56 protein-coding genes and 1 other RNA gene (1 of these 57 only partly in view) are annotated in these 57195 nt (G+C 73.4%); 15 read left to right on the forward strand and 42 right to left on the reverse strand.

The features are described from left to right. The 5 genes from VG869_00005 to VG869_00025 form a co-directional block, all read right to left on the reverse strand. Window positions 1–224 (reverse strand): pyridoxal-phosphate dependent enzyme (locus tag VG869_00005; GenBank protein ID HEV3449560.1); only part of this gene is annotated, 224 nt, incomplete at its 3' end. Between the two features lie 77 nt (window positions 225–301). Then, complete coding sequence (locus VG869_00010) at window positions 302–577, reverse strand: ubiquitin-like small modifier protein 1 (GenBank protein HEV3449561.1); 276 nt, start codon at window positions 575–577, stop codon at window positions 302–304. Window positions 578–587: 10 nt separating this feature from the next. Further along, window positions 588–1043 carry a M67 family metallopeptidase gene (locus VG869_00015; protein HEV3449562.1) on the reverse strand — a complete coding sequence of 152 codons (456 nt, stop codon included), beginning with the start codon at window positions 1041–1043 and terminating at the stop codon, window positions 588–590. Beyond that, on the reverse strand, window positions 1030–3330 hold the full coding sequence (locus VG869_00020; GenBank protein HEV3449563.1) for a xanthine dehydrogenase family protein molybdopterin-binding subunit: 2301 nt from the start codon (window positions 3328–3330) through the stop codon (window positions 1030–1032). Before VG869_00020 ends, VG869_00015 begins: the two co-directional genes overlap by 14 nt. A gap of 9 nt (window positions 3331–3339) precedes the next feature. Then, window positions 3340–4278: a nitronate monooxygenase gene (locus VG869_00025; protein HEV3449564.1), complete on the reverse strand. Its 939-nt coding sequence runs from the start codon at window positions 4276–4278 to the stop codon at window positions 3340–3342. A gap of 22 nt (window positions 4279–4300) precedes the next feature. On the opposite strand from VG869_00025, the gene smpB reads away from it, so the two are divergent. The 3 genes from smpB to ssrA all read left to right on the forward strand — a co-directional run bounded on the left by smpB (window position 4301) and on the right by ssrA (window position 5747). Next, window positions 4301–4777 carry an SsrA-binding protein SmpB gene (smpB, locus tag VG869_00030; protein ID HEV3449565.1) on the forward strand — a complete coding sequence of 159 codons (477 nt, stop codon included), beginning with the start codon at window positions 4301–4303 and terminating at the stop codon, window positions 4775–4777. Between the two features lie 4 nt (window positions 4778–4781). Beyond that, entirely contained in the window at window positions 4782–5315 is a 534-nt protein-coding gene (locus VG869_00035; GenBank protein ID HEV3449566.1) for a DUF488 domain-containing protein, read from the forward strand. Between the two features lie 83 nt (window positions 5316–5398). Beyond that, window positions 5399–5747, forward strand: a transfer-messenger RNA (tmRNA) gene (ssrA, locus tag VG869_00040). 158 nt (window positions 5748–5905) lie between these two features. Here the strand turns inward: ssrA and VG869_00045 are convergent. Beyond that, window positions 5906–6538, reverse strand: a complete 633-nt coding sequence (locus tag VG869_00045) for a maleylpyruvate isomerase family mycothiol-dependent enzyme (protein HEV3449567.1) — start codon at window positions 6536–6538, stop codon at window positions 5906–5908. 31 nt (window positions 6539–6569) lie between these two features. On the opposite strand from VG869_00045, the gene VG869_00050 reads away from it, so the two are divergent. Together VG869_00050 and VG869_00055 are read left to right on the forward strand one after the other, a co-directional pair. Then, window positions 6570–8534: a helix-turn-helix transcriptional regulator gene (locus VG869_00050; protein HEV3449568.1), complete on the forward strand. Its 1965-nt coding sequence runs from the start codon at window positions 6570–6572 to the stop codon at window positions 8532–8534. A 4-nt stretch (window positions 8535–8538) separates the two neighbouring features. Then, on the forward strand, window positions 8539–8850 hold the full coding sequence (locus VG869_00055) for a hypothetical protein (GenBank protein ID HEV3449569.1): 312 nt from the start codon (window positions 8539–8541) through the stop codon (window positions 8848–8850). A gap of 239 nt (window positions 8851–9089) precedes the next feature. Here the strand turns inward: VG869_00055 and VG869_00060 are convergent, their stop codons facing one another. The 7 genes from VG869_00060 to VG869_00090 form a co-directional block, all read right to left on the reverse strand. Further along, complete coding sequence (locus VG869_00060) at window positions 9090–9629, reverse strand: hypothetical protein (protein HEV3449570.1); 540 nt, start codon at window positions 9627–9629, stop codon at window positions 9090–9092. Window positions 9630–9762: 133 nt separating this feature from the next. Beyond that, complete coding sequence (locus tag VG869_00065) at window positions 9763–10305, reverse strand: hypothetical protein (GenBank protein ID HEV3449571.1); 543 nt, start codon at window positions 10303–10305, stop codon at window positions 9763–9765. After that, window positions 10302–11360, reverse strand: a complete 1059-nt coding sequence (locus tag VG869_00070; GenBank protein ID HEV3449572.1) for an MOSC domain-containing protein — start codon at window positions 11358–11360, stop codon at window positions 10302–10304. The genes VG869_00065 and VG869_00070 overlap by 4 nt, the downstream gene beginning before the upstream one ends. A 66-nt stretch (window positions 11361–11426) precedes the next feature. Then, window positions 11427–12641, reverse strand: a complete 1215-nt coding sequence (locus VG869_00075) for a cytochrome P450 (protein HEV3449573.1) — start codon at window positions 12639–12641, stop codon at window positions 11427–11429. 88 nt (window positions 12642–12729) lie between these two features. Next, on the reverse strand, window positions 12730–13485 hold the full coding sequence (locus tag VG869_00080; protein HEV3449574.1) for a DUF427 domain-containing protein: 756 nt from the start codon (window positions 13483–13485) through the stop codon (window positions 12730–12732). A 97-nt stretch (window positions 13486–13582) separates the two neighbouring features. Then, complete coding sequence (locus VG869_00085) at window positions 13583–14317, reverse strand: hypothetical protein (GenBank protein ID HEV3449575.1); 735 nt, start codon at window positions 14315–14317, stop codon at window positions 13583–13585. Further along, window positions 14310–15041 carry a class I SAM-dependent methyltransferase gene (locus VG869_00090; protein ID HEV3449576.1) on the reverse strand — a complete coding sequence of 244 codons (732 nt, stop codon included), beginning with the start codon at window positions 15039–15041 and terminating at the stop codon, window positions 14310–14312. The genes VG869_00085 and VG869_00090 overlap by 8 nt, the downstream gene beginning before the upstream one ends. A gap of 59 nt (window positions 15042–15100) precedes the next feature. On the opposite strand from VG869_00090, the gene VG869_00095 reads away from it, so the two are divergent. Further along, a complete protein-coding gene (locus VG869_00095; GenBank protein HEV3449577.1) occupies window positions 15101–16450 on the forward strand; it encodes an NAD(P)/FAD-dependent oxidoreductase in 1350 nt (449 codons plus the stop codon). Here the strand turns inward: VG869_00095 and VG869_00100 are convergent. From VG869_00100 to VG869_00120, 5 genes are all read right to left on the reverse strand, one after another. After that, complete coding sequence (locus tag VG869_00100; GenBank protein HEV3449578.1) at window positions 16393–16950, reverse strand: YqgE/AlgH family protein; 558 nt, start codon at window positions 16948–16950, stop codon at window positions 16393–16395. The genes VG869_00095 and VG869_00100 overlap by 58 nt on opposite strands. A 19-nt stretch (window positions 16951–16969) precedes the next feature. Further along, a complete protein-coding gene (locus VG869_00105; protein HEV3449579.1) occupies window positions 16970–18148 on the reverse strand; it encodes an amidohydrolase family protein in 1179 nt (392 codons plus the stop codon). Window positions 18149–18245: 97 nt separating this feature from the next. Next, window positions 18246–19265: an NADP-dependent oxidoreductase gene (locus VG869_00110; protein ID HEV3449580.1), complete on the reverse strand. Its 1020-nt coding sequence runs from the start codon at window positions 19263–19265 to the stop codon at window positions 18246–18248. Window positions 19266–19275: 10 nt separating this feature from the next. Next, window positions 19276–20121, reverse strand: coding sequence for an ABC transporter permease (locus tag VG869_00115; protein ID HEV3449581.1), 846 nt, complete (start codon window positions 20119–20121; stop codon window positions 19276–19278). Continuing rightward, entirely contained in the window at window positions 20122–21108 is a 987-nt protein-coding gene (locus VG869_00120) for an ATP-binding cassette domain-containing protein (GenBank protein ID HEV3449582.1), read from the reverse strand. 176 nt (window positions 21109–21284) lie between these two features. Here VG869_00120 and VG869_00125 point away from each other — a divergent pair, with 176 nt between their 5' ends. Together VG869_00125 and VG869_00130 are read left to right on the forward strand one after the other, a co-directional pair. Then, window positions 21285–22124, forward strand: a complete 840-nt coding sequence (locus tag VG869_00125) for a thioesterase family protein (protein HEV3449583.1) — start codon at window positions 21285–21287, stop codon at window positions 22122–22124. A gap of 17 nt (window positions 22125–22141) precedes the next feature. Next, the gene (locus VG869_00130) at window positions 22142–23119 is read left to right on the forward strand and encodes an LLM class F420-dependent oxidoreductase (GenBank protein HEV3449584.1); all 978 of its coding nucleotides are present in this window, start codon (window positions 22142–22144) and stop codon (window positions 23117–23119) included. Window positions 23120–23135: 16 nt separating this feature from the next. Here VG869_00130 and VG869_00135 read toward each other — a convergent pair whose 3' ends face one another. The 5 genes from VG869_00135 to VG869_00155 all read right to left on the reverse strand — a co-directional run bounded on the left by VG869_00135 (window position 23136) and on the right by VG869_00155 (window position 27149). Beyond that, a complete protein-coding gene (locus VG869_00135; GenBank protein ID HEV3449585.1) occupies window positions 23136–23864 on the reverse strand; it encodes a fatty acid desaturase in 729 nt (242 codons plus the stop codon). Between the two features lie 63 nt (window positions 23865–23927). After that, window positions 23928–24656 (reverse strand): maleylpyruvate isomerase family mycothiol-dependent enzyme, encoded by a 729-nt coding sequence (locus VG869_00140; protein HEV3449586.1) that lies wholly within the window; start codon window positions 24654–24656, stop codon window positions 23928–23930. Between the two features lie 11 nt (window positions 24657–24667). Continuing rightward, a complete protein-coding gene (locus VG869_00145; protein ID HEV3449587.1) occupies window positions 24668–25417 on the reverse strand; it encodes an SOS response-associated peptidase in 750 nt (249 codons plus the stop codon). After that, a complete protein-coding gene (locus VG869_00150) occupies window positions 25417–25845 on the reverse strand; it encodes a DUF3052 domain-containing protein (GenBank protein HEV3449588.1) in 429 nt (142 codons plus the stop codon). The genes VG869_00145 and VG869_00150 overlap by 1 nt, the downstream gene beginning before the upstream one ends. Before the next feature lie 23 nt (window positions 25846–25868). Then, entirely contained in the window at window positions 25869–27149 is a 1281-nt protein-coding gene (locus tag VG869_00155; GenBank protein ID HEV3449589.1) for an MFS transporter, read from the reverse strand. Between the two features lie 67 nt (window positions 27150–27216). Here VG869_00155 and VG869_00160 point away from each other — a divergent pair, with 67 nt between their 5' ends. After that, window positions 27217–27852, forward strand: a complete 636-nt coding sequence (locus VG869_00160) for a peroxiredoxin (protein HEV3449590.1) — start codon at window positions 27217–27219, stop codon at window positions 27850–27852. A 4-nt stretch (window positions 27853–27856) separates the two neighbouring features. Here VG869_00160 and VG869_00165 read toward each other — a convergent pair whose 3' ends face one another. The 5 genes from VG869_00165 to secA form a co-directional block, all read right to left on the reverse strand. Then, entirely contained in the window at window positions 27857–29026 is a 1170-nt protein-coding gene (locus VG869_00165) for a peptidoglycan DD-metalloendopeptidase family protein (GenBank protein ID HEV3449591.1), read from the reverse strand. Between the two features lie 116 nt (window positions 29027–29142). Continuing rightward, window positions 29143–30027 carry a permease-like cell division protein FtsX gene (locus VG869_00170; protein HEV3449592.1) on the reverse strand — a complete coding sequence of 295 codons (885 nt, stop codon included), beginning with the start codon at window positions 30025–30027 and terminating at the stop codon, window positions 29143–29145. Between the two features lie 3 nt (window positions 30028–30030). Further along, a complete protein-coding gene (ftsE, locus tag VG869_00175; GenBank protein ID HEV3449593.1) occupies window positions 30031–30717 on the reverse strand; it encodes a cell division ATP-binding protein FtsE in 687 nt (228 codons plus the stop codon). Between the two features lie 100 nt (window positions 30718–30817). Beyond that, window positions 30818–31921, reverse strand: coding sequence for a peptide chain release factor 2 (gene prfB, locus VG869_00180; GenBank protein HEV3449594.1), 1104 nt, complete (start codon window positions 31919–31921; stop codon window positions 30818–30820). Between the two features lie 30 nt (window positions 31922–31951). Beyond that, window positions 31952–34717, reverse strand: a complete 2766-nt coding sequence (gene secA, locus VG869_00185) for a preprotein translocase subunit SecA (protein HEV3449595.1) — start codon at window positions 34715–34717, stop codon at window positions 31952–31954. Window positions 34718–34802: 85 nt separating this feature from the next. Between secA and VG869_00190 the strand changes: the two genes are divergently transcribed. After that, window positions 34803–36785 (forward strand): arabinofuranosyltransferase, encoded by a 1983-nt coding sequence (locus VG869_00190; protein ID HEV3449596.1) that lies wholly within the window; start codon window positions 34803–34805, stop codon window positions 36783–36785. Here the strand turns inward: VG869_00190 and raiA are convergent. The 8 genes from raiA to VG869_00230 form a co-directional block, all read right to left on the reverse strand. After that, a complete protein-coding gene (raiA, locus tag VG869_00195; GenBank protein HEV3449597.1) occupies window positions 36782–37066 on the reverse strand; it encodes a ribosome-associated translation inhibitor RaiA in 285 nt (94 codons plus the stop codon). The two genes, VG869_00190 and raiA, sit on opposite strands and share 4 nt — an antisense overlap. Before the next feature lie 57 nt (window positions 37067–37123). Next, window positions 37124–38572 (reverse strand): adenosylhomocysteinase, encoded by a 1449-nt coding sequence (gene ahcY, locus VG869_00200; protein HEV3449598.1) that lies wholly within the window; start codon window positions 38570–38572, stop codon window positions 37124–37126. A gap of 105 nt (window positions 38573–38677) precedes the next feature. Next, window positions 38678–39730, reverse strand: coding sequence for a bifunctional phosphoglucose/phosphomannose isomerase (locus VG869_00205; GenBank protein HEV3449599.1), 1053 nt, complete (start codon window positions 39728–39730; stop codon window positions 38678–38680). Between the two features lie 5 nt (window positions 39731–39735). Beyond that, complete coding sequence (locus VG869_00210; GenBank protein HEV3449600.1) at window positions 39736–39972, reverse strand: Trm112 family protein; 237 nt, start codon at window positions 39970–39972, stop codon at window positions 39736–39738. Window positions 39973–39976: 4 nt separating this feature from the next. After that, window positions 39977–41353 carry a phosphomannomutase/phosphoglucomutase gene (gene manB / locus VG869_00215; protein HEV3449601.1) on the reverse strand — a complete coding sequence of 459 codons (1377 nt, stop codon included), beginning with the start codon at window positions 41351–41353 and terminating at the stop codon, window positions 39977–39979. A 7-nt stretch (window positions 41354–41360) separates the two neighbouring features. Then, window positions 41361–43991: a hypothetical protein gene (locus tag VG869_00220; GenBank protein ID HEV3449602.1), complete on the reverse strand. Its 2631-nt coding sequence runs from the start codon at window positions 43989–43991 to the stop codon at window positions 41361–41363. Between the two features lie 62 nt (window positions 43992–44053). Beyond that, the gene (locus tag VG869_00225; GenBank protein ID HEV3449603.1) at window positions 44054–44221 is read right to left on the reverse strand and encodes a hypothetical protein; all 168 of its coding nucleotides are present in this window, start codon (window positions 44219–44221) and stop codon (window positions 44054–44056) included. A gap of 87 nt (window positions 44222–44308) precedes the next feature. After that, a complete protein-coding gene (locus VG869_00230; protein ID HEV3449604.1) occupies window positions 44309–45031 on the reverse strand; it encodes a CPBP family intramembrane glutamic endopeptidase in 723 nt (240 codons plus the stop codon). 142 nt (window positions 45032–45173) lie between these two features. On the opposite strand from VG869_00230, the gene ftsH reads away from it, so the two are divergent. Further along, window positions 45174–47204 (forward strand): ATP-dependent zinc metalloprotease FtsH, encoded by a 2031-nt coding sequence (gene ftsH, locus VG869_00235; GenBank protein ID HEV3449605.1) that lies wholly within the window; start codon window positions 45174–45176, stop codon window positions 47202–47204. A gap of 14 nt (window positions 47205–47218) precedes the next feature. On the opposite strand, the gene VG869_00240 is transcribed toward ftsH, so the two are convergent. From VG869_00240 to VG869_00250, 3 genes are read right to left on the reverse strand one after another with little or no spacing between them, the layout of a single operon-like run. Then, a complete protein-coding gene (locus VG869_00240) occupies window positions 47219–47671 on the reverse strand; it encodes a thioredoxin family protein (GenBank protein ID HEV3449606.1) in 453 nt (150 codons plus the stop codon). Then, complete coding sequence (locus VG869_00245; protein ID HEV3449607.1) at window positions 47668–49089, reverse strand: DUF5719 family protein; 1422 nt, start codon at window positions 49087–49089, stop codon at window positions 47668–47670. Before VG869_00245 ends, VG869_00240 begins: the two co-directional genes overlap by 4 nt. Then, entirely contained in the window at window positions 49086–52262 is a 3177-nt protein-coding gene (locus VG869_00250) for a glycosyltransferase (protein HEV3449608.1), read from the reverse strand. The genes VG869_00245 and VG869_00250 overlap by 4 nt, the downstream gene beginning before the upstream one ends. Window positions 52263–52383: 121 nt before the next feature. Between VG869_00250 and VG869_00255 the strand changes: the two genes are divergently transcribed. From VG869_00255 to VG869_00270, 4 genes are all read left to right on the forward strand, one after another. Continuing rightward, the gene (locus VG869_00255) at window positions 52384–52809 is read left to right on the forward strand and encodes a hypothetical protein (protein HEV3449609.1); all 426 of its coding nucleotides are present in this window, start codon (window positions 52384–52386) and stop codon (window positions 52807–52809) included. A gap of 65 nt (window positions 52810–52874) precedes the next feature. Continuing rightward, window positions 52875–53813 (forward strand): 2-phospho-L-lactate transferase, encoded by a 939-nt coding sequence (gene cofD, locus VG869_00260; GenBank protein HEV3449610.1) that lies wholly within the window; start codon window positions 52875–52877, stop codon window positions 53811–53813. Then, a complete protein-coding gene (gene cofE / locus VG869_00265; GenBank protein HEV3449611.1) occupies window positions 53810–54517 on the forward strand; it encodes a coenzyme F420-0:L-glutamate ligase in 708 nt (235 codons plus the stop codon). The genes cofD and cofE overlap by 4 nt, the downstream gene beginning before the upstream one ends. Then, entirely contained in the window at window positions 54514–55125 is a 612-nt protein-coding gene (locus VG869_00270; GenBank protein ID HEV3449612.1) for a nitroreductase family protein, read from the forward strand. The genes cofE and VG869_00270 overlap by 4 nt, the downstream gene beginning before the upstream one ends. 1 nt (window position 55126) lies before the next feature. Here VG869_00270 and VG869_00275 read toward each other — a convergent pair whose 3' ends face one another. The 3 genes in view from VG869_00275 to VG869_00285 are tightly spaced (each overlapping or abutting the next) and all read right to left on the reverse strand, a layout consistent with a single transcriptional unit that may run on beyond the window. Beyond that, on the reverse strand, window positions 55127–56077 hold the full coding sequence (locus tag VG869_00275) for an NAD-dependent epimerase/dehydratase family protein (protein ID HEV3449613.1): 951 nt from the start codon (window positions 56075–56077) through the stop codon (window positions 55127–55129). Further along, window positions 56074–57192: an NDP-sugar synthase gene (locus tag VG869_00280; GenBank protein HEV3449614.1), complete on the reverse strand. Its 1119-nt coding sequence runs from the start codon at window positions 57190–57192 to the stop codon at window positions 56074–56076. Before VG869_00280 ends, VG869_00275 begins: the two co-directional genes overlap by 4 nt. Further along, a protein-coding gene (locus VG869_00285; protein HEV3449615.1) for a hypothetical protein crosses the window boundary here: on the reverse strand, window positions 57189–57195 show its 3' portion. 776 nt of this gene lie beyond the right edge of the window; only the last 7 of its 783 coding nucleotides appear in the window; the start codon falls outside the window, past its right edge — the gene reads right to left on this strand; its stop codon occupies window positions 57189–57191. The genes VG869_00280 and VG869_00285 overlap by 4 nt, the downstream gene beginning before the upstream one ends.

Raw genomic sequence — 57195 nt, forward strand, 5'->3', positions numbered from 1 at the left:
CCGGTGTTGCCGGAGGACGGCTCGAGGATCGTGTCGCCGGGGCGCAGCACCCCGTCGCGCTCGGCCTGGTCGACCATCGCGAGGGCGATGCGGTCCTTCGACGACCCGCCCGGGTTCTGGCCCTCCAGCTTGGCGTAGATCCGCACCGCCGGCCTCGGGGACAGCGCCTGGATGCCGACCAGCGGCGTGTCGCCGATGAGACCGAGGACGGTCTCGGCCCTCACGCCGGGGCCCGGGGGTTCGACGCCGTCGCCGCGCCCGGGCCTCGGCGGCGCTGCCGGCCCGTCACCGCGCGGCCCGGCTACCCGCCGGCGACGGCGGGCAGGATCGAGATGACGTCGCCGTCGGCGACCGTGGTGTCGAGCTGGTCGAGGTAGCGGATGTCGTCGTCGTTGCGGTACACGTTCACGAACCGGTGGAGCTGGCCGTCGTCGTCGACGAGGCTGCCGGCGAGACCCGGATAGCGGTCGACCAGCCCGCTGAAGACCTTCCCGACCGTGGAGCCCTCCACGGTCAGGACCGCGGCGCCGCCCGCCTGCGGGCGCAGCAGCGTTGGGAGGCGGACCTCGACCGACATCGTGCCCAGTCTACGAGTCCGCCACGACGACCTCGCACTCCGCGACAACGCCCTCCCGGATGCGGTAGACGCGCAGCACCGGCTCGGCGTGCTTGAGGCTCACGAGCACGTACAGCCACTGCGGCTCCATCGCCTGGCGCACGTCGGTGTCGGACGGGTACGCGTCGGAGTGGGTGTGAGAGTGCCACACGCCGACGAGCGCCTCGCGGCGAGACTCGGCGTCGCGCATCGCCTTGATGAGGTCGCGCGAGTCGACGGTGTACGTGCGAGCGGACTGGTCCGCGTTCCTGCAGGGATAGACCGCGGTCACGACCCCGGTGGGGTCGCCGTCAGCGGTGACGGGACCGGCGAGGAGCCCGCACGCCTCGTCCGGCAGCCCGTCGTAGCAGTGCGCGACGACGGTCCGGTACTGGGCCGGCGTCAGGCGCAGGACCGGATCCGCGAACGCAGGATCAGCTCCCGCCACGCGCGTCCTGGATGGCGCGCCAGACCCGCTCCGCGGTGAGCGGCATGTCGAGGTGCCGGACGCCCAGATGGCTGAGCGCGTCCACGACCGCGTTCTGGACCGCGGGGGTCGACCCGATCGTCCCCGACTCGCCGATTCCCTTGGCGCCGAGCGGGTTCAGCGGCGTGGGCGTCTCGGTGTTCGAGACCTCGAAGCTCGGGAGCTCCGCCGCGCTCGGCATGGCGTAGTCCATGAGGTTCCCAGTGAGCGGGTTGCCGTCGTCGTCGTAGACCACCTGCTCGTAGAGCGCCTGGGCCGCGCCCTGCGCGATCCCGCCGTGCTGCTGGCCGGCCACGAGGAGCGGGTTCAGCACGCGACCGCAGTCGTCGACGGCGACGTGCCGGACGAGCTCCACCCGTCCCGTCTCGGTGTCCACGTCGACGACGGCGACGTGGGCGCCGAACGGGTAGCTGGCCTCGCCCTGGTTGAAGTCGAGCTCGCTCGCCAGCCCGCCCTCCCAGTCCGGGGGACGGCGCGTCGGGTCGTCGGTGGCGTCGGCCAGCTCGGCCCAGCTCAGCGCGGTGGCGGGGACGCCGGCCACGCCGAGCTTGCCGCCGTCGTGGAGCACGACGTCGTCCGGGCTGGCCTCGAGCAGGTGCGCCGCCAGTCGCTTCGCCTTCTCGATGACCTGCTCGCTCGCCCGGTACAGGGCGCTCCCCGCCGTCTGCAGCGACCGCGAGCCCATGGTCCCGCTCCCGCGCGGGACGAGCGCGGTGTCGGACTGCAGCACTCGCACCCGCTCCATCGGCACGCCGAGGAGCTCGGCGACGATCATCGCGAACGCGGTCTCGTGCCCCTGGCCGTGCGCCGACGTGCCGACCCGGGCGACGACGGTCCCGTCGGGCAGCACCTCCACGCCGCCGAACTCTTGGAACATCCCGCCCGCGGTGATCTCGACGTAGGCCGAGACCCCGATGCCGAGCTGGTGGACGTCGTCCCGATCGCGTCGCTCCCGCTGCTCCGCCCGGAGCGACGCGTAGCCGGCGAGCCGGCACGCCTCGTCGAGCGCCTTCGCGTACTCCCCGACGTCGTAGTTGGCACCCGTCGCCGTCGTGAGCGGGAACGCGTCCGGCGGGATGAAGTTCTGCTTGCGGAGCTCGACCGGATCGATCCCGAGCTCGTCGGCGGCCATGTCGACGATCCGCTCGAGGAACGCGGTGGCCTCCGGCCGCCCCGCACCCCGGTAGGCGGCGGTGGGCGTCGTGTTCGTGGCCGCGCTGACCGCGTTGAGCTCGACCTTCGGGATCGCGTAGACACCCTGGGCCATGGTCCGGGTCAGGAACGGGAGGAACGCTCCGATCGACGGGTAGCCGCCGGCGTCGCAGATGACCTTCACGCGGACGCCGACGAACGTGCCGTCGCGTCGCAGCCCGAGCTCGACGAGCTGGAGCTGGCCGCGGCCGTGCGTCATCGCGAGCAGGTTCTCCGAGCGCGTCTCGGTCCACTTCACGGGTCGGTCGAGGAGTCGGGCCAGCGCCGCGGTGACGATGTGCTCGCAGTAGGCGCCGGTCTTGGCGCCGAACCCGCCCCCGACCGCCGGCGCGACGACGTGGACGCGGTCCGGGTCGATCTCGAGCGCCGCCGCCAGCGGGTCCCTCACCCCGAACGGGGCCTGGGTCGGGACGGTCACCTCGAGCCCACCGTCGGCCCGGGGGGCCACGAGGATGCCGTTCGGCTCCATCGGCACCGGCGCGACCCGCTGGTTCACGAACCGTCCTCGCACGACGACCTCGGCCTCGTCGAGCACGGTCGGGTCCTCGCCGAAGTTGAACTCGATGGCGAGGTTCGAGCCGTGCTCGGGGAAGAGGAGCGGCGCGTCGGCAGCGAGCGCGGCCTCCGGGTCGAGCACGACCGGCAGCGGCTCGTAGTCGACGACGACGAGCTCCGCTGCGTCCACGGCCTCGGCGCGGGTCTCGGCGACGACGACGGCGACGGCGTCCCCGACGAACCGGACGACGCCGTCGGCGAGCGGCGGCCGGCTGAAGACGGGCGGGAGCATCACGAAGCCCTGGACCGGGGCAAGCGCGAGGGTGTCGACGGTGTGGACCGCGAGCACGCCGGGCATCGCTGCCGCCTCGGTGGTGTCCACGTCGGTGACTCGGGCGTGGGCCACGGTCGAGCGGACGAACGCCACGTGCGCGGTGCCGGGCAGGGCGAGGTCGTCGAAGTACGTCGCCTCGCCGCGCAGGATGCGGGGGTCCTCGACGCGCTGGACCGGGTTGCCGAGGATCGAGCCCGACGTCGCCACGGTCGGACTCTATCGAGGCGCGGGATATCGGCGGGCGAGCTCCGCGAGCACGGAGTGGAACTCCTCGATCGTCGAGCCGATGACGTCCGCGACCGACTCGACCCGATCGATCCGGCCCGCCACCTGGCCGCCGAACGCGAACGCGCCGCCGAGGTCGCCCTCGAAGTACAGGCCGAGGATGCCGTCGAGCGTGCCGAGCGTGACCCGCTCGTCCGACCGCTCGTAGGCCTCGCTGCGCTCCGTGGCCAGCACGCGGAACGACGGCTTGTGCCAGCGGTTCAGGAAGACCGTGCCGGTCTCGGACGTCTCGACGACGAGCTGCTTGTACCGGTCGTGGACCGGCGACTCGGCGGCCGAGACCATGCGAGTCCCCATCTGGACGCCCTCGGCACCGAGGGCGAACGCGGCGGCCATCGAACGGCCGTCGCAGATGCCGCCGGCCGCTACCACCGGCACGTCGACGCGCGAGCAGATCAGCGGCGTGAGCACCATCGTGGCCACGTCGCGGCTGGCCTTGAAGCCCGCGCCCTCGCCGCCCTCGGCCACGATGCCGTCGACCCCGGCGGCCACCGCCTTCAGCGCGCCGCGGAGTGACGGGACGACGTGGAACACCGTGATGCCGGCCTCGTGGAGGGCGTCGGTGTACGTGGCGGGATCACCCGCCGACGTGGTGACGAACCGGACCCCCTGGTCGTGCACGAAGTCGACGATCCCGGGGTCGCGGACGAACAGCTGGGCGATGTTGACGCCGAAGGGCTTCTCGGTGAGGTCTCGCATCCGGGCGATCTCCTCCCGCACCTCGGCGAGCTGACCCGACGACGTCTCGATGATGCCGAGCGCCCCGGCGTTCGAGACCGCCGACGCCAGCTGCGCCCGGGCGATGTAGCCCATCGGAGCCTGCAGGATCGGGTGCTCGACGCCCAGCAACTCGGTGAGGCGGTTGCGCATCGGCGCACGGTACCGTCGTCCCATGGTCGCGCGAAGCGCCGCCAAGCCCGGCCGGACCCCCACCATCAACAACCGACGGGCTCGCTACGACTACTTGGTCCTCGACACGGTGGAGTGCGGGATCGTGCTCGCCGGGTCCGAGGTCAAGTCGCTGCGAGAGGGCCGAGCCACGCTGCAGGACTCGTACGCGAGAGTGATCGACGGCGAGATGTGGCTCCACGGGATGCACATCGCCCCGTACGCGTTCGCGCGAGCCGAGCTGGACCCCGTGCGACCCCGCAAGCTGCTGCTCCACCGCCGACAGATCGACGAGCTGACGCGGGCGACCGCCGAGCGGGGCGTGACCCTGGTGCCGCTGCGGGCGTTCTTCAGGGACGGCCGGGTCAAGGTCGACCTGGCCGTCGCCCGCGGGAAGCGCTCCTACGACAAACGTCGGACGATCGCCGAGCGGGACGCCCGACGCGACATCGAGCGGGCGCTGAAAGGGCAGCGCGACTGAGCCGATGGAGCTGCTGACCGTTGGCCACGGCGCGCAGGCCGCGGAGACCTTCTCGGCGCGCCTCACCGGCGCGGGGATCGGCCTGGTGGTCGACATCCGCCGCTTTCCGGCCAGCCGACGTCACCCGCAGTTCGGCCGGGTCGAGCTGGCCCGATGGTTGCCGGAGCTCGACGTCGCGTATCGCTGGGAGGAGCGGCTCGGGGGGCGCCGGACGGGCCTCCCGGAGTCGCCGAACGCCGGCCTTCGCAACGCCGCCTTCCGTGCCTACGCCGACTACATGGCCTCGACCGTGTTCCGGGCGGCCTTGGACGAGCTCCTTCGCGCCGCCGAGCAGGTCGAGTGCGCGGTGATGTGCGCAGAGTCGCTGTGGTGGAGGTGCCACCGTCGGCTTGTGGCCGACGCCGCCACGTTGCTGCACGGGGTCGAGGTGCGTCACCTCATGCCGGACGGCCGCCAGCAGCGGCACGAGCCGACGCCCGGTGCGGTGGTCGAACGAGGCTCGGTCCTCTATCCCCCGCCCCAGGTCTCCTTGCTGTGACCGGCCCCCGCCCGTTCGGAGCGGCCGATGCCGGTCGGTACACTGAGCGGGCGTCGTCACGCGCACGAGGGCGCAGTTGACAAGGGGGTGCGTGGCTTCGATTTCGTGGATCGAAGCGGGTGAAGCGAGCCGACGTCGCCGGATCGTCGTGAAAGAGCCGGCAACAACAAGAAACGCCGAGGACAACCTCGCGCTCGCGGCCTAAGGGCCGCGCGTTCGCTCCGGCCCGGCCACTCGGCCGGATGCGGGCGTCATGAAGAGTGGCTCACCGCCGGGACGGGCCCCGTGGCCCGGCGGGACACCGCAGCGGGGCTGGGGACGCCGCAAACGCCGGTGAGCGGCGGCGTCTCGAGACTCTGCTCACCGGCTGCGCTCGGAGAAGCCCCGCGGACGGCACGGAAGACCCGGGTTCGACTCCCGGCACCTCCAAAAGTGCTCGAGCCGCTCGAGCATTTTTGGAGGTGCGCCGCGCCCCTCTGAGTCGTATCTCTCGAGCGGTCTCGCGTCGCACTCATTCCTATCGCTGACCGCCGCCTCGTTGCGCTGTGGTCCAGACCTCCGGCTTCCCGCGCCGAGGGCTATCGCGGCAATCAGGCTTGTGCGGTGAGGATTGCGATGCCGGGCCCGTCGAGATCGGCCAGCGCGTCGCGGCGTCCGGCCATCGCCATGAGGACGGCTTCCCCAGGGCCGGTGATCTCGGGTCCTTTGCCAGCTGCCCAGTCGATGTCGGTAGCAACAAAGCGCACCTGGTGGAGGCGTGGCACCGATCCGAGATTTGCGCTCCCTACCCGGGTCTTGAGGTGATTCAGCACGATGACGAGTCGGTCGTGCGGGATGTCGCGGGGTCGCCCGAGGGGCCGGCGTATGTCCTGCTGGTGGATCATGGTGCCACGGAGCGCCGTCCCAGGGGGGGTTCCGCTCAATCGCTGGAGCCCTGTCGGGCGGCGCCAGGACACCAAATCCGCGGTGATCGTCGAGTGAGGGGTGTCCCTTGCCATTCGGATGTCTTCGTCGTTCGACCGGTGTATCGAGAAGCCGAGACGCGCGAGACGGACGAGCGCGCGGACGTTGACGTTGAGCGCGGCGCTGACATGCACGGCCACGTCGTGAACCGACCAACCCTCGCAAAGGGACGCGTGGTTCCACTCGCTTTCGGTCAGGCCTTCGCACAGCGTGCTGAAGTCGCGCACTTCGCTATCAACGTGATCCCAGGAGACCCCCATCTCCCGTGTTCTAGTCTGTCCATTGCCTTTCATGCCTACCGATCGTGAAGACCCGCTCTCGGCCGGCCGAGGGGCGTTCGATCGATGCGACTGGCGCGCCGCGTGGCACATGCTCCGTCAAGCGGATGCTGATTCGCCACTCGACGCTGACGACCTCGAGCGGGTGGCCGAGTCGGCGATGTGGCTCGGCGAGTTCGAGTCCTGCATCGAGACCCGCCAGCGAGCCTTCGCGGCGAGGCTCGCCCGAGGCGACGCGCGACAAGCAGCGAGCTTGGCGATGGATCTGTGCCGTGACTACGCGCACCGTCGCCGTGATGCGGTCGCCCTCGGGTGGGTTGCACGAGCGGCACGCCTGCTCGAAGGCCTCGAGCCGTGCGCTGAGGTCGGGCGCATGGCGGAACTTCGGGCGATTCTGGCGTTGCACGTGGAAGGCGATCTCGCCGCGGCCCAGCGGCACCTCGATGACGCCCTCGACATCGCGCGGCTCTGTGGCGATGTCGATCTCGCAGCGGCTGTGTTGGTGGGACTCGGAACGTTGCGGGTACGCGTCGGCGACGTCGGCGAGGGGTTGCGACTGGTCGATGAAGCGATGACCGACGCGGTAACGGGCAGGCTCGGGCGCGTCGCAACGGCTCGCGTCTATTGCAACACGATCAGCCTATGTCAGGCTCTGGGCGATGTCCGACGAGCGAGGGAGTGGACCGATGAGGCGCTCGCGTGTGCGAGCCAGCCAGGACTGGGTGACTTCCCGGGGGACTGTCGGCTTCATCATGCGGAGATCACGCGTCTACGTGGCGACTGGACGGGCGCTGAATCGGAGCTCCGTCGTGCGATGGGCGAGCTCGAGCGCTGGGACCTGAGCCACGTTGGGCAGGCATGGTATGAACTCGGCGCGATTGCGTTGCGCCGTGGTGATCTCGTGGCGGCGGCCGACGCGTTTGACCAGTCGGCTTCGTTCGGCAAGGACCCGGAGCCGGGCCTCGCGGCGCTCCGCCTCGCTCAAGGCAAGGAGGCCCTCGCCGCAGCGCTGCTGCGCGCCGCAGCCGCAAGTGTCGGGCAGGTCGATCCACTTGCGCGTGGCGAACTCCTTCCCGTAATCGTCGAGGCTGAGCTCGCGTGCGGTGACGGGTCCGCAGCCCTTACCGCGTCCGAGGAACTTGCCGGCCTGGCCGCCACCTATCAGACGGTCGTATTGGAGGCGCAGGCAGCGATGGCGCGAGCGAGGGTCGCACTGGCGGTCGGGGATTACGAACAAGCGGTCGTGGCCGCTCACGCGGCGATCTCGCTGTGGCGCGACGCGGGGGCACCGTACGAGGCAGCTCAGGCCCAGCATCTCCTCGCCGACGCCGCGAACCAAGCGGGCGACCGAGCCGTCGCGATCGTCGAACTCGAGGCCGCCCTCGCAGTGCTCACCGGCCTGGGTGCCGAGGGGGACGTCGAGAGAGCGCAGCGGCTGCGGGACCGCCTGGGCAATCTCGGAGCCCAGCGCCGCGTCTGCCGCACCTTCATGTTCACTGACATCGTCGACTCGACCCGGCTCGTTGCCACGATGGGTGACGAACCCTGGTCGACAGTGCTGCGTTGGCATGACGAGACGATCCGTGGCCTTCTCGCTGAGCACCATGGAACTGAGGTGAAGCAGCGCGGTGGAGGCGATGGATTCTTCGCGGCCTTTCCACGTGCCGCCGACGCGATCGCGTGTGCAGTTGCGGTGCAACGGCGGTTCGCCGGGCGTCGCGAAGCCCACCAGTTCGCTCCCGACATCCGCATCGGCGTCCACCAAGCCGACGCACTTCTCAGCGGAAACGACTTCGCTGGTCTTGGCGTGCATGAGGCAGCCCGCATCGCCGAGCTCGCCGAGGCGGGCGACATCGTGGCCAGCGCCACGACCGTCGCGGCCGCCGGCCCCGTGACCGCGACATCACCCACGGACACGATCCTCAGAGGACTCGCCCAAACCGTTCCGGTCCAGCGCATCAAATGGAACATCGGATGACTCGATGAGACGCCGCACGGCGCCACGCGTCACGAGGGCAGCCTCGCCCTCCACGGACCGCCTGCTCTCGTGCTACGAGCAGGCGGCAACCCTCGCCGCAGTGGTCGATGTGGGCCCGTATCCGTACGTCAACCGGTGGGATAGCGAGGAGTTTCAGCGCACCCAACGCGAGGCGCGCGCCGCACTCGGTGATGCCTCATACGAGGCCATTCTCACCCGAGGGTCATCGCTTGCACTGGACGCGGCGCTTGCATACGCCCGCAAGGAACTCGGTCGTGTGCTCGAGGAGCATCGCCCCGGCACCGCCGGCCCGTGACATGAGAACGAGTCGTCCCTGACGGCGGGTACCGCAGGTCGCGCCACATCGAGACCGTCCGCCGACCAAGAGCCCCGCGACGTGGCCGCCAGACCGGGATGTGAGGGTTCGGGGACGCGTTGACCGGGCGATCGGGGCCGGAGGCCGGGCGGAGCCGGCCGCGGGTCGCTGACGCCCACGCGGCCGAGTCCAATGACAGCGCGCCCGGACCCGACGATGGTGAACCGCCGCCGGGCCTTCTACAGCCAGCCGACGCGCGCGCCTTCCCGCCGCTGACCTTCGGGTGGTCTCGCCAGCCGTCCGGCGCGGACTCCCGTCAGCATGCGCTCGATCGTGTCGACGATCTCCGGGACGGTGTCGCGCAGGCCCTCGGCGTCGTGCGGGTCGACCTCCGAGGGTCCCATCCCGGCGTCGGTGAGCATGGCGTCGAGGTCGGCGAGCCGCTGCCCGACGAACCCGAGGGGGTCCGCGCTCATCGCGGCGTCGAACTGGCGTGAGTTCGGTTCCCAGTCCCGCATGTGGGGATGGTGGTGGGTGCGGTCGTAGCTGCCGGGTGGGCCGGCGACGGACTCCAGGAGATCGGCGCGCCAGATCGGCGGCCCGACGAGGATCGGGCGTGACGCGTAGATCGAGCCGTCCCGAGCCGGGCTCTCCATCAGGCGGACCTCGACGCGCACGCCTCGCTCCGCTCCCTCCTGACCCGGGCCAGGGTGAGGGTCGACGAAGTAGAGATCGCCGATGGCGACACCGATCCTCCCGAAGGCGAACACGTGGAGCATGCGCGCTCCCTCCTGGTCCGAGCTTCACGACCCAGCCACCGAGGGTGCCACGCGTGCCGCGGGCCGGCAACCGTTGCGCCGACCGTGCCGGCGTCCTCGCCGCGTCCAAGCGGGCCCGGACGGGTCGCGGGGATCACGTGGCCCCGCCCGATCGCGCGTGCACCTCGGCGAGGCGACGCAGCGTCCGCAGCTGCTTTCGCATCATGACCAGATCTCCCAGCGGCAGCACTCGGCGCAGGACGCGGCCGGTGGGCGTGCGCCGGAACCGGACTCGGAGCTTCACGACCAGCCGCGCCGCGCCTTCCCGAGGCGTGACGAGGTACGTGATCCCGACCTCGCCGAACAGGCGGTGGTCCGTGAACACGGTGATCTGCCGGTCGGCTTCGAAGTCGGTGAGCGTGAAGATGGTCATGAACCGCTGTCCGGTGACAAGGTCCTCGACGCCCGAAACCAGTCGGCGCGGGCTGCGACGACCCCGGTTGTCGATCCAGTCGTAGCTGTAGGGCGCGAGCCGGAGCTGGCAGAGCCAGCGAAAGACCACCGCCGCCGGCGCCCGCACCGTGATGGCGCGAAACAGGGTCTGGTCGGCGTCGGCGACGAGCTCGTCGCACGGGTAGCGGGCCGCGCGCTCGTCGGCGTCCGCGCCCCAGGACGCGAAGGGAGAAGTCCGCGTCACGGCCCGGAGGCGCGACCCGCTCGGCCGGTCGCAGTCCCCCGCCCCTCTGCGGACGGATCGGGGTCGCCCGGCTGCACCACGACGGCGTCGCCGGGCTGCACGACACCGGGCTCGCGGACCCAGCCGTACCAGCGGGTCCACTGGGGGTTGCGGTCGTGGCCGATGCGCCGGAAGTCGCCGTCGGCGAACCACCGGGTCTGCTTCGCGCACGGCGTGGCCGGGAACGACAGCTCGGTGAGGGCGCTGCCGACCCGGAGGCGGGTACCGGGGCGCAGCGTGGCCCAGTCGACCCCCGACAGGGTGAGGTTCTCGCCGGCCGACCCGGGGGCGATCGGGTGGCCGGCTCGGGCCAAGGCGTCGATGACGTCGGCCGACCACACGCAGACAGCCTGGAACGGCCGTCCGTGGTGCCGGCGCTCGGCTTGGTGGTCGCCGTCGAGGCCGCGGCGGCCGAGCGAGCCGCGGTCGATCGGGCGCTTCGGCACGCCGCCGTTCGACACGTTCACGTGGGTGACCCGCCCGGCGGCGGCCGGGGCGCCGGCGCCGAGGGCGGCGAGGCCGCGGCCCACGTCCATCCAGTGGTGCGTGGCGTCGTGGACGGCGTGGAACAGTGCGGCCTCGGCCTGGACGGTGTGGTCCCCGACGTGTCCCGCGTGTGCCCAGGCCTCGGGGGCGGCGCCGCGCGCGAGGGCGGCGAGCGCGTGGCCCTCCCGCTCGAGGTCACCGGCCACGGTCCGGGCGTCCAGCTCCGGTGGCGCTCCGCTCGGCGTCGGTTCGGCCGCCGGCGGCGCCGGCAGGGTGCTGCCGTCACGGGCGAGGATCGTCTCGATGCCGGCCCGCAGCACCGCGGTGACCAAGGCGCTGTGGACGCCGTACTCGAGCGCCGACCACACCGTCGGGCCGGGACGACGGTTCACCGCCGTCGCAGGGAGATCGCTCGTCGCCAGCTGCCACCAGAGACCGAGGGCGTCGAGGAGGGAGACGGCGTCCTGAACGGTCCAGTCCCGGGCGTCGAAGCCGCACTCGGCACAGGTCTCCGACGTCCGGCCGTCCACCGGCCCAGCATGCCGCACGGGCGCGACGCGGGCGGACGAAATGTCGGGGGCGCGGTCCGAGTGGGCTCAGGCGCCGAGTCGCATGGGCAGGTCTTTCAGCGCGTTGTTCAGGTTCGAGCGCTGCCGGCGAGGCTCGCCGGTGAGCTCCAAGCGTGGAAACGCGCTCAGGAGCTCGTCCAGGAAGACGCGGCCCTCGAGGCGAGCCAGGTGGACGCCGAGGCAGAAGTGCTCGGCGATCCCGAACGACAGGTGCGGGTTCGGGTCCCGGTGGATGTCGAAGCGGTGCGGGTCGGCGAACACGTCGCCGTCGCGGTTCGCCGACGTGTAGATCATGGCCAGCTTCTCGCCCGCGGCGATCGGCTGGCCGTGCACGACCGCGTCGGCGCTGGCGGTGCGCCGGAAGTAGTGGAGCGGGTTCGCCCAGCGCAGGATCTCCTCGACCGCGCCGGGCAGGAGCGACCGGTCCCGGCGGAGCTCGGCCAGCTGGTCGGGGTGCTCCAAGAGCGCGAGCACCCCCGACGAGAGCATCGTCCGGGTGGTGTCGTTGCCGGCCGTGACGAGCTGGACGAAGAAGTAGCCGAACTCGAGGTCCGACATCGGCCGCCCGTCGATCTCGGTGGCGAGGAGCTGCGCGCCGACGTCGTCACCGCCGGCACCACGACGCCGCCGCGCGTACTCCATGCCGTACATCGCCATCGCGACCGAGCCTTCGCTCTCCGCGTGGGTGTAGCCACCGGGGTTCAGCTCGGGATCCTGACCGCCCGTGGTCTGCTCGGCCCACCGGTTGATCTGGGCCCGGTCCGACTCGGGGATGCCGAGCAGCTCGCCGAACACCTGCGACGGGAGCATCGCCGCCAGGTCGTGGACGAACTCGACGTCGCGGCGCTCGGCGCCCGTGGCCATGATGTGCCGGCAGATCTCGCGCACCCGCTCCTCGAGGCGGGCCATCGACCGCGCTTTGAAGTACGGGGCGGTCTCGCGCCGCAGCCCGCTGTGACGAGGCGGGTCCATCATCAGCAGCATGTTCTTCGTCTGCTCGAGCTGGGCCGCCGGCTGGTCCTCGAGCACGACCCCGCCGACCTGAGCCGAGAACAGGGTCGGCTGGCGCGCCACCTCGACGACGTCGGCGTGGCGGAGCACGGCCCAGTAGGCGGTGCCGTCCGGCATGGCCTGGCGGTAGACCGGCTGCTCGCGGCGCAGGTACTCGAACGCCTCGTGCGGCGGGGCCTCGACGTACCCGTCGGGATCGTAGATGTCGATGGACTCGAGCGTCAGCGCCACGCCGTGCCTCCGCGACCCGGTGCCGGGACGCAGCGACCGTACCGGGCCCGCCCGACCCTCGCCGCCCCACGCTCGGGCCGGTCGGCGGTCACGAGAACTTGGTGTGTGGGCGTGCCAGCGTGTCCCCGTCCACTCGCAGGTCGACCCGCTCGTTGTAGAAGCAGACCAGGCCGGCGATCTTCTGGCTCTCGGGCAGCGGCGTCGGGTACGACCACGCCAGGTCCTCGACGGCGCCGCGCCCCGTGCGGACGGACCAGTACCGCGCGAGTCCCTTGTACGGGCAGCCCGACGTCGTGTCCGACGGGACGAGCAGGTCCATGCGGACGTCGACCTTTGGCACGTAGAACCGCGGCGGCAGCCCGGTCTCGAACAGCAGCGTGGGCTTCCGGGTCTCGGCGACGGTCACGCCGTCGACGATCACCTCGACGTGCCGGGAGCTGGGGAGGATGTCCACCCGCGTGTGCGGGTCGCGCGGGTGCACGTACACCTCCTCGTCCTCCTCGAACCAGGCGTCCATCGAGTACCAGTCGAACCGGATGAGGTCGCGCAGCGCCTCGATCGGCGAGTCGGGGTAGGCCCAGGCGGCGTCCTCGGCGACCGAGGCGCCGCCCTTGACGTGGTAGTAGCGCGCCTCGCCACGACTCGGTGAGTGCTCGGTGCGGTCCGACGGGCTCAGCAGCTCCGTGCGCACGTCACCACGAGGGAAGTAGTACGCCGGGTAGTAGGGCACCTCCCACACCAGCAACGGCTGGTGGGTGTCGGCGACGACCTCGCCGCCGAGGTAGGTGCGCACCCGCTTCGCCCCGGGCTCGATCTCGACCCGGCCTCGTCGCTGCTCGCTCATGAACCCTCCTCCGGGCGCGGCTCGCGCCGTCCGGACCCAGGATGCCCCCCGGGAGCCTCGGTCGCCGAGCCGAGCGGTTTCCGGCGACCGGCCGCGCTCACCACAGCCGGGCGGTGACCATCGCCGCGGCCAGGAGCACCACGGTCGACGACAGGGCGCGCAGGGAGCGCTCGAGGGGCCGGAGCAGCGTGGCCGCGTCGAGGGGCAGCACGCGGCCGTCCGAGAGCGTCAGGTCGCCCTCGGCCCGGCGCACGCGTCGGCGGAGCAGGCGGGCCGGCGTGCTGAGGGCGCGCTGGGCGTAGGAGAGCGTGAACGCGGCCGCGGCGCCGATGACCGCGGCCACGCCGAGGCCGTCGGCCTGGGCCGCGTAGGCGGTGAGCACCGGGAACGCCCCCCACGACAGCGCGAAGCCGGCGTCGGTGTGCAGGCGCCCGCCGAAGAGCTCGAGGTTGTAGGCGACGACCAGCACCGGTCCCACCACGATGAAGGGGATCAGCACCGGGCCGGCGCGGCTGATCCCAGCGACGCCGATCCCGACCGCGGCGAGGACGCCCACGACGCTCGAGGCCACGAGCACCCGATCCGGGATCTGGGTGCGCAGCGGGTGGCCGTGCAGCTCGTCGAGCGCGTGGGCGCCGACCCCCATGGCCGCGAAGAAGGCGAGCACGGTGGCCCCGAGGCGCACGCCGTCCAGGCGCGGGGCCAGCGCGGCGCCGATCGCGACGTAGCCCAGGTGCCACGCCGTGTAGGGCGGGTGCAGGAGCGTCCACCAGTCCCGCCACCCGCCGGGGCGCGCGGCGTAGAAGGCGGCCCGGCCCCTCGGCTCAGCCACCGCCGCGGGTCCCCCACATGACCACCCCGCCGCCGAGGCTCATCGTGCGGGCCCCGACGTCCACGAACCCCGCCGCTCGGAGCGCGTCGACCGTCGAGTCGAGCGGGTAGCGCCGGTAGTGCGCAGAGATGTTCGGGCCGAGGAACCGCCCGACCCGGAACCAGGCCCGACCCCCGAGCGCGCTGGCGGCCGGCAGCGCCAGCCGCGTGTACAGCCACCACCAGAGGCGCCAGAACCGGTTGGGGGGCACGCAGAACTCGAGGCTCGCCACCGCCGCGCCCGGCTCCAGCACCCGCGCCAGCTCGCGCAGGGTGGCGGCCGGGTCGGCGACGTAGCGCAGCAGGTACGTGAACGTGAGCCCGTCGAAGCTGGCGTCGGGGAACGGCAGCGCCTCGGCGCGCCCGGCGAGCAGCGTCACCCGGTCGGCGGCGCCGTCGGCGCGCACCGCGGCCTGGCCGCGGCGCAGCATCGCCTCGGTCAGGTCGACGCCGACGACCGCGGCCCCGGTGCGACGCTCGAGCTGCCGCGCCACCCCCGCGGTGCCGGTCGCCACGTCGAGCACCCGCCGCGGGGCGGCCGGTACGATCCGGTCGACCATCGCGCGGCGCCAGCGGCGGTTCTGACCCAGCGACAGCAGCTCCTCGAGCGTGTCGTAACGCTTGGGGAGCCCCGTGAAGAGGTCTCGGGCGAAGCGATTGGGATCCGCCGATGGGCCGACGAGCATGAACACCCCCCCTGGTCTCGGAGGCCGAGCGTACGACGCCCGGAATCGCGGGGGGCAGCGTGGGTGGTGACCGGTTCGACGTCGCCGTCGTCGGCGCCGGGCCCGCGGGCAGCGCCGCCGCGCTCGTGCTGGCCCGTGCTGGCGCCCGCGTGGCGCTGATCGACAAGGCGGCCTTCCCGCGCGACAAGGCCTGCGGCGACCTGGTCGGGCCGCGGGGGGTGCGGGTGCTCGACGACCTCGGCCTGCCCGTGCCCGGCGCGGTCCCGGTCGGCGACATGCTCGTCACCGGGCCCACCCACTCCGTGCGCCTGCCGAGCCGCGCCGGCCGCACCTACCCCGGCCACGGCGTCGTGGTGCCCCGTCGCGACTTCGATTCCATGCTGCGCGACGCCGCCGTCGCCGCCGGCGCCGAGCCGCGCGTGGGTCGGGCCGAAGCGCCCGTCGTCGGCGACCACGGCGTCGAGGGCTGCACGCTGACCTCGGGACCCACGGTGCGCGCCGACGTCGTCATCGGCGCCGACGGGGCGCTGAGCGGGGTGGCGCGATGGGCGGGACTCGTGCAGCCCGAGCGCGTCCTCTGGGGCTTCGCGACGCGGGCCTACGTCGACCAGGCGGTCGCGCTGCCGGAGATCTGCTGGTGGGAGCCCACACCGTGGCGCGCCTTCCCCGGCTACGGGTGGCTCTTCCCGGGGCCGGGCGACACCGCGAACGTCGGTCTCGGGTGCGGGGTCCTCGCCGATCGGGGCGCGGCGGCGGCGGTGGCCCGAGGCCTCCCGGGCTTCCTCGAGGACTTGGTCCGGCGCGGCCTCCTGGCCCGCGCGCCCGCGACCGACGGCTCGGCCTCGCTCGGCGGGTGGCTGAAGCTCGGCATGGTCGGGACCCTGCCCGCGGTCGGGCGGGTGCTGCTGGTCGGCGACGCCGCCGGCCTCGTGAACCCGCTCCAGGGCGAGGGCATCGCGCAGGCCCTCGAGAGCGGCCGCGCCGCGGCGGAGGCCGTGCTGGCGGGTCCGGCGGGCGCCGCCGACCGCTACCGCGGCTTCCTCGCCGCCCGCTACGCGCCATACCACGCCGCGACCGCCCCGGTGCACGCCGCGCTCCTCCCCCGCCCTCGCGCCGTGGCGCTCCTGGCCCGCACCCTCACCGCGCCCGGGCTGGGCCGGCTGCTCGCCGGTGGGTGGGCGCTGTACTGGAACGAGCTCCTGGACGGGGCCACGCCGGGGGCGGCGCGGGCGGTCGCGGTGGCCGCCGACCGCGGGTTCCGGGCCGGCGCCGCCGGCGGCGCGATCCATCGCTGGTTCCGGTCGACCCTCGGCTCGGGGTCCCGCCGAGGCGGGCCCGAGCCGGCCCCGCCTCAGTTGAGCTTGGCGTCGAGCGGGAAGTCGGCGAAGAGACGCTCCTTGCCGCGCTGACGCCGCAGCACGGCCCGCCACATCCCCTCGGGCGCCGCCGACCACGGGTCGGACGGCTCGGCGGGAAGGACGAACCATCCGCCGGCGTCGAGCTCGGCCTCGAGCTGCGTGGGCCCCCAGCCCGCGTACCCGGCGAAGACCCGGAGCCGGTCCACGCGCGGCAGGACCTGCTCGGGGTCGCGCTCGAGGTCGACGGTGCCGAGGTCGTCGAACAGCGGGGCGAACCCGTCCGGCTCGGCCTGGTCGTGGCGCCGGGCCAGCCCGATGGCGGCCTCGGGCTGCACCGGGCCGCCCACGAACACGACCGGCGGCTCGGTCGCCAGCGCCGCCCACGCGGGCAGGGACGCGCCGACCGCCGTGCCCGGCGACGGGCGGTTCAGCACCACGCCGACGGCGCCGTCCGACGTGTGCTCGAGGACCAGCACGACGGTGCGGAAGAAGTTCGGGTCCTCGAGGTCGGGGGTCGCCACCAGCAGGCGGCCTCGCGTCGACTCGCTCACCCGCGGCGCGGTCTCGCCGCTAGTCGAGGTCGAGGCTCAGCATGCGAATCGCGTTGCCTCGACAGATCTTGGCGACGGTGTCGTCGTCGAGCCCGGCAAACATCTTCTCCGCCACCTCCTTGGTGTGCGGCCACGTCGAGTCGGTGTGCGGATAGTCGGTCTCGAAGGTGATGTTGTCGACGCCCACCTCGTCGAGGGACCGCAGCCCGTGCTGGTCCCGGAAGAAGCACCCGAAGATCTGGCGGTAGTAGTAGCTGGAGGGCGGGTCCGGCACCTGATCCCGCACCCCGCCCCAGGCCCGGTGCTCCTGCCAGACGTCGTCGGCGCGCTCGAGGATGTACGGGATCCAGCCGATCTGGCCCTCGGAGTAGGCGAGCTTGAGGTCGGGGTGCCGCACCAGCACGCCGGAGAACAGGAAGTCGCTCATCGAGGCCATGGCGTTGCCGAACGACAGGGTGGCCTGCACCGCCGGGGGCGCGTCGGCCGACGTGGCCGGCATCTTCGACGACGACCCGATGTGCATGCACACCACCGTCCCGGTCTCGGCGCAGGCGGCGAGGAACGGGTCCCAGTCGCCCGAGTGGATGCTGGGCAGCCCGAGGTGGGCCGGGATCTCGCTGAAGCAGACGGCCCGGACGCCGCGCTCGGCGTTGCGCCGCACCTCCGCCACGCAGGCGTCGACGTCCCAGAGCGGCACGAGGGTGAGGGGCACGAGATGGCGGTCGCTGTCGCCGCACCACTCCTCGACCATCCAGTCGTTGTAGGCCCGGACGCAGGCCATCGCCAGCTCCTTGTCCTGGGCCTCGGCGAAGGTCTGGCCGCAGAAGCGCGGGAAGGTCGGGAAGCAGAGGGACGCCTCGACGTGGTTCAGCAGCATGTCGTCGACGCGCGCCTTCGGGTCGTAGCAGCCGTCGCGCATCTCGTCGTAGGTGATCGGCGAGAGCGTCATGTCGTCCCGGTCGAACCCGACGGCGGCGATGTGGCGCTTCAACGGGACCACCAGGTCCTCGTAGAACCAGATGTCGCACGGCGGCGCGGCGTCGTCGAACTCGTGCTCGTACACGGCGGGGCCGACCATCCGCAGCCCGGCCAGCCCGTGACGCTCGACGCGCGGGCCCCGCTCGCGGAAGCGCTCCGGCAGCCACGTCGCCCAGACGTGGGCGGGCTCCACGACGTGGTCGTCGACGCTCACGATCATCGGGATCGTGGGGGTCTGGGTCGAGGCCACCGCATCTCCCTCCGCGAGCCGCCCTCTCGACCGAACCTGACGGGTCGTCAGAGGATACCTGGGGGCCTCATCCGCTCGGGTCGGGACCGACGCGCACCATGAGCTTCCCGGTGTTCTCGCCGGTGAAGAGCATGTTCAACGCCCGCGGGGCCTGGTGGAGGCCGTCGACGATGTGGTCGCGCCAGCGGATCCGCCCCTCCTCCACCCACGCCACGAGCTGGAGCACCGCCTCGGGGAACCGGTCGAGGTAGTCGAGGACCAGGAACCCCTGCATGCGGGCGCGCTTCACGACCAGGTTCATGTAGGAGTGGATCGGGGCCGGGCGGTCGGACTCGTTGTAGGTCGAGATGGCGCCGCAGAGCGCGACGCGGGCGCCGATCGCGAGCTGGGTGAGGACGGTGTCGAGGGTGGCGCCGCCGACGTTGTCGAAGAACACGTCGATCCCCTCCGGGGCCAGCTCGTGAAGCCGGCGACCGACGTCCTCGGTGCGGTAGTTGACGGCGGCGTCGAACCCGAGCTCGCCGGTGAGCCAGTCGCACTTCTCGGGCGTGCCCGCGATCCCGATCACCCGCGCGCCCTGGATCTTGGCGATCTGGCCCGCCACCGACCCGGTGGCGCCGGCGGCGCCCGAGACCACGGCGGTGTCGCCGGGCTGCGGCTGGGCGACGTCGAGCATGCCGAAGTAGGCCGTGATGCCGGTGGTGCCGTAGACGCCGAGCAGGTGCGGGAGCGGGATGCCCGACGGCACCACCCGGGCGGTGACGTCGGGGCCGCAGGTGGCGTACTCCTGCCAGCCCAGCATCCCGAGCACCGGGGCGCCGACGGGGTAGTCGTCGTTGCGGGACTCGACGACCTCGCCGACGGCGCCGCCCCGCATCACCTCGCCGAGCCGGACCGGCGGGAGGTAGCTCGGCTCCTCCCGGATCCACACCCGGTTCGTCGGGTCGATCGACAGGTAGGCGATCCGGACCCGGTACTCGCCCGGGGCGAGGTCGGCGAGCGGCTCCTCCACGACCTCGAAGGTGGCGTCGTCCACCAGGCCGACCGGGCGCTGCCGCAGGCGGACCTGCCGGTTGGCGGGCGACACGACGCGATGTCTACTCGGTGCGGGAGAAGAGGCGCACGGCCAGCGCCAGCATCAGCGTGCCGAAGGTCACGGTGAGGAGCGCGTCGGCCCACAGCGGCACGGTCCAGCTGAAGATCGTGAGCGGCGCGATTCCAGGCAGCAGCACCCTTCGGATGGCGTCGACGCCGTACGTCGCGGGGTTCAGCCGGGTCACGACGCCGAGCCACGCGGGCAGGGCGACGAGGGGGAAGATCGCCCCCGAGAGGAAGAGCATCGGCTGCAGCACGAGCGCCATGACCATCTGGAAGCTCTCCATGCGCTGCATGCGGCTGGCCACGACGATGCCGAACGCGGTGAGGGCGAAGGCGAGCAGGAGCAGGAAGCCGACCATCGAGAAGAAGCGCCCGACGGTCAGGTCGACGCCGACCGCCGGCGCGGCCACGACGAGGATCAGGCCCTGCACGACCGCCACCGAGCCGCCGCCGAGCGCCTTGCCGAGGACGAGCGACGAACGAGACACGGGCGCGACCAGCATCTCGCGCATGAACCCGAACTCGCGGTCCCAGACGATGGCGATGGCCGAGAACAGCGACGACGTGAGCACCGACATGGCGAGGATGCCGGGGAACAGGTACTGCTGGTAGTCGACGCCGCCGGCGCGTTGCGAGCCGATCAGGTGCTGGAGACCGGCGCCGAGGACGAAGAGGAACAGCAGCGGCTGGGCCACGCCGGTGACGATCCGCGTCGGTGTCCGCTTGAGCCGGATCAGGTCGCGGACCCACACCATGATGATGGCGCGCAGGTTCCGCACGAGGGCGCCCTCGCGGCGGACCCCGAGCGGCGCGGGGACGGTCGTCGAGAGGGTGGTGTCGGCCACTCAGGTCCTCCGGAACCCGCGCACCATGGCGTTCATCCGGAACTGGTCGGCCGTGCCGGCGTCGGCGTCCCGGAGCTCGCGACCCGTGTACTCCATGAACACGTCGTCGAGGCTCGGCCGCCGGACGTTGACGCTGCGCACGCCGGCTCGCAGGTGCTCGAACATGCGCGGCACGAAGCCCTCGCCGTCGGGCACCCGGAAGCGCACGCCCTCCTCGGTCGTCTCGACGTCGAGGCCGAAGCCGTCGCGGAGGGCCCGGCTCGCGGCCTCGTCGTCGCTCGTGGCGACGGTGACGGTGTCGGCCCCGATCGATGCCTTCAGCGCGTCCGGGGTGTCGATGGCGACGATCCGGCCCTGGTCGATGATCGCGATCCGGTCGCAGCGCTCGGCCTCGTCCATGTAGTGCGTGGTGAGGAACATGGTGGTCGACTGGCGTCGGCGGAGGCTGTCCACGTAGCTCCAGATGTGCTGGCGGGTCTGGGGGTCCAGCCCGATGGTCGGCTCGTCGAGGAAGAGGACCCGAGGCGCGTGCATGAGGCCGCGGGCGATCTCGAGCCGCCGCTTCATGCCGCCCGAGTAGAAGCGCACCTGCTGGTCGGCGCGCTCGCTGAGCCCGACCATGTCGAGGAGGGGTCGGGCCCGCTCCCGCACCTCCGAGGGCGGCACGCCGTAGAGCACGGCGTGGAAGCGAAGGTTCTCCGCCCCGGTCAGGTAGTCGTCGAGGGTGACCTCCTGGAAGACGAGGCCGATGCTGGCGCGGACCGCGGCCTGCTCGAGGACGACGTCCCGGCCCGCGACCCGAGCGATCCCGGCGGTGGGTTCGAGCAGCGTGCAGAGGATCGAGATGGTCGTGGTCTTGCCGGCGCCGTTCGGCCCCAGGAAGCCGAAGAGCTCGCCGGGCTCCACGGTGAATGAGACGTCGTCGACCGCCGCGAACCCCCCGAACCGCTTGACGAGGCCGTCGACCACGACCGCCGGCTCGCTCACGGCGTCACCGCGCCCGTCGTCGCGGCTCGACGAGCCGCGCCGTGAGCCGCGGGAGCACGAATCCTTCCTCCGGACCGGATCGTGGGATTCTTCCAGACGATCGCGACCGGCCGTGTCGTCGTCTCGAGGGTGGGGGCCGCCGCCGTCGGACCGGTTAGCGTCGCCCGCCGGTGGACATGCTCGAGTTCTACGACCTCGTCCCGACCGACGACCCCCGGCGGTGGCGGCTCCCGGTCGTGCGCGCGCTGTGCTCCGGCATGGGCGGGCTCTTCGGCGGGGCCGCGCTCGGCGCCTCGGTCGAGGTGCTCGAGCGAGTCACCGGTCGTCCGCTGGTCTGGGCGACCGCCCAGTACCTCGCCTTCGCGCGGCCGCCCGACGTCGTCGAGCTCGAGGTGGTCGAGGCGGCGCGAGGGCACCAGTCGTCGCAGGGCCGCGTCCTGGCCCGCGTCGACGGGCGTGAGATCTTCACCGTCGTGGGCGCGCTCGGGCGTCGTCACCTGGACTGGTCCGGGTCGTGGGCGGTCCGACCCGACGTCCCCCCGGTCGCCGAGAGCCCGGTGCGGCCCGTCGCGCCCCACCATCGCGGCACGATCGCCGAGCGCCTGGAGATGCGGCTCGCCAACGCCCGGCCCCTCGAGGCTCTGGACGGCACGCCCGGCGACGGCCGCAGCGCGCTGTGGGCCCGCCTCCCGGGGATCCCGGCGACCGGCGCGGCGCTGGCGGTCGTCGCCGACTACGTGCCGTTCGGCATCGGCCAGGCCCTCGGGCACCCGACGTCGAGCAACAGCCTCGACAACACCCTCCGCATCGTGCGCCCCTCGCACCGTCACCCGACCGAGTGGGTCCTCGCCGACGTGCGCGTGCAGGCGGTTGCCGACGGCTTCGGTCACGGCGTCGTCCACCTCTGGGCGGAGGACGGCACGCTGCTCGCCACCGCCAGCCAGTCGACGATCGTCCGCCGCCGGCGCCGCGAGGGCGGCGCCGATCCTGATCCCGAGCCCGCGACCGTGACCTGACCCCCGGAGGTGCGCCGATGACTGTCCCCGCCCGGTACGGCGTCACCGTCCCCCTGCCCGGCATCCCGCTCCACGACCACCGGCACTGGTACGAGGAGATCGCCGGGCTCGGGTACACCGACGTGTGGTCGGCCGAGGCCGGCGCGACCGACGCGTTCACGCCGCTCGTCCTGGCGGCGGCGTGGACGCCACAGCTGCGCCTCGGCACCGCGATCGTGCCCGTGTACACGCGGGGCGCGGCGACGCTGGCCCAGTCGGTGGCGGCGATGTGCGACGCCGCACCGGGGCGGTTCGCGCTCGGGCTCGGGACGTCGTCGGACGTGATCGTCGAGCGGTGGAACGCGATCCCCTTCGAGAAGCCCTACCACCGGGTGCGGGACACGATTCGGTTCCTGCGCGCCGCGCTCCCCGGCGAGAAGGTCACCGCCGAGTACGAGACGTTCGCGGTGCGGGGCTTCCGCCTCGAGACGCCGGTGGCCGAGATGCCTCCCATCCTCGTCGCCGCGCTGCGGCCGGGCATGCTCCGCCTGGCTGGGCGCGAGGGCGACGGCGCCATCATCAACTGGCTCTCGGCTGAGGACGTGAAGACCGTCGTCCCGCACGTCGGCGCCGACAAGGAGATCGTGGCCCGGATCTTCGTGCTGCCGACCGAGGACCGGGAGCTCGTGCGTCTCGTCGGCCGGCGGGCCATCGCCGCCTACCTGAACGTGCCCGTCTACGCCGCCTTCCACCAGTGGCTGGGTCGCGGCGAGCAGCTCGAGCCGATGTGGCAGGCCTGGCGAGCCGGGGACCGGGCCGCCGCGATCGAGGCCATCCCCGAGTCGCTCGTCGACGAGCTCCTCGTCCACGGCTCGGCCGCCGAGTGCCGCGAGCACCTGGCCCGCTACGCCGCCAACGGGGTCACCACGCCGGCGCCCGCCATCCTGGGTCTCGGCGCTGACCACCTGCGCGATGCGCTGCGCGAGCTGGCCCCGGGCGCGAGCCCGGCCGACTGACCCGGACCGGGGCCGGTCAGGTGGCGCGCGCGGGCAGGCTGCGGTGACGGATGCGGGCCAGGCGCAGCGATGCGAGCGCGCGGACCGCCCACCAGCCGGGGTCCAGGTCGCCGCGTGCCCGCGCGAACCGGGCTGACGTCGGCGCGGCGTGGTGGTTGTTGTGCAGGCCCTCCCCCGCGGTGATGAGGGCGAGCAGCCGGCCGTTCGTGGCCGAGTTCGGGTGGGGCCGCCGCCCGACCGTGTGGCCGACGGCGTTGATCGATCCGGACAGGCCGAGGTAGCTGACCAGGTGGACGCCGGCGGCGAGGAGGCCCGTCGGCCAGCCCAGCAGCAGGCAGAGGATGGTGACCCCGATCCCGAGCCCGAGCCAGGCCCGGTCGAAGAGCCACCGGTCGAGGACGTCGGCCGGCAGGTCGCGGGCGTACCGGGAGACCGTCACCCCGTCGCGGGCGGTGCGCCGGTAGAGGGCGGCGTTCGCGAGCTGCACCCGCCAGAAGCCGAGCACGGCCGGCGAGTGGGGGTCATCGGCGGTGTCGGTGGACGAGTGGTGGCGGCGATGGACCGCGGCCCACTCGCGCGGCTTCATCCCGGTGGTGATCCAGATGAAGAAGCGGAGCGCCCCCGTGGCCACCGGGTGGAGCGTGATCGCCCGGTGCGCGAGGCCCCGGTGGAGGTAGACGGTGGTGGCGAGGATCGCCGCCTGCGCGACGACGAGCCCGACGACGAGAGCGGTGATGACGTGCACACGGGCAACGTAGCGGGCCGAGGCGGCCGGGCGCCGAACCGGCGGTGACCGGCTCCTGAACGCTCAGAACGCGGCGTGGGCGAGGAAGCCGTCGAGGACCGATCGGGTCCCGAGGACCTCGACGCGCTCGGGCTCGAACCGGCGCAGGAGGACGAGGAGCAGATCGGACGCCGGGCCGCGCACGGCGACGTCGCCCTTGGCGTGACGCCGCTCGATGGCGGGGCCGGCCTCGGTGAGGGTGACGAGCCACTCGCCCGCTTCGTCGGTGCAGTGCAGGTGCAGCGTCTCGCCGTCGCCAGACGGGGGCTCGGCCCCGGGTCGGAAGGCGAGCAGCGCCAGCCACTCGTCGATGCCGTCGGCCGCGAGCGCGGCCGGCACGGGCGTCGGCGGCCCCGCCGCCAGCTCGGCGTCGACCCGATGGATGGCGGTCTCGTGGGCCTGGCGGCGCTGCCAGAAGCCGACCGTCCGGTCGGGCGCCCACGTCCAGGCCGGGTCGCTGGCGGGCCGGTCGAGGACCTCGACGAGGCGCGCCGCGCCGGCGCGGACCCACGCTGGCAGCTGGTCGCCGCTCGGGGGCTTCGGGAGCCCGGCCGGCGACACCGGCTCGGTCGCCTCGACGCAGGTGGCCGCCCATCGGTGCACGCGGCCCATGTGGCCGAGCAGCGCCCCCACGTCCCAGTCCGGGCACGAGGGGACCGACGCGTCGACGCCGGCCCGCTCGGCCGCGGCGACGAGCGCGTCGGCCTCGTCGCGAATGGCGGCGCGGTAGGCGTCGGGCGCGAGCAGCGGCACGGCGGGCGAGCCTACGGGACGGCCATCGGGTCGACGGGCCGCACGAGGTCGGCGTCCTTGTCGACGACGCGGTTCACGCGGCTCGACACCGTGTAGGCCTCGAGCCCGTCGTCGGGCGCGGGCACGAGCAGACGCTCGAGCGCCTCGAGGCGGTCCTCGTCGGCCGGTCGCGGCGCGAGCCAGGCGCCCCAGGCCTCCTCGGGCAGCAGGACGGGCATGCGGTCGTGGATCGGCGCGACGAGCCGGTTGGCGCCGGTGGTGACGATGGCGCACGAGCGGAGCCAGCCGTCCTCGTCCCCCACCGCGCCGGCGAGCTCGTCCGGCACCCGCCACACCGACCAGAGACCCGCGAACGCCAGCGGCTCGCCGTCGCGCCGGTGGATGAACACCGGCTCCTTCTGCGGCCGCGAGGACGGCGGCGCCGGCTCGAGGCGACGCCACTCGTAGAAGCCGTCGGCCGGGATGATGCAGCGGCGCTTCGCGAAGGCGCGGCGGTGCCGGGTGGCGAGCGTCTCGGCACGGGCGTTGATCATCCGGTCGCCGACGGACGGGTCCTTCGCGCCCGGGGGGACGAGCCCCCACCGCAGCCGGGACAGCACCCGTCGGGTCGCGTCGCCGCTGTCGCGCTCGCGGACGGCGAGCACGTTCTCGCGAGGCGCCACGTTGTAGTCGGGTGTGTGCCCGTCGGCGTTGACGTCGTCGACGTGGAACCGCTCCGCGAGCAGCGTCGGCGACGACGCGACGACGAAGCGCCCGCACATCAGCGGGGGCGGTCGGCGACGCGGTAGACGAAGCGGAGCCCGGACCAGGTGCCGTCGATCGCCGCCACCTTGTTGTCGACGAGACCGTCGCGGAGCCCGACCTCGCGCACCGAGTTCTCGGTGAGGTCGGTCGCGACCCCCGAGGTCCGCTTCGGCCAGGCGATCCACAGCCCGCCGTGGGCCTCGAGGCCGCGGTGCAGGACCGGGAACCGGCGGGCGAGCTCGGCCCGCCGGGTGACGAAGAACACGACGACGTCGAGCCGGCCCCGGGCCTGGGTGCGCAGCCGCGCCCCCGGCGGCAGGTGCAGCGTCTCGGCGAAGCCGTTCGGCGCCGCGACCACCGCGACGCACTGCCCGGGACGGATCCCGAGCTTTCGCGCCAGCGGCGTACCGGAGTATCCGACCACGGAGCCACGCTGCTCGCCCACGGCCCTCGCCGTCAACACCGCGTTCAGTCCGCGTCGGTGCGATATCGGGCGAACTGGGGCACGGCCGCGGCCAGGAGCCCGACGCCGACGATGCACGCGACGCCGCCGGACACGACCGAGACCGTCGGCGTGAAGGCCGACGCGACGAGCCCGGCCTCGACGTCGCCGATCCGGGGGCCGCCGATGACGACCAGCGTGTGGACGCCCGACAGGCGGCCGCGCAGGTCGTCGGGCGCGTTGACCTGGAGCACGGTGCCGCGAAAGACCGCCGACACGATGTCGGCGCCACCGGCCACCGCGAGGCAGCCCAACGCCAGCCCGAGGTGGTCGCCGCTGACGCCGAAGGCGACGATGCCGAGCCCCCAGACCGTCACCGCCCAGAGCACGGCCAGGCCCTGCCGCCGCACGTGCCGGACCCAGCCCGCGGTGAGGGCGCCGACCAGGCCGCCGGCGGCGACCGCCGAGAACAGCAGCCCGACGGTCTCGGAGCCGCCCCCGAAGCGGGTGACCGCCAGCACCGGGAACAGGGCCCGCGGCATACCGAAGACCATGGCCACGAGGTCGACGTAGAACGTCGCCTGCAGCACCCGCTTCCCAGCGAGGAAGCGGAAGGCCCCGGTGAGCTCGGCCCACGCGCCGGCCAGGAGCGGCCCGGCCCGGGCGCCGGCCGCGGGCGGACGCTGCGGACGCATGAGCGTGCAGGCCGCGATCGTGGCGCCGAAGCTGACGACGTCGACCCCGTAGGCGACCGACAGCCCGAGCTGGTCGATGAGCACCCCGCCGAGCGCGGGGCCGACGATGAGACAGGTGTTCCACATCACCTGGTTCAGCGACAGCGCCGACGGCAGCTGCTCGCGGGCCACGAGGTTGGGGGTCATCGAGGCGCGCGTGGACAGCGAGAAGCCGGCGAACCCGGCGACGAGGCCGGCACCGGTGTACACGAGGGCGAGCGGCGGGTGGCCGGCGAGCGCGCCCACGAGCAGGAGGCCGGAGGCGCCGAGCTGGCCGCACTGGGCGACGAGGAGGAGCCGGCGCCGATCGAAGCGGTCGATGATCGGGCCGCCGAGGAGCGCGGCGCCGGCCAGCGGGACCAGCTGCGCGGCGCCGACCGCCCCGACCGCGGCGGTCGAGCCGGTGAGGGCGAAGACCTGGACGAAGAGCGCCACCAGCGCCACCTGGGAGCCGGCCTCGGAGACGAGGTCCCCGAGCCACAGGAGCCGGAAGTCCCGGGAGCGGCGCAGCGGGGTCAGGTCGACGGCGAGGCGGCGCCACCGGGCCCGACCCTGAAATCCCGACCTCTCCAATCGACTTTTCCGGCGGCGCGCCTATGCTGAGGACGGCGCAGCCTACGACGCACAGGGAGGTACCGAGATGGCTCTTCGCTTGGGGGACGAGGCCCCGAACTTCACCGCCGAGACCACCGAGGGCACCCTCAACTTCTACGACTATCTCGGGAACAGCTGGGGGGTGCTCTTCTCGCACCCGAAGGACTTCACGCCGGTGTGCACGACCGAGCTCGGCCGGGTGGCGGCGCTGAAGCCGGAGTTCGACAAGCGGAACGTGAAGGTGGTCGGGCTGTCGGTCGACCCGCTCGAGTCGCATCGGGGTTGGGCCGGCGACATCGCCGAGACCCAGGGGCACGCGCTGAACTTCCCGCTCGTCGCCGACCCGGACCGCAAGGTGGCCGAGCTCTACGACATGATCCACCCGAACATGGCCGAGAACGTCACCGTGCGCTCGGTCTTCATCATCGGGCCGGACAAGAAGGTGAAGCTCATCATCACCTACCCGCAGAGCACGGGGCGCAACTTCGACGAGATCCTCCGCGTGATCGACTCGCTGCAGCTGACGGCGAACTACAGCGTGTCCACGCCGAGCGACTGGAAGCAGGGCGAGGACGTCATCATCGCTCCCGCGATCTCCGACGAGGACGCCAAGGCCAAGTTCCCGAAGGGCTGGAAGACGCTGAAGCCCTACCTGCGGGTGACGCCCCAGCCCGACAAGTAGTCGGTCAGGAGAGGTAGCTGGTCGGGTCGACCGGGTTGCCGCTGAGCCGCACCTCGAAGTGCAGGTGCGGGCCGGTCGAGTAGCCGGTGCTGCCGACGTAGCCGATCACGTCGCCGGCGTTCACGTGCTGGCCCGCGGTGACGGCCAGGCGTGACTGGTGCCCGTAGAGGGTCCCCATGCCGCCGCCGTCGTCGATGACGACCGCGTTGCCGTACCCGCCCTGGGGGCTGGCGATGACGACAACCCCGGCTCGACAGGCGTGGATCGGCGTGCCGTAGGTGGCCTGGAGGTCGTCGCCGGGGTGGAAGCCGCGGGCGCCGCTGATCGGGTCGACCCGAGGCCCGAACCCGCTGATGATCGGGCCGGGCACGGGCCGGGCGTCGCAGTGGCCGACCGAGCCGGGCAGGTTGCTGCGGCGGAGCGCCGCCCCGATCGAGTCGGACGCGCCCTGCAGCGAGTTCAGCTCCACCTCGAACTCGCCCTTGCGGGCCTGGATGGAGGCGACCGCCTGCTGCTCGGCCGCCTGCTGCTGCGCGGCCTGGGTCTGCGCCGGCTGGAGCTGGGCGACGAGGCCCGCGATCTGGTCCCGTGCCGCCTGGGCCTGGTGCGCGAGCCCGTCCGCCTGGGCCTTCACGGCCGCGAAGGCGCGTCGCTCGCTGTCGATCTGGTCGCGGAGGGACCGGACCCGCTCGACGAGCCCCTTGCGGAGCTGGGCGATCCAGTGCAGGTAGTGCTGGCCGGCAGTGAGGTCGGCCGGTGCCGCGACCTGGATCGAGTCGTAGCCGTCGCCGGTGCGGGCCGAGATCAGCAGCGACGCCGCCGAGGCGTTCAGGGCCCGCTGCGCCTGGTCGAGCTGGAGCTGGGTCTGGCGCTCCTGGGTGTCGACCGCGTTGTACTGGGCCGTGATCCGGTCGGCGGTGGCCTGGAGCGGGTCGAGCTTGGCTTGGGCGGCCGCCAGCTGGGTCTGCAGCTCGGCGACCCGGGCGTCGAGCACGGCGTGCTGGTCGCGGATGGACTGCAGCGCCGCGAGGGCCTGGATCTCCGCCGTCGACGCCTCGGTGATCTGGTTCTGGAGCGCCTGGGTCTGGTTGCCGCCGCCGGTCTGGGCCCCCGCCAGGCTGGGCGCGCCGAGGACGGCGGCGACCGCGACGAGGAGCAGGGCCCGAGCACGCATGGAGACCGCCAGGCTAAACAACACTGGTCACAGTGGCAACAGGGACCCCGGCGGGGCGCCGGGACCCGAGCCTTGGATCGGCCCGGCGGGCGCCGGGCTGAAGCCGCCCGGCCCGCTCAGACCCGCAGGAAGCGCCCGAGCCCGATGGCGGAGCCGATCAGGCCGATCACGACGCCGAGCCCGAGCACGATGAGGGCGATGGAGCTGGCGTCCCAGGTGGTGACGTAGAACTCGCGGAAGAACCCGGTGGGGCTCGAGAACCAGTGGTCGAAGCCCACCTTCAGGGACGCCACGACGCCGACCGCGAGGCCGGCCCCGATGATCCCCTGGATGAGGCCCTCGGCCATGAACGGGATGCGGACGAACCAGTTCGACGCGCCGACCAGCTTCATGACCTCGATCTCGCGTCGCCGCGCGAACGTCGCCAGGCGGATCGTGTTGACGATCAGGAACAGCGAGGACGCGAGCAGGACGAGCGACAGGCCGAAGAAGATGAGCTTGGCCGTGTTCGTGGCGTCGAGGAGCCCCCGCAGCGCCTGCTGCGGGCTCTCGACCGTATCGACCCCCGGCACGGTCTGGTAGCGCCGTTGGATGCTGTTCGTGAGCTCGGCGCGTCTGGGCACGATCCGGAACGAGGTCGGCAGCGCGCTGGCGTCGACGTTCCTCGTCAGGTCCGGGTCCTTGCGGAAGATCCGCTTGAACTCGGCCAGCGCCGCCTTCTTGTCCAGGAACGCGAACGACTTCACCGCGGTGTCGCTCCTCAGCGTCGACCGCACGTCGTCGATCTGGCGGCCGGTGGCGTCCACGGTCATGAAGATCTCGAGCCGCACGCCGCCCTTGATGCTCGTGGTGCCGTGGTCGACCCACTTCCCGAGCAGCATGATCCCGCCGAAGAGGGCGAGCGACACGGCCACGGTGAGCACGCCGGCCACCGTCATCAGCAGGTTGCGGCGCAGCGACACGAGGGTCTCGCGACCGAAGTAGGCGATCCGGCTCAGCATCGCTCAGCTCCCGACGCCGTAGACGCCCCGGGTGTCGTCGCGCATCATCATCCCGTGGTCGAGCTCGACCACGCGGCGGCGCATGGCGTCGACGATGCGCTGGTCGTGCGTGGCCATGACGACGGTCGTGCCGGTGCGGTTGATCCGGTCCAGGATGCGCATGATGCCGACCGTCGTGGCCGGGTCGACGTTCCCGGTCGGCTCATCGGCGAGCAGGATCAGCGGCCGGTTGACGAAGGCCCGCGCGATCGAGACCCGCTGCTGCTCGCCACCGGACAGCTCGTTCGGGAAGCGACCCGCCTTCTTGGCCAGGCCCACGAGGTCGAGGACCTGGGGCACCTGGGTCCGGATCACGTGTCGGGGCCGCCCGATGACCTCCATCGCGAAGGCGACGTTCTCGTACACGGTTCGGGTCGGCAGGAGCTTGAAGTCCTGGAAGATGCACCCGATGTTGCGGCGCAGCTGCGGGACCTTCCAGTGCGAGAGTCGCGAGATGTCTCGGCCCGCGACCACGATGCGGCCCGCGGTCGGGTACTCCTCGCGGAGCAGCAGGCGCAGGAACGTGGACTTGCCCGAGCCCGACGGGCCGACGAGGAACAGGAACTCGCCCTTGCTCACGTCGACGGAGATGTCACGGAGCGCGGTGATGTTGCCCTTGTAGACCTTGTCGACGTTCTCGAAGCGGATCATGCAGCGAACGAGGTCCCGGGTGGGGGGCGTCAGGGACGAACTGAGGGTAGCAGGGCGGCCTCGGCGAGACTCGACAAGGCGTCCGAGCGGCCGCGCCGGTCTAGGTGCGCTGGGCGCGGCGCCACTGGAGCCAGGACTCGATGAACCCGTCGAGGTCGCCGTCGAGCACCGCGTCGACGTTGCCGGTCTCGTGGCGGGTCCGCTCGTCCTTGACGAGGCGGTACGGCGCCAGCGTGTACGTGCGGATCTGGTTCCCGAAGGCGACGTCGCGCTTCTCGCCCGAGAGGCGGACCAGCTCGGCCTCGCGCTCCTGCCGCTGCCGCTCGGCCAGGCGAGCGGCCAGGATCTGCATCGCCCGGGCCTTGTTCTGAGCCTGTGACCGCTCGTTCTGGCAGGACACGACGATCCCGGTGGGGAGGTGCGTGATCCGAACCGCGGAGTCGGTGACGTTGACGTGCTGGCCGCCGGCGCCGGACGAGCGGTAGGTGTCGACGCGCAGGTCGCCCGGGTCGATCTCGGGCTCCTCGGCCGCCTCGAGGTCCGGCACGCAGTCGAGCGACGCGAACGCGGTCTGGCGGCGCGCGTTGGCGTCGAAGGGCGAGATCCGGATGAGACGGTGCACCCCGCGCTCGCCTTGCAGCATGCCGTAGGCGTACCGGCCCTTCACGGTGAACGTGGCCGAGCTGATCCCAGCCTCGGTGCCCGGCTGGACGTCGTCGACCTCGACCTCGAAGCCGCGCCGCTCGGCCCAGCGCGTGAGCATGCGGAAGAGCATCTGGGTCCAGTCCTGGGCGTCCGTCCCGCCGGCGCCGGAGTGCACGTCGCAGATGGCGTCCCGCTCGTCGTGGTCGCCGGTGAACAGCGCCCGCAGCTCGAGTCGGTCGAGCTCCTGGCCGAGGGCCTGGCTCTCGGCCGCGATCTCCGGCTCGACCGAGGCGTCGCCCTCCTCGCGGCCGAGCCCGTGGAGCGTCTCGAGGTCGGAGAGGCGCCGCTCGAGCCCCTCGACGAGCGTCACGTCCTCACGGGCTCGGGCCAGGTCGCCGAGCAGCCGCCGGGCCCGATCCGGGTCGTCCCACAGGCCCGGGTCGGCGGCTTGGCCCTCGAGCTCGGCGGCGCGGTCCCGGGCCGCGTCGACCCGCAGGTAGCGCCGGGCGTCGCCGATGCGACGCTGGAGGTCGGCGAGCTCGTCAGAGAAGTCGCGCATGGCGGGGCCGGGGTCGGCCGAGACGGCCAGTCAGCGCCCGTGGCAGAGCTTGTACTTCTTGCCGCTGCCGCAGAAGCACGGCTCGTTGCGGCCCGGCGTCTTCTCGACCCGCACCGGCTCCTGCTGCAGTTCAGGGTCGTAGGGGTCGAGCGCCTCGGGCTCGGCCGGCAGCGCCGGCGCCGCGGCCTCGATCGGCTCGGGCGTCGGGGCGGCGAGCGCGGCGGTGAGAGCCTGCGCGCCCTGCACCGGGTCCTCCGGGGCGCTGTACTGCAGGTTGGCCGCGACGGGCCGAGGGGCCTCCTCGGTGATGACCTGCAGATGCGTCACGTAGCGGACGAAGTCCTCCTGGATCATCGCCATCATGGCCTCGAACATGTCGTAGCCCTCACGCTGCCACTCGGCGAGCGGGTCGCGTTGGCCCATAGCACGCAGGTTGATCCCCTCGCGCAGGTAGTCCATCTCGTAGAGGTGCTCGCGCCAGCGCTGGTCGATGACCGACAGCATCACCCGCCGCTCGATCTCGCGGAGGGTCTCCTTGCCGATCGCCTGCTCCTTCGCCTCGTACTTCGCCAGCGCCTCGCCGAGCACGAGCTCGCGGAGCTGGTCGACGTGCAGGCACTCGTCGAGCGCCTCACGCGTGACGTCGGTCGGCAGCGTCAGCTGCAGGTTGCGGAAGAACTCGGTGAGGTCCCAGTCCTCGGGGAACTCGCCCGGGCAGTAGCTGGCGATCAGCCCCTCGACGATCTCCTCGATCGCCGCGAAGGTGTCGTCGCGCAGGTCGTCGCCGTCGAGGATCTGCTGGCGACGCTGGTAGATGACCTTGCGCTGCTCGTTCATCACCTCGTCGTACTTGAGGACGTCCTTGCGGATCTCGAAGTTGCGGTCCTCGACCGTGCGCTGGGCCCGCTCGATAGCCTTCGTGACCATCTTCGCCTCGAGCGGCATGTCGTCCGGGAAGGCGCGGTCCATGACCCAGCTCATGGCCCCGGTCGCGAAGAGCCGCATGAGGTCGTCCTCGAGCGACAGGTAGAAGCGGCTCTCGCCGGGGTCGCCCTGGCGCCCGGACCGGCCTCGCAGCTGGTTGTCGATCCGTCGGCTCTCGTGACGCTCGGTGCCGAGCACGTAGAGGCCGCCGAGCTCCCGCACGCGGTCGCCGTCGTGCCCGCACTCCTCGGCGTAGCGCGCCGCGAGCTCGGCCAGGCGCGCCGGCGTCTCCTCGGGGCTGGCGCCGTCGGCGAGCAGGTCCCGCCGGGCCAGCCCGTCCGGGTTGCCCCCCAACAGGATGTCCACGCCCCGGCCGGCCATGTTCGTCGCCACCGTCACCGCCCCCGGCCGCCCGGCCTGGGCCACGACGTGAGCCTCCTTCTCGTGCTGCTTGGCGTTGAGCACGGCGTGTGGGATGCCACGGCGCTCCAACGTCCGCGACAGCCGCTCCGACTTCTCGACCGAGATCGTGCCGACGAGCACGGGCTGCTCGCGGTCGTGACGCTCCTGGATGTCGTCCGCGAGCGCCTCGAACTTCGCGGCCTCCGACTTGTAGATCAGGTCGGCGTGGTCGGCCCGGACCATGGGCATGTTCGTCGGGATCGTGACGACCTCGAGGCCGTAGGTGTGGGCGAACTCCCCGGCCTCGGTCGCGGCCGTGCCGGTCATCCCGGCGAGCTTGTCGTAGAGACGGAAGTAGTTCTGGAGGGTGATCGTGGCGAGGGTCTGGTTCTCCTCTTTGATCCGCACCCCCTCCTTGGCCTCGACGGCCTGGTGGAGCCCCTCGCTCCAGCGGCGACCCTCGAGGATGCGTCCCGTGAACTCGTCGACGATCTTCACCTCGCCCTGCTGGACGACGTAGTCGACGTCCCGCTTGAACAGCTCCTTCGCGCGCAGGGCGGCCTGCAGCTGGTGGACGAAGTTCTGGTTGACGTGCTCGTAGAGGTTCGGCACGCCGAGGGCGGCTTCGACTCGCCCGACGCCTTCCTCGGTGGGGACGACGGTTCGCTTCGCCTCGTCGACCTCGTAGTCGCGCTCGGCCTGGAGACCCCGGACGATGCGTGCGAACTGGTAGTAGAGCTGCTGCGCGTCGTCGGCCGGGCCCGAGATGATCAGCGGAGTCCTTGCCTCGTCGACGAGGATCGAGTCGACCTCGTCCACGATGGCGAAGAAGTGGCCGCGCTGGACCTGGTCCTCCCCGGACGCGGCCATGTTGTCGCGCAGGTAGTCGAACCCGAACTCGTTGTTCGTCCCGTACGTGAGGTCGGCTTGGTAGGCGGTCCGCTTGGCGCCGTAGTCGAAGATCTCGGGGATGACGATGCCGACGTCGAGGCCGAGGGCCCGGTAGATCTGGCCCATCCACTCGGCGTCGCGGCGGGCCAGGTAGTCGTTCACCGTCACGACGTGCGCGCCGTAGCCGGCCAGGGCGTTCAGGTACACCGGCAGCGTCGCCACGAGCGTCTTGCCCTCGCCAGTCTTCATCTCAGACACCCAGCCGAAGTGCAAGGCCGCGCCGCCCATCAGCTGGACGTCGAAGTGGCGCTGGCCGAGGGTGCGGCGGGCGGCCTCACGGACCACCGCGAAGGCTTCCGGGAGCAGGTCGTCGAGCGCGTCGAGGCGCGCCTCGCGCTCGGTGACGGCGTCGCCGGCCCGATCGAGGCGCCCGCGCAGCTCGGCGGTGAGGCCCCGCAGCTCGTCGTCGGTGCGGCGCTCCATCTCGGGCTCGAACGCGCCGACCTCGGGCACGACCGACTCCAGCGCCTTGAGCTTGCGGCCCTCGCCGGCGTGCAACAGCCGTTCGAAGAGTCCCATACCGGCGCCGAGTGTACCGGCGGGTCGCCCGATCACGATCCGCGGCGCGCGGCGGGCGTCGAGCGGCACTCCCTATGCTCACCGCGTGGGCTCCCTGGTCGCCGGCGAGCCGCTCGGGCGCGGGGAGCAGCGCTCGTTCGCGGCGGGGGTGGTCGCCGTCGTCGCCGCGCTCGGCGCGATCCTGCTCGCCGCCACGCCGCACGCCCAGAGCGGCGACCCCACCGTCGACGTCGCCGCTCGACTGTGGCTGGTGGTGTGCACCGTCGTCGTGCTCGTCGTGGTCCGCGCGCCGGTCTCGCGCGCGACGAAGGGGATCCTCGTCTCGATCGTCGTCGGCGCGGCCGTGATGCTCGGCGCCGCGCTCATCCTGAGCGCGAACGACTTCGCGCCCCTCGGCGCCGTGCTCGACCAGAGCCATCGCACCGCGCTCATCACGAAGTACGCCAACAACTGGGGCTGGGTGGACTTCGCCTACAAGGGCCTGCCGGACTCGTACCCGCCGCTCACGTTCTGGATCCTCGGCCGCCTGGCCGCGCTGCTGTCGATCGCGCCCTGGAAGATGCTGAAGGTCGACGTCCTGGCGACGGCGTTCCTCGTCCCGGTTCTCAGCTGGCCCCTGTGGCGGCGGGTGGTCGGACCGACCGCCGGGGTCGCGGCGGTCGTCGGCGGGGCCCTCCTCCTCCAGGCCTGGTACCGGCCGATGGCCTGGCTCGGCGTCGCGCTCTTCGTGCCGTGGTGGCTGTGGGGCGTCCTCGGCGTCGGCCGGGCGGCCCGCTCGCGGCGTGAGCTCGTCGCCGCGGCCGTGATCGGCGCCGCGCTGTTCTGCACCTACTACTTCCCGTTCGTCATCGGGGCACTCATGCTGGTCGTGACCGCGGCGCTCCGGCGTCCCGCCGCCGCCCGGGGGCTCGAGCTCCCACCGCGCCACCCGCGGGCGGCCGGTCTCGTGCTCGGCGGGACGGCGGCGCTCAGCGCGCCGTACTGGCTGCCGCTCCTGGTCTCGATCGTCCGCGACGGCTACCAGTCGAACACGAACCGCTACTACATCTCCGACTTCATCGACCTGCGGTTCCGCTTCCTCACCTTCGACGTGATCGGGATCGTGATGCTGTTCGGGCTCGCCTACCTGGTCCTCACCGCCCGTCGGTCACCGGTGTCCCTGTCGCTGGTGGGGCTGCTGGCGGCCGCGCTCGTCTACTACGTCGCCGACTACGTGGGCGTGCTGGCGAACGCCCCGCTGCTCTCGTTCGAGGGCAACGAGATCGTCGACTTCATCCTCGGGGCCGGCGCCGGCCTCGGCGCCGTCCACCTGTGGCAGCTCGCCCGATCGAACGAGGCGCTCCGAGCGCGGCTCGGGCGGGGCGGCGTCACCGCCGGCGCCGGGCTGGCGGCGGCGATCCTGGGGTTCAGCCTGGCCCAGACCGCGGTCCGGACCATCCCCTACGTCGACGAGCAGCGCAGCGCGGCGGAGCCCGCGGCGTTGCTCCGCGACTTCCGCCACGCCGCCGGCGAGCCCGTGGCCAACCGGGTCGTGCTCACCGACCTCAGCGAGCTCCCGGCCTTCCTTCCCGTGTACGTCTTCAACTGGTGGGACACGCAGGGCAACACGACGCCGGCCGCGAACGTGAACGACCGGACCGACTTCCTGATCCGGCTGTCGAAGGAGCACGACCCCCGAGCGTTCGCGGTGGCGGTCCTCCACAACGTCTACGACCGGGTGGACCTCGTGGCGCTCCGCCGCGACCCGGGCGCGGGCCTCGACTACACGTTCACCGACGACGCCTTCCCGCGGGGCCCGGTCCAGCGCACGCTCGTCTACGCCGACGCGCTGTTCGGGACGCCGACGTTCCGTCGCGTCGACACGACGAGCTTCACGCTGTTCCGGGTGTCGCATCAGCGCGACCCGCTGCGCGCGCTGCGCTCGTGCCCCGGCGATCCCACCCCCGACGCCTGTCGGGTGCTCGGCGCGCTCGCGCGCCGATACCCCGGTCACCTCGACCGCGCCGTGCTCGATCTCGCGGCGCGGTGGCGCGCCGCCCTCGCCCGCGTCGGCTCGGGCGGCCCCTAGCGGTTCTTGTCGCGCGTGACCTGGTGGCGCAGCTTGTCCACCACCAGGTCGAGCGCCGCCTCCGGGGCCATGGCCGCGGCACGGGCCCGGACCAGCTCTCGCCGCCGGTGCACGATGACCGCGCACCGGTGCCGCCGCTGGATCCGGGGGTTGTGCTCCTCGGAGAAGTCGACCTCGGCGCGCGAGACGTCTCGAGCCATGCGCTCGAGACGCCCGAGCTTGCGTTGCGCCGCGGTCCGAAGGGATGACGGGACGTTGCTCCCGCGGACGATCACGTCCATCGGCGCCTCCCCGTTGTGCCGGCTGGGGTCCGCTCCCCGGAGTGTACGACGGCGCCGTCAGTACCGGTAGTGGTCGGGCTTGTAGGGGCCGGCGACGGGAACGCCCAGGTAGCGGGCCTGGTCCTCGCTGAGGGTCGTGAGCCGCACACCGAGCTTGTCGAGGTGCAGCCGCGCCACCTCCTCGTCGAGGTGCTTCGGCAGCGTGTACACCTTCCGCTCGTAGAAGTCGGCGTGGGTGAACAGCTCGAGCTGCGCCAGCACCTGGTTCGTGAAGCTGTTCGACATCACGAAGCTCGGGTGCCCGGTCGCGCAGCCGAGGTTCAGGAGCCGGCCCTCGGCGAGCACGATGACGGCGTGCCCGTCGGGGAACCGCCAGGCGTCGACCTGCGGCTTGATGTTGACCCGCTCGATGCCGGGGACGGCCGCGAGCCCGGCCATGTCGATCTCGTTGTCGAAATGGCCGATGTTGCCGACGATCGCGTTGTGCTTCATCCGGGCCAGGTGCTCGGCGGTGAGGATGCTCGTGTTGCCGGTGGCGGTGACGAAGAGATCCGCAGTGTCGACGACGTCCTCGACGCGCAGCACCTCGTAGCCCTCCATCGCCGCCTGCAGCGCGCAGATGGGGTCGATCTCGGTGACGACGACGCGGGCACCCTGGCCGCGGAGCGACTGGGCGCAGCCCTTGCCGACGTCGCCGTAGCCGCAGATGACCGCGACCTTGCCGGCGAGCATGACGTCGGTCGCCCGGCAGATGCCGTCGACGAGCGAGTGGCGACAGCCGTACAGGTTGTCGAACTTCGACTTCGTCACCGAGTCGTTCACGTTGATGGCCGGGAAGAGCAACGCGCCCGACTCCTGCATCTGGTAGAGGCGGTGGACACCCGTCGTGGTCTCCTCCGTCACCCCCTGCACGCCGTCGGCGATCGTGTGCCAGCAGCGGTCGTCGTCGTCGCGGACGCGCCGCAGCATGGCGAGCACGACGCGCCACTCCTCGGGGTCACCGGGGGCGGCGTCCGGGACGGCGCCGGCCCGCTCGTACTCGACGCCTCGGTGCACGACGAGGGTGGCGTCACCGCCGTCGTCGAGGATGAGGTTGGGACCTGCGGCCCGGTCGGCGGGCCAGCGCAGCGCCTGCTCCGTGCACCACCAGTACTCCTCGAGCGTCTCGCCCTTCCACGCGAACACGGGCACGCCCCGGGCGGCGATCGCGGCCGCGGCGTGGTCCTGGGTGGAGAAGATGTTGCACGACGCCCACCGGACCTCGGCGCCGAGGGCGAGGAGGGTCTCGATGAGCACCGCGGTCTGGACGGTCATGTGGAGCGAGCCCGTGATCCGGGCGCCCGCGAGCGGCCGCGTCTCGGCGTAGCGGTCGCGCATGGCCATGAGGCCGGGCATCTCGTGCTCGGCGAGGGTGATCTCCTTGCGGCCGAACTCGGCCAGCGACAGGTCGGCGACCTTGAAGTCGGGCCGGTCGGTGGACGTGCTGCTGGGCGCGGTGGTGGTCATGCGACTCCTCCGTCGTTGAGCGGCGCGCGTCGACGCGCCTGGCGTATCGGGGAGTCGGCCCGGATCACCGGATGACAGCTCCGAGGAGCCCGACCGGCGTCCAGTTTACTGGGCGCCGACGGCGAGCGCGGTCTTCAGCTGCGTGATCGCGTCGATGGGACCGGGGTCGACGTCGTTGTCGAGGGCGAGGTAGCAGGACACCCAGTCTCCCAGGTACATGAGGTCGAGGAGCTCGGCCAGGCGGCCCTCGCCCTCGGCGCCGACCTCGATGACCTGGAGCAGCGCCTCCTCGATGAGCTCGGTGGTGCGGTCGATGCGGGCCGACAGCCGGTCGTGCTCGAAGCCGTGCCGCAGCGAGATCAGGGTGAGGAGCTGGCGGGTGACGTCGCCGTGCTGGCCCCAGCCGCAGACCTCGTTGTGGGTGAGCTCGGGGTACGCGGCCCAGAAGGCGGGGCTCTTGGCGTTCTCGTTGATGTCGCACTTCCACCGGTAGGCGGCGACGGCGCCGAGCGCGCCCCCTCCGTACACGAGCGGCACGCTGCGGCCGATGCGGCGGGCGAGCTCGCGCGCCGGGTTGGCCGGCGCGGGGGTGCGGGCGTCGCACTGGTCGCGCCGCCGGCTCAGCTGGGCCTGGGCCTGCACGAGGAGGGCGTGGCTCTCGGGGAACAGACCGACGCGGAAGAGCGTCATGAAGAGGGGCGCGACGAGGGCACCGATCGCGGCCCGGGGCATGGCCAGCCCGGGCGCGCACGGGACGTGGACGGCGCCGCGCTCGGCGGCCAGGGCGGCGAGCTCCCCGCCGACGCTCACCGCCACGAGGTGGGCGCGAGCGTCGAGGGCGCCGCGGGCCATCGAGACGGTCTCCTCGGTGTCCCCCGAGTACGACAGCGCCACCGCGAGCGTCCGGGGCCCGATGTACGCGGGGGTGCGCAGCTGCTTGAGGACGATGACGGGGACGGGCAGCGACGACCCCACCGCGCGCAGCACGTCGCCGGCGATGCCGGACCCGCCCATCCCGAGGACGGCGACGTGGTCGACGTCGCCGGGTCTCGGGAGCGCGGCCCGGTCGAGCGCGACCGCCGCGTGCTCGTGCGCGGCGGCCAGCTGCTCGGGGAGTCCGCGCACGGCGTCGAGGAACCCGAGCGAGTCGGTCGCCACCCGGCCTAGGCCTCGAACGTCGGCTGAATGCCCTCGGCCTCGGCCTTGGCGAGGAGCCGCTGGTGCTCGGCTCCGTCGACGGTCTCGGCCTCGTCGATCAGCATGATCGGGATGTCGTCGCGCACCGCGTACCGGCGCTGCAGGCGGGGGTTGTAGAGGGACGACTCGTCGGGGAAGTACAGCAGCGGTCCCTTGTCCTCGGGGCAGGCGAGGATCTCCAAGAGCTTGGGGTCGAGGGTCACCGGGTCAGTCTGCCTCGCCGCCGACGAGCGTGAGGACCTCGGCGACGTGCTGCCGGCAGGAGGCGTCGTCGGCGGCCTCGAGGTTGAGGCGCAGGAGCGGCTCGGTGTTGCTCGGTCGGAGGTTGAACCACCAGTCGCCGTGGTCGACGGTCAGCCCGTCGAGGCGGTCCTGGGTCGCGTCGGCGTGGGCGGCCGCGACCCGCTCGAGCACCGCGGGCGGGTCGGCGACCCGCCGGTTGATCTCCCCCGACTGGACGTAGCGCTCGTACGGCCGACGGAGCTCCGAGAGGGGCACGCCGGCCCGGGCCAGGGCCTCGAGGACGACGAGGGCGGCGATGATGCCGGAGTCGGCTCGGAAGTTGGCTCGGAAGTAGTAGTGGCCCGAGTGCTCGCCGCCGAAGATCGCCCCGGTGTCGGCCATGACCTGCTTGATGAACGAGTGCCCGACCCGGGTCCGCACGGGGATGCCGCCGAGCTCGCGGACGATCTCGGGGACGGCCTTCGAGCAGATGAGGTTGTGGACGATGGTGCGGTCGGCATCGCTGGCGTCGGCGGGGAGGCGTCGGAGGGTCGAGGCGGCGACGATCGCGGTGGTGAGCGAGCCGGACAGCGGCTGGGCCAGCTCGTCGACGAGGAAGACACGGTCGGCGTCGCCGTCGAAGGCCAGCCCGGCGTCGGCGCCGCGCGCTCGCACCGCGCGCTGGAGGTCGACGAGGTTCTCGGGCTGGATCGGGTCGGCGGGGTGGTTCGGGAAGGTCCCGTCGAGCTCCCCGAAGAGCATCTCGAGGTCGACGGGCAGGCCGGCGAACACGGCGGGGACGACGAGCCCGCCGACGCCGTTGGCGGTGTCGGCGACGACGCGCTGCCCTCGCAGTGTGTCCACGTCGACGAAGGACCGGACGTGGGCCACGAACTCGGGGAGGAGGTCGCGGTGCTCGACCCGGCCCCGCCGCGCCGCGGGCTCGACGCCGCCGGCGGCGACCGTCGCCTCGAGCGTGGCGAGGCCGGTCTCGGCGCCGACCGGTGCCGCGCCGGCGCGGCACAGCTTGATGCCGTTGTACTGGGACGGGTTGTGGCTGGCGGTGAACATCGCCGCCGGGGCGTCGAGGTGGCCGGAGGCGAAGTACACGAGGTCGGTGGACGCCAGCCCGAGGTCGACGACGTCGGCGCCGGCGGCGGTCGTCCCGTCGGTGAACGCGGCCACGAGCGGCTCGGACGACGGGCGGGCGTCGCGACCGACGAGCACCCGCGACGCCCCCGTGAAGCTGACGAAGGCACCCCCGACGAGGCGGGCGACCGACTCGTCGAGCTGGTCCGGGTAGACGCCGCGGATGTCGTAGGCCTTGAAGATGGCGTCGAGGGACGCCGGGGGTGAGCTCACGCGGCGGTCAACCTATCGGGCCCTCGCGGCGGCGCCGTCGGCCCGCCCACGCGAGGACGCCGACCCCGGCCAGCCCGAGGAGGGTGAGGAGCCGGCCGATCCACTCGGCGCCGGTCGTCCCGTAGGTGAGCCGGACGTCGTGGCCGGTCGGCACCACGACCATGAAGTTCGGCGTCGACCGGTAGGGGCCGGCGGCGCCGCTCACCTGCCAGTTCGGGAAGAACGAGGTCTTCACCACGACCGGGACGCCCGTGCGCGACACGTGGAACGACACGCTCGTCCGGTCGTGGCGGATGCGGGTGATCGCCACCGGCGGCAGCGGCCGAGGGGCGCGGAGGCGGGCGGCGGTGGGCTGGGCGCGCGGCCAGGAGGCGGGGCCGCTGGCCACGAGGGGCCGGCCGAGGGCGGCGGCGTCGTTGAACCACGGCACCGCGACGCAGTCCTGCCACTCGTGGAGGCGCACCGACCCGGCCTGGATGCCGGCGGCGACGAGCCGCTGCCGGCAGCGGGCCCGCTCGGCGCCCGAGAGCGGGTCGACGACGACGGGCTGGTCGGCGACGGCGGCGACCGTGGGCGCGGCCGCGACCTCGTAGATCCCCCAGGTGTCGGGCGCGATCCCGTCCCGGCCGGTGCGGCTCGTGGCCACGAGCCGCAGGCGGGGGTCGGTGGCGGCGGCGTGCCGGGAGGCCTCGGAGTGGGCGATGAAGTAGCGGATGCCGAGGAGCTGGAGGTACCGCACGCCGAGGCCGAAGCTCGCGAACGTGCGGTAGGGGACGCCGCGCACCGGGTTCGACGCGTTGCCGGGGGCGTCGAGGGTGGCGAGCGCCATGAAGACGTAGGGCGTGGTCGCGGACGACTCGTAGTAGAGGCCCTCGGTGGACGGGAAGCGACTGTCGGTCCAGTACGGGAGCAGCATGAGCGCCAGCGGCGTCCCGTAGCGGTCGAGGCCCGTCCCGCCCTCGAAGATCGTGCGGCCGGCGGGGAGCCGGCTGACGGTGTCGACGAGCCGCCGGTACTCCGGGTACGCCTTCTTCAGGCCCGGCCCCTGGCCCTTCCGGTCCTGGTAGCCGCTCTCGTTCCACTTGATCCAGAAGGGCAGGAAGTCCTTCGACCGGTCGAGGTTCACGAGCGCGCCGACCGCGAGCACGACGGTGAGCAGCGCCGCCGTGCCGGTGCTGACCCGCCCGACGGTGAGCCGGGGCGGCCGCGCCGCCGGCGCGGGGCCGTCGCCGGTGGGCGGGGCCGGGGCGCGCGTCTGCTCGCCGACGGCCCACGCCCGTCGGGCCAGCCACGCCGCGCCCCGCACGAGCTCGGCGACGCCGAGGCCCATGAGCAGGAACACGCACAGGTACCAGAACGGGAGGACCCGCAGGTTCCAGGCCGGGGCCACCTGGACGCTCGCCCAGACCCGGAACAGCAGCCCCGTGAGCGCGGTGAGGGTCACGAGCACCAGCGTCGAGCGGCGCCGCCCGACGATCCCGCCCACGACGGCGACGGTCAGCAGCGCGGCCGCCCCCCACTGCCAGGGCAGGACCCCGCGGACGCCCCACAGGTAGGACCAAGGAAAGAGGAAGTCGCCGTACTGGGTGATGGCGCCGTACCGCATGTCGGTCGTGTACTGGAGGGTGGCGACGAGCGGCACGCTCCACACCGCGGTCAGGAGGGCCCCGACCCCGCCGGCGGCGAGCGCCCGCAGCAGGGTGTCGCGGGGCCAGAACCCGACCAGCGCGACGGCCACGCCCACGAGGACCAGCACCGCCCACACGATGCTCGTGGGGTGCGTGGTGACGAGGAGCAGCGCCGCCACCGCCACGACCAGCGCCGCCCCCACCGACGCCACGGTCCGGCGCGAGACGGCCGGCCGGGGCCGCGACCCCGCCACCACCACGACGGCGCCGACGACGGCGAACACGGCCACGACGAGGTGGCTCATGGCCGTCCCGGCCAGCAGCACCGCCGGCAGCCAGAGGCCGCGCCCGGTGCGCAGCGACCACGCCAACGCGCCGAGGAAGCAGAGGGCCAGCGCCAGGGCGAGCGTGTACGAGAACTCGCCGGCGAGGTTGCTGGCCAGGTTCCCGCCCATGATGTGCTGGTCGAACGCGACCGTGTTGTGGTCGAACGCCGAGGTGCCGGGGTCGCCGTTGAAGAAGAGGAACCCGGTGGCGGCCACGGCCAGCCCGGCCGGCGCCGGGTTGGGGGCGCGCAGCCCCCGGGCGAACACGTACGCGCCGACGGGGAGGAGGACGGGTCCGAGCGCGGTGATCAGCTTGAAGGCGACGTTGTACGGGATGACGGCGTTCAGCCCGACGATGAGGATCGCCGGCAGCGGGAAGTAGAACTGCCCGGCCGGGAAGCCGTCGTAGAAGTCCGGGGACCAGCCGGACACCCGCCACGGCAGCAGGTGGTCACGCAGGTAGGCCGGCCACCAGACGTGGGCGCCGGTGTCGCCGCCGGCCGGTGTCGTGTTGCGGAGCAGGAGCCGGGGGTCGAGCTGCACGATGATGAACGCGCAGCACGCGGCGACGACGAGCAGGCCGACCCAGAGCTCGAGCCGCCCCCAGGGGGGCCGGGGGCGGGTGTCGTCCGGTGGCGGCGGCGCCGCGACGGGTGCGGGAAGCACCGGTGTCGGCGCGGCCATGCCCGTAGCCTGCCAGGGCGACCCGCGCGCTTGCGGGCGCGGGCCCGGCCGGGCCGGGGCGGTCAGCGGGTCCGGGCGAGCTCGAGCACGTGGCTCAGCGGGACGCTGCCGTCGGCGGTGGTCCACGACTTGGCTTCGCAGCGACCGCAGCGACGGAACGTCAGCTCCTCACCGTGGATCCGCATGCGGATCTCGATGACCGAGCCCTTGGCACACGAGGGACAGCGCATCCCAGCCTCCCAGACTCCAAACCAGCACTTTCGGCCCACGCTCGTATCGGCGCCGGGGGCCGGCACCTTGAGGCGGGTGAGGACCGGTCAGGTGAGGATCTGGAGGACGGCCACGAGGTTGAAGCCGGCGTGGAGCAGGATCGACTGGGACAGGTTGCCGGTGCGCCAGGCCCGGTAGCCCGAGAGCAGGCCGAGGAGCAGCAGCGCCGGGACCGCGAAGCCGGCCCCCGGGTCGAGGGCCACGTGGACGAGGGCGAAGGCGAGGGCGGCGACCCCGATGGCGACGGGGGGGCTGGTCCGGCGCACCAGGGCCCGGAGGAGGAGCCCGCGGAACAGCAGCTCCTCCCCCACCGGGGCCACCACGAGCACGGCGAGGACGAAGAGCGCCGTCTCGGTGCCGTGGGCCCGCTGGAACACCCGGACCACGTCCTGGGACGAGTTGCTGAGGTGGCCGGCGTCGACGATCGGGGCCAGCAGGCCCCCGGAGGCCGCCGCCAGCGCGAAGCCGGCCACGAGGAAGAGGCCGTCGCGGGCGGACACCCGGAGCCCGAAGTCGGCCCGGAGGCTGCCCTGGCCCCGCCGGGCGGCGAAGACGAGGTAGATGACGACGGCCGTGGTCTGCGCCGCCACGGCCACCAGCGACGCCGACACCTCGAGGTGCTTCGGGACCCGCCCGTGGCTGACGAACGGGGTCTCGGCGATCGACGCCGCGAGGAGAGAGAGGATGAAGGCGACCGCGGCGTCGGGGATGCCCCACCCGATCCGCCGTGCGGGGGCCGAGCCCGGCGGCTCGGCGCCCCGTGGCTCCATGCGGCGCACGGTAGCGGCCGCCCTCCCGGTTCCGACGCCGGGGTCGTGGGAGCGACGAGTTCCTGGAGCCTCGGGCGGGCCGTACCATGGGCCGACGGAGGGGCGCGCTGCTGCCCGTCCGACACTCGACGAGGAGCCCCTCATGAGTCGCCCCCCTTCCGAGATGCCTCCCGGCCGCCGCCCGTCCGGCGGCCCGGAGCGTCGCCCGGACGGGCGCTCGGCGTCGCCGCCGCCGTCGTGGGCCCGGATGCTCCCGTGGCTCCTGATCCTGGCCCTCGTGGGCGTCTTCGCGCTGACGAACGTGTTCTCGACGTCGAACGGCTCGGCGAAGAGCGTCACCTACACGCAGTTCCTGCAGGCGGTCGATCGGGGCAACGTCAAGAAGGTCACGTTCAACCGCTCGAACGGCGACATCTCGGGTGACTTCAACGGGACCGTCGGCGGCGCGAAGTCGTTCACCACCAACGGCCCGGCCAACGATCTGCAGTCCCAGACGGTGAAGGACCTGCAGACCCACGGCGTCGACCTGCGCTACACGTCGAGCAGCTCGAACTTCTTCCTCGCCCTCCTGCCGCTGCTGATCCCGGTGCTCATCATCATCGGCTTCTTCGTGTGGATGAACCGGCGGGCGCAGGGACAGATGGGCGCGGTCATGAACATCGGCCGCAGCCGGGCGAAGGTGTACGCCACCGAGAAGCCCAAGACCACCTTCTCGGACGTGGCCGGCTACAGCGCGGTGAAGGCCGAGATCGCCGAGGTCGTCGACTTCCTGAAGTACCCGCAGAAGTTCAAGCAGATCGGGGCCCGCATCCCGAAGGGGGTGCTGCTCGTGGGTCCCCCCGGCACCGGCAAGACGCTGATCGCCCGGGCCGTCGCCGGCGAAGCCGGCGTGCCGTTCGTGTCCGTGACCGGCTCCGACTTCATGGAGATGTTCGTCGGCGTCGGCGCGGCGCGCGTGCGCGACCTGTTCCAGACCGCGCGCAAGCAGGCGCCGGCCATCATCTTCGTCGACGAGGTCGACTCGATCGGCCGCAAGCGCGGCGCTGGGCTTGGCGGCGGCCACGACGAGCGCGAGCAGACCCTCAACCAGATGCTCGCCGAGATGGACGGGTTCGAGGCCACCGAGGGGATCGTCATGATGGCGGCGACGAACCGCCCCGACGTCCTCGACCCCGCGCTGCTGCGTCCCGGGCGCTTCGACCGCCAGATCGTCGTGCCGTTCCCGACCCAGGAGGAGCGCGTCGCGATCCTCGAGGTGCACCTGCGCGACAAGCGCGTCGCCTCCGACCTCGACGTCAACGTCGTCGCTCGCGGCACGCCGGGCATGGCCGGCGCCGACCTGGCCAACCTCGTGAACGAGGCCGCGCTGTTCGCGGTGCGGCGCGGCGCGGCGGAGATCCACGCCGAGGACATCGAGGCCGCCCGCGACCGGGTGCTGATGGGCCTCAAGCGCGACTCGATCGCCCTCAGCGAGGAGGAGAAGGAGGTCATCGCCTACCACGAGGGCGGCCACGCCGTCATGGCGTACGTGCTCGACCACGCCGACCCGATCCATAAGGTGACGATCCTCCCGACCGGCATGGCGCTTGGCGTCACCCAGCAGCTCCCCGAGGAGGAGCGCCACATCTACAAGCGCGAGTACATCGCCGACTCGATCGTGGTCGCGCTCGGTGGCCGCACCGCCGAGGAGCTCGTGTTCGGCCACCTGTCCACCGGGGCCCAGAACGACCTGGTCCGGATCACCGAGCTGGCCCGCAAGATGGTGCGGGAGTGGGGCATGAGCGAGCGCATCGGCCCGATGGCGTGGGGCGCGCAGGGACCGGTGTTCCTGGGCGAGGACCTCGTGCACACCCGCGACTACTCCGACGAGACCGCTCGGGTCATCGACGAGGAGGTCGAGCGGATCCTCCGTCAGGAGGAGAGCCGGGCCCGGCGGATCATGCGCCTCCACCGGCGGGGCCTCGACGCGGTGGCCCGGGCCCTGCTCGAGCACGAGACGCTCGACGGCGACGAGGTCGAGCGCCTCGTGGACGAGGCCATGGGCCGCAAGGCCGGCGGCTTCCGCAAGGTGAAGCGCGCCGACGGCTCGGTCATGGAGGTCAAGCCGCCGGCCGAGAACGGCGGCCGCCGGAAGCCGAGGCCCGCGGCCCGCTCGCGCGCCCGCGGCGCCTGACGCCCGCCGGCTCGCTACTCGAGGGCGCCGAGCGTCGGCTCGGGCGTCGACCCCGGCGCGCGTAGCTCGGCGAGGCTCGCCCACAGGTCGGTGGCGGTCGTGGCACCGACGAAGGCGCGCCGCACCACCCCGTCGGCGTCGGCGAGCAGGATCATCGGGATGGCCGAGATGTCGTAGCGGTCGTGCAGGTCTCGTTTGTCGGCGAAGTCGAGGACGGCGGTGGCCACGGCGTCCGACTCGAGCACCGCGACCTTGGGCCCGAGGCCCTGGCACGACGCGCAGGTGTCGGAGGAGAAGTAGGCGACGAGCCACGGCGCGTCCGGCCGGGGGAAGTCGCGCCGGTCGAGCTGGCGCGGGATCGGATACGGGTCGCGGGGCGGGCCCTCCGGTCGGCGGCGACGCAGCCACCACGCCACCGCGAGCGCGGCGAGCAGGATGCCGGCCGCGATGGCGACCCGGGCGGTCACGGCAGCGCCGGCACCCCGCTGCTCGCCGACGGGCTGGGCCCGAGCACCAGCCGGCCGGCCGCGACGGGGCCGTCGGCGGAAAGGACGAGCACCTGGTTCGGGCCGACGCCGGCCGCGAGGGGCACCACCACCCGCTGGCCGGGCGCGACCGTCGCGGTGGCGATGCGGCCGAGCCCGCCCGCGGCGCCGGCCAGGACGCGCACGGTGCGGGTCCGGCGTGAGGGGTTGAACGCGACGAGCTGGGCGTCGCCGGCGGCGGTGACGCGGCCGGTGGCGAACGCCCATCGGGCCGCGGTGGCGGTGGAGCCGAGCGTGGCGGTCACGCCGACGATCGGGGCCGGCGGGGCCCAGACCTCGAGCAGCTGGGCGACGACCGGCCGGGCGCGGGGGGTGCTGAGGGTGACGGCGTAGCCGCCGCCGGTCGGGATCGCGCTGAGCGGCAGCGTCTCGACGCTCATCGACGGCACCGCGACGTGCATGGTCGGGAGCGTGGCCCGGCTGTCGAGGGCCAGGTGGACGTCGACGCGCGTGCCGGCGGGCCCGAAGTTGGCGAGCACGAGCGTCGCCGTCGTCCCGGTCTCGGCGTCCCCGGTCGGGACCCGCCAGGTGGCCGAGGTCCCCGTCGCCCCGAGGGTCGTGGCGATGCCGGTGACCCCGTTCGTCCCGTCGAAGATCAGCGACTGCTCGGCGGCGACCCGCCCGGTGCGGGCGTGGACGTGGAGGGCGAGCGAGCTCTGGTCGGGCACGAGCTGGTGCAGCGGGAGCGAGACGCGGGACCGGCGGGGCACGTCGATCGCCTGGGTCTGGCCGGGCGCCTGCACCCCCGAGGCGGTGAGGAAGGTCACGTCCACGATGGCGTCGTCCCCGAACGGGTTGAACAGCGCCAGCCAGTCCTCGGTGCCGGGCCCGGTGGCGCCGGCGGCGAAGTACCAGTCGCTGCTCGCCTGCCGGGCGCACGGCCCGACCGCGGCCCGCGCGCCGTGGCGGACCTCGTGCTCCACGACGACGGGGCCGCCCAGCACCTCGACGACGACGCCCGGCTCGGCGGCGCTCGTGAGCGACGCCACGTCGACGCGCAGCTGGGCCGCCGCCGCCACCGAGAAGCGCTGGCTGGCGACGGGCCGGTCACCGGACGTGACCGCGATCGTCGCCGTGACGCTGCGGCCGCCGAGGTTGGCGACGATCACGGTCTCGTCGGCGCGCCCGCCCGCGACGGCGGTGCCCTCGGCGCAGAACCAGGAGGACGAGATGGCGGCCACCGGCGGCAGGGTGGGCCCGGCGACGGGCGCGGTCGCGACCCGGACCGACGGGGCGAAGCCGTGGCCGGCGTGGCTGGCGGCGACGAGGGCCGCCACCACCGCCAGCACCCCGAGGAGGGCGGGGGTGCGGCCGCCGGTCGGCGCCCGCCGGGCGCTCACGCGCGTTCCCAGAACTCGACGTCGGATCCGAAGTCGCCGCCGCGGTCGCGGCGGCGCTCCTCCCGAGTGGCGCGGGCCGCGGCGCGGGCCGCGGCGCGGTCGGTGGCTCGGGTCGGACGGGCGCGCCCCCGAGCCCACCAGGCGAGGGCGAGCAGCCACAGCGCGACCTCAGCGGCGACGAGGGCGTCGGTCCGGGCCTGGCCCGTGTGCGAGATCGACACCGAGGCGCGCGACGGCGCTCGGAACTGGTTCGTGGTCCCGAACGCCGGCTGGTGGACGAGGGTGCCGTGGGCGTCGGCGCGCCAGCCGGCGTCGTAGGCCTCGAACCACAGCACCGTCCCCGGCCCCGCCGGGCCCGCGCCGAGCGGCGGGCTGCCCGTCAGGTCGGTGCCGGCGGCGGCGCGCAGCGGGTCGGCCGGCCGCGCCGGGACCGCGGCCCGACGGCCCCGCACGATCGTGCGGCCCGGGAACCAGGCCTGGTTCTCGTACAGCTCGAGCCCCGGGTCGCTGCCGAGCCGGGCCAGGTCGAGCTGGTTGCGGAGCGCGACGTCGAGGGCGGGGAGCGGGCGGGCCGCTGCGCCGCCCGGGCCGTTGCGGCGCGGGAGGACGACGTAGCGCACGCCCAACGGGGCGACGATGCGCCCGAGGCGGGTGGTGCGGCCGGCGACGGCCGCGGTGACGGCGTCCACGACCGGGTCCCGGGCGTGCACCCGAGGGGCGCGGAGCAGCTCTCGGGCGTCACCGGGCCCGTTGCGCGTGAGCGTGTACGAGAGGCCGCTCTCGACCCGGGCCGGGTCGAGGGGCAGGGCCGCGGGGTCGCCGACCCAGAGGACCCGGAACTGGCCTTGGAACTGCTGGTCCCGGGTGAACGCGAGCTGGGCCGGCCACGACCCGCTCGGCGCGTGCCAGCGCCCGTCGACGGCGTCGGCGACGAAACCGAGCCCGCCGAGCGTCACCCCGGCGAGCGCGACCGCCACGCCGACGGTGCGCAGCGCGAGCCGGCCTCGGGGACGGCTCGCCACCGCCAGGCCGGCGGCGAGCGCGACGCCGAGGGCGCCGAGCGACAGCACCGCCTCGGGGGCCGGCACGGCGACGCCGGGCGCGAACCGGGCCGGCAGCTCGACCGCGGCCCACGCCACGAGGATCAGCGCCCACGCCCGCGCCGCCCACCGGACCCGCGGGCCGGTGGTCAGCAGCAGCGCCAGGCCGGCGGCGGCGAGCAGCCCGAAGGTCGCGATCCCGCTGCCGGCCGGCCCGGTGTGGAAGCGCACCAGGTCGGCGAGGTCCACGCTCGGGTTCAAGCTGAACCCGAACGCGGCGGGGTCGCGCCGGCCGTGGGTGACGGTCGTGCTCCACGGGAAGAGCAGCACGCCGGCGCCGATCGCCCCGACCGCGGCCGCGCCGACGCTCCGCAGCGCCGGCCCGACGCCGCCGACGACGAGGGCGGCGACACCGAGCGCCAGCGCGGCGGCGAGGACCACGAGCGCCGCCGGCGGGAACCAGGCGCAGGCGATACCGGTGACGAGCGCCAGGCCGAGCAGCTGGCGGCGTCCACGCGGGACGGCCTCGAACCGCGCCGCCCGCACGAGGAGGAGCACGAGGTACGGGAGGAGCGCGAAGAGCACGAGCGGCCCGAGCCGCCCGCCGGCGATGGCGTTCCGGGGCACCGGGCTCACGCCGTAGGCGACGGCGGCCACGATCGACCCGACCCCGTCGACGCCGACGTGGCGCGACAGGCGCAGCGCCCCGAGCGCCCCGACCGGGATGGCCAGCGTGACGAGGACGGCCTCGGCGGTGCCGACGCTCCCGACGAAGAGGGTGCCGAGGCCCGCCATCACGGCCAGCACCGGCGGCGCCGGCGCGGTCGAGCCGAGCCCGGTGTAGCGCCACGGCGAGGTGAACGCCGCCGCGAGGGCGTGCACGCCGGGCCACGACGCGAACGATCCGACCGCGGGGACCCCGGAGCTGAAGAAGTCCCGCGACCCGACCGCGGCGGTGACGAGGAAGGCGAGGAGGGCGAGCGCGGCCGGGTGCACGAGGGCGCGGCCGAGCGACTCGACGCGGTCGCGGACGGCGTCCTCGAGCGACTCGATGCGCTCGTCGGCCCGGTGCTGGGCGAGGAAGGCGCCGACCCGGGTGCGGGCGCCGACCTGGAGCTCGCGCAGCTCGCGGTCGTCGATCGTGCGCCCGGCCTGGGCCCGCCGGCGCGCCGATCGGATCGCGCCGGGGTGGAAGAGGGTCCACCGCCACGCGCCGAGCACGGCGGCGGCCTGCCGGCGACGAGGCGTGGCCGCGAACACGAGCGCTTCGACGGCGGCGAGCGCGACCCCGAGCGGGACCACGCGCAGCAGCGACGGCCACGAGTAGCAGGTGAGCAGGACGCGGACCCGCCGACGGGCGACGTCGCGCGCCGACGGCACGTCCTCCGGACGCCGGGCGTCGACGGCCTCGACGTGCGCCGCGCGCGCGTCCGGCGCCACGACGACGCGCGCGCCCGCCAGCCGAGCCCGCCAGCACAGGTCGAGGTCCTCGGAGCCCGGGAAGGTCGCGGCGTCGAAGCCGCCGAGGGTCTCGAACAGGTCGGCGCGGACGAGCATCGCCGCGCTGGAGACGTAGAACACGTCTCGGACCGCGTCGTGCTGCTCCTGGTCGAGCTCGCCGGGCTCGATGCCGGTGTGGGAGCCGCCGAGCCGGTCGATCGATCGCCCGACCTCGAGGAGCACCTCGGGGTTCTCGGCCGACACGAGCTTCGGCCCGACGATCGCCGCGTTCGACCGGTAGGCCTCCTCGACGAGCAGGCGGACGGCGTCGGGGGCCAGCACCACGTCGTCGTGACAGACCAGGAAGAAGGTGGCGCCCTCGACGACCTCGAGCGCCTCGTTCGCCGCGCCCCCGAACCCGGGCTGGGCGTCCCGGGTCCGGTGGACGAAGGCGGCGGGGAGGGTGGCCGCCACCCGCCCGGTGGGGTCGCTCGCCGACCCCGCGTCGACGACCAGCACCGACACCGCCGGGTAGTCCTGGGCCCCGAGGGCGCCCAGGGCCGCCTCGAGGAACCGGCCCGGGTTGTGGGCCACCACCACGACGACCACCGCGGGGACCTCGGGCGGCATCCCCCGGTCCTGCTCGTCGAGCTCGGGTGAGGGGGGCGAACCGGCGTCGTCGGGCAGGCTCATCGGCTGGCTCGACAATAGGGGCCCGGTCCTCCTGGTCCCGGGAGGCCCCCTGTGCTTGCAATAGTTAGCAAAAGTGGGTACCTTCGCTAGCGACACGGCACCCGTCCCCGAGGAGTCACCCGTGAGCAACGACACCGTCCGCGACGTCCGCCAGCGCGCCGAGGGCGCCGCCCACACCGCCGTGGGCATCGGCGTGCTCGGCTTCCAGCAGGCGCAGGTCCGCCGGCGCGCGGCCCAAGCCCGGCTGACCGCCGCCGCGCGCGAGGCGAGGGAGCAGGCCGCCTCGATCTCGAGCGACGCCCGCGCCGCCGCGGCGTCGCTCAGCACCGAGGTCCGGGAGCGCATCGAACCGGTCGTGAACCGGCTCGGCGACCGGGTCGACCCCCTCGTCGCCGACGTGCGCGCCCAGGTGGAGCCCGTCCTCGAGCGGCTCGGCACCACTGTCCGCCGAGCCGTCGGCAGCGAGGCCGCGCCGAAGCCGGCCGCGACGTCGACCACGAAGGCGGCGGCAACCTCGAAGGCCAAGACCGACGGCCCCACCGCCTGACGTCGCCTCGCCTCGATCCGCATCCCCCGGCCTCGGCCGGGGGATGCGTCGCGTAACGTCGGGTCGTGCTCGCCGCGCTGGCCGGAGGGGTGGGGGCGGCTCGCTTCCTGTGCGGGCTCGTCGACGTGGTCCCCCCCGAGACGATCACCGCGATCGTCAACACCGGCGACGACGACGAGTTCCACGGCCTGTGGGTCTGCCCCGACCTCGACAGCGTCACGTACGCGCTCGCGGGGGCGAACAACCCCGAGACGGGCTGGGGCCTCGCCGGCGAGACCTTCCACGCCGTCGACGCGATCGCGCGCTACGGGGTCCCGACCTGGTTCCGCCTCGGCGACCGGGACCTCGCCACCCACCTCTACCGCACCCAGCGCCGACGGGAGGGCGCGCCGCTCAGCGCGGTGACGGCCGAGATCGCCGCGGCCTGGGGGCTCCGCGTCCGGCTGCTGCCGATGACCGACGACCGGGTGGCGACCCGCATCACCGTCCCGGGACCGGCCGGCGGCGTGACCGAGCTCGCCCTCCAGGAGTGGTTCGTGCGCGACCGGGCCGAGCCGACGGTGCTCGGGGTGCGCTTCGACGGCGCCGACGCGGCGCGGCCCGCACCCGGGGTGCTCGAGGCCCTGGCCCGGGCCGAGACCATCCTGATCTGCCCCAGCAACCCGGTGATCTCGATCGGCCCGGTGCTCGCCGTGCCCGGCGTCCGGGACCTGCTCGCGGCCCGGCGCTCGCGCGTCGTGGCCGTGAGCCCCATCGTCGGCGGCCGACCGGTGAAGGGACCGGCCGACCGGCTCATGGGCCCGCTCGACCTCGAGGTGTCCAGCGTCGGGATCGCCCGCGCCTACGCCGACGTGTGCGCCACGCTCGTCATCGACGAGGCCGACGCGAGCGACGCGGCGCGGATCGAAGCGCTCGGGCTGCGGGCGGTCGTGACCGACACGCTGATGCGCGACTCGCGCGTCGCGGCGGCGCTGGCGCGCCAGACCGTCGCCGCCGTGGCGTGACCCTCACCGTCATCCCGATCGCCGGCGTCCCCGAGATTCGGGCCGGCGACGAGCTCGCCACCCTGATCGCCGACGCCGCCGCGGCGCAGGGCACGCCGCTCGCCGACCGCGACTGCGTCGTCGTGACCCAGAAGGTGGTCTCGAAGGCCGAAGGCCGACTCGTCGCCCTCGACCCCGACGACCGCGCCGCCCGACGAGCCCTGATCGACGCCGAGTCGGTGCGGGTGCTCCGCCGTCGTGGTGACCTGGTCATCAGCGAGACCCGGCAGGGCTTCGTGTGCGCGAACGCCGGCGTGGACCTCTCGAACGTCGAGGCGGGCTGGGCCGCGCTGCTGCCGCTCGACGCCGACCGCTCGGCTCGCCACGTGCGGGACGCGCTGCGGGCCCGCGCCGGGATCGACGCCGCGGTGGTGGTGTCCGACACGTTCGGGCGGGCCTGGCGGCTCGGGCTCACCGACGTGGCCATCGGGGTCGCGGGGCTGGCGGGGGTCGTGGACCTGCGCGGCGGCCAGGACGGCATGGGCCGAGCGCTGCAGGTCACGGAGGTGGCCGTCGCCGACGAGGTCGCCGGCGCCGCCGAGCTGGTGATGGGCAAGGCGGCTCGGGTGCCCGCGGCCATCGTGCGGGGCCTGGACCCGGCGTGGTTCCGGGCCGGCTCCGGGCGCGAGCTCGTGCGCGCGCCGGCCGACGACCTGTTCCGGTGACGGGGACGGTCCCCGCCTTCCTGACCGCCCGGCGCTCGATCCGCGCCTTCCGTCCCGACCCCGTCTCCCTCGAGCAGCTCGACGCGCTCGTGGAGGCCGCGTGCCTGGCGCCGGCGCCCCACCACTCCCAGCCGTGGCGGTTCGTGGTGCTGGCCGACGCCGACGCCCGGGCCGCCCTCGCCGACGGGATGGGGGCGCGATGGCGTCGCGACCTGGCCGGCGACGCGGTCGCGCCGGCTCGCATCGACGCCCTCGTCGACGACTCGCGCCGGCGGCTCGTCGCCGCGCCGGCGGCCGTGCTCGGCTGTCTCACCGACGACGGCCTCGACCGCTACCCCGACGAGCGCCGCCAGCGGTCCGAGTGGGGCATGGCCCTGCTCGCCCTCGGCGCCGCGGTCGAGAACCTCATGCTCGCCGCCGCCGACGCCGACCTGGCGTCGTGCTGGGTGGCGGCGCCGATCTTCTGCCCCGAGGAGGCCCGTGACGCGCTGCACCTCGAGCCGTCGTGGCTCCCGCAGGCGCTCGTGCTCGTCGGCCACCCGGACCCCGGCTACGAGCCGCGGCGCCGAGCGCGGGTCGACCTCGACCGGCTGCGGCTGCGGCGCTGACTCAGCCCGCCGACCGCGCCTCCCGGAACCAGGCGATGGTGGCGGCCACGCCGTCGCGCAGCGGCGTCCACGGCTGCCAGCCCAGCTGGATCGCGGCCCGGCCCGGGTCGAGCGCCGAGCGCCGGAGCTCACCGGCCCGGGGCGGCTCGGAGCGGGCGGGCTGCTCGAAGCCCACGGCGCCGGCCATGAGGTCGTAGAGCTCGTGCACGCTCGTCTCGACGCCGGTCCCGATGTTGACGATGAGCCCACCGCCCTTGTGGGCGGCGCGCGCGAACGCGTCGGCGACGTCGTCGACGAACACGAAGTCGCGGGTCTGCTTGCCGTCCCCGAAGATCGGGGGGCGCTGACCGCTCAGCAGCGTGTTGGCGAAGATGGCGACCACGCCCGCCTCGCCGTGCGGGTCCTGCCGGGGGCCGTACACGTTGGCGAGGGCCAGCACCGTGTACTCGAGGTCGTGCACCGCCCGGTAGTAGTGGAGGTAGTCGCCGACGGCCTTCTTCGAGACGCCGTACGGCGAGATCGGGTGCTGCGCGTGGCCCTCGGTCGTCGGGATCTTCCCCGGGACGCCGTAGAGGGTCCCGCCGGAGCCCGCGAACACGACCTTCCGGCAGCCGGCGGCCAGCGCGCCCTGCAGCACGTTCAGCGATCCGAGGACGTTGACGTCGGCGTCGAAGGTCGGGTCGGCGACCGAGACCGTCACGCTGGCCTGCGCCGCGAGGTGGAACACGACCTCGGGCTTGCGGTGCGTCATGAGCTCGACGATCCCCTTCTCGCGGACGTCGAGGCGCTGGAACGTGCACCGGGGCACCCGCCGGGCTCGCGCCTCGGCGAGGTTCGGCAGCGACCCGGACGAGAGGTCGTCGACGACGTCGACCTCGCAGTCCTCGGCGAGGAGGCGCTCGACGAGGGTCGAGCCGATGAAGCCGGCGCCGCCGGTGACGAGGACCCTCATGACGGGGCCGAGACCGCGTCCGCCGACGGCAGGTGGCCGGCGACGAGCACCGCGCCGGCCTCCACGGTGGCGGCGGGGCCGACGATCGACTGCTCGCCGATCGTCGCGCCGGGCCCGACGACGGCGCCGGCGCCGACGATCGAGTCGACGACGCGGGCGTCAGCGCCGATCTCGGCGTGGTCGTGGACGACGCTGCGGATCACGGCGGCGCCGGGGCCGACGCGCACGCCGGCGCCGAGCACCGAGCCCGCCACCCGGGCCGCGGGGGCGAGGTCGCAGCCGTCGCCGGCCAGCGCCGGGGCGACGAGCGCGGTCAGGTCCGGCGGGCGTCCCTGGGCCCAGACGCCGGGGGCGACCTGGCGGGCGCCCGGGACCGGGCCGGTCCCGAGGCAGCCGGCGAGCAGGTCGGCGTGGACCTGGAGGTACTGCGCCGCCGTCCCCATGTCGATCCAGTAGTCGTCGCTCGGCATCGCGTACACCCGCCCGCGGGTCTCGAGCATGCGCAGGAAGGTCTCGCGCTCGATCGACACCTGCAGGTTCGGCGGGATCCGCTCGAGGACCGACGGCTCAAGCACGTACGTGCCGGCGTTGATCCACCGCGTCGGCGCCGCGCCCGGGGGCGGCTTCTCGACGAACGCCTTCACCTCGCCGTCGGCGAACGTCGGCACGACCCCGAACGCGGACGGGTCGTCGACCCGGGTCAGGTGGATCGTCGCCTCGGCGCCCCGGTCGTCGTGGAAGGCCACGAGGGCGCGCAGGTCGAGGGCCGTCAGCACGTCGCCGTTGCACACCACGAAGCGCTCGTCGACGTCCAGCGCGTCGGCGGCGAACCGCACCGCCCCCGCGGTGCCCCGGGGCGTCGGCTCCGGCGCGTAGCGCAGCCGCACCTCGCCGCCGTGCGGGGCGACGAACCGCCCGTCGGGGTAGTGGGCGACGAACGCGTCCGGCAGGTAGCCGAGCGCGAGCCCCACCTCGTCGACGCCGTGCGCGGCGAGCCAGCTGAGCTGACGGTCGAGGAAGGCCTGGTTGGCCACCGGGAGCAGGGGCTTCGGCGTCACGAAGGTGAGGGGCCGGAGCCGGGTGCCTTCGCCCCCGGCGAGCACGATCGCCCTCACGAC

Source organism: Acidimicrobiia bacterium (assembly GCA_035948415.1).
In the GTDB taxonomy this organism is placed as follows: Bacteria; Actinomycetota; Acidimicrobiia; order IMCC26256; family PALSA-555; genus PALSA-555.

Excerpts from the sequence above, each read along its gene's own strand:
- VG869_00010 (HEV3449561.1), bottom strand. The coding sequence starts at position 577 with ATGTCGGTCGAGGTCCGCCTCCCAACGCTGCTGCGCCCGCAGGCGGGC.
- VG869_00025 (HEV3449564.1), bottom strand. The coding sequence starts at position 4,278 with ATGCGCAACCGCCTCACCGAGTTGCTGGGCGTCGAGCACCCGATCCTG.
- smpB (HEV3449565.1), top strand. The coding sequence starts at position 4,301 with ATGGTCGCGCGAAGCGCCGCCAAGCCCGGCCGGACCCCCACCATCAAC.
- VG869_00035 (HEV3449566.1), top strand. The coding sequence starts at position 4,782 with ATGGAGCTGCTGACCGTTGGCCACGGCGCGCAGGCCGCGGAGACCTTC.
- VG869_00045 (HEV3449567.1), bottom strand. The coding sequence starts at position 6,538 with ATGGGGGTCTCCTGGGATCACGTTGATAGCGAAGTGCGCGACTTCAGC.
- VG869_00050 (HEV3449568.1), top strand. The coding sequence starts at position 6,570 with ATGCCTACCGATCGTGAAGACCCGCTCTCGGCCGGCCGAGGGGCGTTC.
- VG869_00055 (HEV3449569.1), top strand. The coding sequence starts at position 8,539 with ATGAGACGCCGCACGGCGCCACGCGTCACGAGGGCAGCCTCGCCCTCC.
- VG869_00060 (HEV3449570.1), bottom strand. The coding sequence starts at position 9,629 with ATGCTCCACGTGTTCGCCTTCGGGAGGATCGGTGTCGCCATCGGCGAT.
- VG869_00080 (HEV3449574.1), bottom strand. The coding sequence starts at position 13,485 with ATGAGCGAGCAGCGACGAGGCCGGGTCGAGATCGAGCCCGGGGCGAAG.
- VG869_00090 (HEV3449576.1), bottom strand. The coding sequence starts at position 15,041 with ATGCTCGTCGGCCCATCGGCGGATCCCAATCGCTTCGCCCGAGACCTC.
- VG869_00105 (HEV3449579.1), bottom strand. The coding sequence starts at position 18,148 with ATGATCGTGAGCGTCGACGACCACGTCGTGGAGCCCGCCCACGTCTGG.
- VG869_00125 (HEV3449583.1), top strand. The coding sequence starts at position 21,285 with ATGCTCGAGTTCTACGACCTCGTCCCGACCGACGACCCCCGGCGGTGG.
- VG869_00130 (HEV3449584.1), top strand. The coding sequence starts at position 22,142 with ATGACTGTCCCCGCCCGGTACGGCGTCACCGTCCCCCTGCCCGGCATC.
- VG869_00145 (HEV3449587.1), bottom strand. The coding sequence starts at position 25,417 with ATGTGCGGGCGCTTCGTCGTCGCGTCGTCGCCGACGCTGCTCGCGGAG.
- VG869_00160 (HEV3449590.1), top strand. The coding sequence starts at position 27,217 with ATGGCTCTTCGCTTGGGGGACGAGGCCCCGAACTTCACCGCCGAGACC.
- VG869_00165 (HEV3449591.1), bottom strand. The coding sequence starts at position 29,026 with ATGCGTGCTCGGGCCCTGCTCCTCGTCGCGGTCGCCGCCGTCCTCGGC.
- VG869_00170 (HEV3449592.1), bottom strand. The coding sequence starts at position 30,027 with ATGCTGAGCCGGATCGCCTACTTCGGTCGCGAGACCCTCGTGTCGCTG.
- ftsE (HEV3449593.1), bottom strand. The coding sequence starts at position 30,717 with ATGATCCGCTTCGAGAACGTCGACAAGGTCTACAAGGGCAACATCACC.
- prfB (HEV3449594.1), bottom strand. The coding sequence starts at position 31,921 with ATGCGCGACTTCTCTGACGAGCTCGCCGACCTCCAGCGTCGCATCGGC.
- secA (HEV3449595.1), bottom strand. The coding sequence starts at position 34,717 with ATGGGACTCTTCGAACGGCTGTTGCACGCCGGCGAGGGCCGCAAGCTC.
- raiA (HEV3449597.1), bottom strand. The coding sequence starts at position 37,066 with ATGGACGTGATCGTCCGCGGGAGCAACGTCCCGTCATCCCTTCGGACC.
- ahcY (HEV3449598.1), bottom strand. The coding sequence starts at position 38,572 with ATGACCACCACCGCGCCCAGCAGCACGTCCACCGACCGGCCCGACTTC.
- VG869_00220 (HEV3449602.1), bottom strand. The coding sequence starts at position 43,991 with ATGGCCGCGCCGACACCGGTGCTTCCCGCACCCGTCGCGGCGCCGCCG.
- VG869_00225 (HEV3449603.1), bottom strand. The coding sequence starts at position 44,221 with ATGCGCTGTCCCTCGTGTGCCAAGGGCTCGGTCATCGAGATCCGCATG.
- VG869_00230 (HEV3449604.1), bottom strand. The coding sequence starts at position 45,031 with ATGGAGCCACGGGGCGCCGAGCCGCCGGGCTCGGCCCCCGCACGGCGG.
- ftsH (HEV3449605.1), top strand. The coding sequence starts at position 45,174 with ATGAGTCGCCCCCCTTCCGAGATGCCTCCCGGCCGCCGCCCGTCCGGC.
- VG869_00250 (HEV3449608.1), bottom strand. The coding sequence starts at position 52,262 with ATGAGCCTGCCCGACGACGCCGGTTCGCCCCCCTCACCCGAGCTCGAC.
- VG869_00275 (HEV3449613.1), bottom strand. The coding sequence starts at position 56,077 with ATGAGGGTCCTCGTCACCGGCGGCGCCGGCTTCATCGGCTCGACCCTC.